General features: G+C 66.3%; 51 protein-coding genes, 2 tRNA genes and 1 pseudogene (2 of these 54 cut by a window edge). 24 read left to right on the top strand and 30 right to left on the bottom strand.

The window, feature by feature from the left end; translation table 11 throughout:
• From HT579_12020 to HT579_11980, 9 genes are all read right to left on the bottom strand, one after another.
• A protein-coding gene (locus tag HT579_12020) for a hypothetical protein (GenBank protein ID QKS29568.1) crosses the window boundary here: on the bottom strand, positions 1-7,380 show its 5' portion. Its footprint begins 177 nt before the window's first position; the window shows 7,380 of its 7,557 coding nt (coding positions 1-7,380); the start codon lies at positions 7,378-7,380; its stop codon lies beyond the left edge, outside the window.
• A 639-nt stretch (positions 7,381-8,019) separates the two neighbouring features.
• A complete protein-coding gene (locus HT579_12015) occupies positions 8,020-10,155 on the bottom strand; it encodes a hypothetical protein (GenBank protein ID QKS29567.1) in 2,136 nt (711 codons plus the stop codon).
• Entirely contained in the window at positions 10,139-10,873 is a 735-nt protein-coding gene (locus tag HT579_12010; GenBank protein ID QKS29566.1) for a hypothetical protein, read from the bottom strand. Before HT579_12010 ends, HT579_12015 begins: the two co-directional genes overlap by 17 nt.
• A 172-nt stretch (positions 10,874-11,045) precedes the next feature.
• Positions 11,046-11,663 carry a DUF4400 domain-containing protein gene (locus HT579_12005; protein QKS29565.1) on the bottom strand — a complete coding sequence of 206 codons (618 nt, stop codon included), beginning with the start codon at positions 11,661-11,663 and terminating at the stop codon, positions 11,046-11,048.
• Positions 11,660-13,477, bottom strand: coding sequence for a conjugative transfer system coupling protein TraD (gene traD, locus HT579_12000; protein ID QKS29564.1), 1,818 nt, complete (start codon positions 13,475-13,477; stop codon positions 11,660-11,662). The genes HT579_12005 and traD overlap by 4 nt, the downstream gene beginning before the upstream one ends.
• A 24-nt stretch (positions 13,478-13,501) precedes the next feature.
• Positions 13,502-13,936: a hypothetical protein gene (locus HT579_11995; protein ID QKS29563.1), complete on the bottom strand. Its 435-nt coding sequence runs from the start codon at positions 13,934-13,936 to the stop codon at positions 13,502-13,504.
• Positions 13,937-14,863: 927 nt separating this feature from the next.
• Positions 14,864-15,838, bottom strand: a complete 975-nt coding sequence (locus HT579_11990) for a RepA (protein ID QKS29562.1) — start codon at positions 15,836-15,838, stop codon at positions 14,864-14,866.
• Positions 15,839-16,167: 329 nt separating this feature from the next.
• Positions 16,168-16,479 (bottom strand): hypothetical protein, encoded by a 312-nt coding sequence (locus HT579_11985; GenBank protein QKS29561.1) that lies wholly within the window; start codon positions 16,477-16,479, stop codon positions 16,168-16,170.
• On the bottom strand, positions 16,476-16,961 hold the full coding sequence (locus HT579_11980) for a hypothetical protein (protein ID QKS29560.1): 486 nt from the start codon (positions 16,959-16,961) through the stop codon (positions 16,476-16,478). The genes HT579_11985 and HT579_11980 overlap by 4 nt, the downstream gene beginning before the upstream one ends.
• 817 nt (positions 16,962-17,778) lie before the next feature.
• Here HT579_11980 and HT579_11975 point away from each other — a divergent pair.
• From HT579_11975 to HT579_11965, 3 genes are all read left to right on the top strand, one after another.
• Positions 17,779-18,495 (top strand): response regulator transcription factor, encoded by a 717-nt coding sequence (locus HT579_11975; GenBank protein QKS29559.1) that lies wholly within the window; start codon positions 17,779-17,781, stop codon positions 18,493-18,495.
• Complete coding sequence (locus HT579_11970; GenBank protein QKS29558.1) at positions 18,492-20,573, top strand: HAMP domain-containing histidine kinase; 2,082 nt, start codon at positions 18,492-18,494, stop codon at positions 20,571-20,573. The genes HT579_11975 and HT579_11970 overlap by 4 nt, the downstream gene beginning before the upstream one ends.
• 83 nt (positions 20,574-20,656) lie before the next feature.
• Complete coding sequence (locus HT579_11965; protein QKS29557.1) at positions 20,657-21,157, top strand: helix-turn-helix domain-containing protein; 501 nt, start codon at positions 20,657-20,659, stop codon at positions 21,155-21,157.
• A gap of 69 nt (positions 21,158-21,226) precedes the next feature.
• Here the strand turns inward: HT579_11965 and HT579_11960 are convergent, their stop codons facing one another.
• Positions 21,227-21,967: a hypothetical protein gene (locus HT579_11960; GenBank protein ID QKS29556.1), complete on the bottom strand. Its 741-nt coding sequence runs from the start codon at positions 21,965-21,967 to the stop codon at positions 21,227-21,229.
• A complete protein-coding gene (locus HT579_11955) occupies positions 21,961-22,191 on the bottom strand; it encodes a hypothetical protein (GenBank protein QKS29555.1) in 231 nt (76 codons plus the stop codon). Before HT579_11955 ends, HT579_11960 begins: the two co-directional genes overlap by 7 nt.
• A 116-nt stretch (positions 22,192-22,307) precedes the next feature.
• On the opposite strand from HT579_11955, the gene HT579_11950 reads away from it, so the two are divergent.
• Entirely contained in the window at positions 22,308-23,096 is a 789-nt protein-coding gene (locus tag HT579_11950; protein ID QKS31625.1) for a hypothetical protein, read from the top strand.
• Positions 23,089-23,904 (top strand): ATP-binding protein, encoded by an 816-nt coding sequence (locus HT579_11945; protein QKS29554.1) that lies wholly within the window; start codon positions 23,089-23,091, stop codon positions 23,902-23,904. The genes HT579_11950 and HT579_11945 overlap by 8 nt, the downstream gene beginning before the upstream one ends.
• Before the next feature lie 401 nt (positions 23,905-24,305).
• On the opposite strand, the gene HT579_11940 is transcribed toward HT579_11945, so the two are convergent.
• The 7 genes from HT579_11940 to ssb all read right to left on the bottom strand — a co-directional run bounded on the left by HT579_11940 (position 24,306) and on the right by ssb (position 28,742).
• Positions 24,306-24,722 (bottom strand): ISAs1 family transposase, encoded by a 417-nt coding sequence (locus HT579_11940; GenBank protein ID QKS29553.1) that lies wholly within the window; start codon positions 24,720-24,722, stop codon positions 24,306-24,308.
• 314 nt (positions 24,723-25,036) lie between these two features.
• Positions 25,037-25,354, bottom strand: coding sequence for a hypothetical protein (locus HT579_11935; protein ID QKS29552.1), 318 nt, complete (start codon positions 25,352-25,354; stop codon positions 25,037-25,039).
• Between the two features lie 65 nt (positions 25,355-25,419).
• Positions 25,420-26,484 (bottom strand): recombinase RecT, encoded by a 1,065-nt coding sequence (locus HT579_11930; GenBank protein QKS29551.1) that lies wholly within the window; start codon positions 26,482-26,484, stop codon positions 25,420-25,422.
• A 94-nt stretch (positions 26,485-26,578) separates the two neighbouring features.
• On the bottom strand, positions 26,579-27,412 hold the full coding sequence (locus tag HT579_11925; GenBank protein QKS29550.1) for a PD-(D/E)XK nuclease-like domain-containing protein: 834 nt from the start codon (positions 27,410-27,412) through the stop codon (positions 26,579-26,581).
• 205 nt (positions 27,413-27,617) lie between these two features.
• Entirely contained in the window at positions 27,618-27,809 is a 192-nt protein-coding gene (locus HT579_11920) for a hypothetical protein (protein QKS29549.1), read from the bottom strand.
• A gap of 153 nt (positions 27,810-27,962) precedes the next feature.
• Positions 27,963-28,211: a hypothetical protein gene (locus tag HT579_11915; protein QKS29548.1), complete on the bottom strand. Its 249-nt coding sequence runs from the start codon at positions 28,209-28,211 to the stop codon at positions 27,963-27,965.
• Positions 28,212-28,295: 84 nt separating this feature from the next.
• The gene (ssb, locus tag HT579_11910) at positions 28,296-28,742 is read right to left on the bottom strand and encodes a single-stranded DNA-binding protein (GenBank protein QKS29547.1); all 447 of its coding nucleotides are present in this window, start codon (positions 28,740-28,742) and stop codon (positions 28,296-28,298) included.
• A gap of 259 nt (positions 28,743-29,001) precedes the next feature.
• Here ssb and HT579_11905 point away from each other — a divergent pair, with 259 nt between their 5' ends.
• The gene (locus tag HT579_11905) at positions 29,002-29,661 is read left to right on the top strand and encodes a hypothetical protein (GenBank protein QKS29546.1); all 660 of its coding nucleotides are present in this window, start codon (positions 29,002-29,004) and stop codon (positions 29,659-29,661) included.
• An 881-nt stretch (positions 29,662-30,542) separates the two neighbouring features.
• On the opposite strand, the gene HT579_11900 is transcribed toward HT579_11905, so the two are convergent.
• Positions 30,543-31,673 (bottom strand): tyrosine-type recombinase/integrase, encoded by a 1,131-nt coding sequence (locus HT579_11900; GenBank protein ID QKS29545.1) that lies wholly within the window; start codon positions 31,671-31,673, stop codon positions 30,543-30,545.
• A 376-nt stretch (positions 31,674-32,049) separates the two neighbouring features.
• Here HT579_11900 and HT579_11895 point away from each other — a divergent pair, with 376 nt between their 5' ends.
• The gene (locus tag HT579_11895; GenBank protein ID QKS29544.1) at positions 32,050-33,291 is read left to right on the top strand and encodes a tyrosine-type recombinase/integrase; all 1,242 of its coding nucleotides are present in this window, start codon (positions 32,050-32,052) and stop codon (positions 33,289-33,291) included.
• A 294-nt stretch (positions 33,292-33,585) separates the two neighbouring features.
• Entirely contained in the window at positions 33,586-34,614 is a 1,029-nt protein-coding gene (locus tag HT579_11890) for an IS1595 family transposase (GenBank protein QKS29543.1), read from the top strand.
• A gap of 5 nt (positions 34,615-34,619) precedes the next feature.
• On the opposite strand, the gene HT579_11885 is transcribed toward HT579_11890, so the two are convergent.
• Positions 34,620-35,054, bottom strand: coding sequence for a hypothetical protein (locus HT579_11885; GenBank protein ID QKS29542.1), 435 nt, complete (start codon positions 35,052-35,054; stop codon positions 34,620-34,622).
• Positions 35,055-35,059: 5 nt separating this feature from the next.
• Between HT579_11885 and HT579_11880 the strand changes: the two genes are divergently transcribed.
• From HT579_11880 to HT579_11865, 4 genes are all read left to right on the top strand, one after another.
• Positions 35,060-35,329 carry a hypothetical protein gene (locus tag HT579_11880; protein QKS29541.1) on the top strand — a complete coding sequence of 90 codons (270 nt, stop codon included), beginning with the start codon at positions 35,060-35,062 and terminating at the stop codon, positions 35,327-35,329.
• 11 nt (positions 35,330-35,340) lie between these two features.
• Positions 35,341-35,958 (top strand): hypothetical protein, encoded by a 618-nt coding sequence (locus HT579_11875; GenBank protein ID QKS29540.1) that lies wholly within the window; start codon positions 35,341-35,343, stop codon positions 35,956-35,958.
• 84 nt (positions 35,959-36,042) lie between these two features.
• A complete protein-coding gene (locus tag HT579_11870) occupies positions 36,043-36,279 on the top strand; it encodes a helix-turn-helix domain-containing protein (protein ID QKS29539.1) in 237 nt (78 codons plus the stop codon).
• On the top strand, positions 36,276-37,673 hold the full coding sequence (locus tag HT579_11865) for an AAA family ATPase (protein QKS29538.1): 1,398 nt from the start codon (positions 36,276-36,278) through the stop codon (positions 37,671-37,673). The genes HT579_11870 and HT579_11865 overlap by 4 nt, the downstream gene beginning before the upstream one ends.
• A 48-nt stretch (positions 37,674-37,721) precedes the next feature.
• Here the strand turns inward: HT579_11865 and HT579_11860 are convergent, their stop codons facing one another.
• Entirely contained in the window at positions 37,722-37,886 is a 165-nt protein-coding gene (locus HT579_11860) for a hypothetical protein (GenBank protein QKS29537.1), read from the bottom strand.
• Between the two features lie 30 nt (positions 37,887-37,916).
• On the opposite strand from HT579_11860, the gene HT579_11855 reads away from it, so the two are divergent.
• The 6 genes from HT579_11855 to HT579_11830 all read left to right on the top strand — a co-directional run bounded on the left by HT579_11855 (position 37,917) and on the right by HT579_11830 (position 41,890).
• Positions 37,917-38,501 (top strand): hypothetical protein, encoded by a 585-nt coding sequence (locus tag HT579_11855; GenBank protein QKS29536.1) that lies wholly within the window; start codon positions 37,917-37,919, stop codon positions 38,499-38,501.
• Between the two features lie 9 nt (positions 38,502-38,510).
• A complete protein-coding gene (locus HT579_11850; protein QKS29535.1) occupies positions 38,511-39,218 on the top strand; it encodes a hypothetical protein in 708 nt (235 codons plus the stop codon).
• Positions 39,215-39,883, top strand: a complete 669-nt coding sequence (locus HT579_11845) for a hypothetical protein (GenBank protein QKS29534.1) — start codon at positions 39,215-39,217, stop codon at positions 39,881-39,883. Before HT579_11850 ends, HT579_11845 begins: the two co-directional genes overlap by 4 nt.
• A 71-nt stretch (positions 39,884-39,954) precedes the next feature.
• Positions 39,955-40,347 (top strand): hypothetical protein, encoded by a 393-nt coding sequence (locus tag HT579_11840; GenBank protein ID QKS29533.1) that lies wholly within the window; start codon positions 39,955-39,957, stop codon positions 40,345-40,347.
• 68 nt (positions 40,348-40,415) lie between these two features.
• Complete coding sequence (locus tag HT579_11835; protein ID QKS29532.1) at positions 40,416-40,646, top strand: hypothetical protein; 231 nt, start codon at positions 40,416-40,418, stop codon at positions 40,644-40,646.
• A complete protein-coding gene (locus tag HT579_11830; protein ID QKS29531.1) occupies positions 40,643-41,890 on the top strand; it encodes a phage major capsid protein in 1,248 nt (415 codons plus the stop codon). Before HT579_11835 ends, HT579_11830 begins: the two co-directional genes overlap by 4 nt.
• 323 nt (positions 41,891-42,213) lie before the next feature.
• On the opposite strand, the gene HT579_11825 is transcribed toward HT579_11830, so the two are convergent.
• From HT579_11825 to uvrC, 4 genes are all read right to left on the bottom strand, one after another.
• Positions 42,214-42,287, bottom strand: a tRNA-Cys gene (locus HT579_11825).
• 63 nt (positions 42,288-42,350) lie between these two features.
• Positions 42,351-42,426: transfer RNA gene (locus tag HT579_11820), tRNA-Gly, on the bottom strand.
• Between the two features lie 104 nt (positions 42,427-42,530).
• Positions 42,531-43,109 carry a CDP-diacylglycerol--glycerol-3-phosphate 3-phosphatidyltransferase gene (gene pgsA / locus HT579_11815; protein ID QKS29530.1) on the bottom strand — a complete coding sequence of 193 codons (579 nt, stop codon included), beginning with the start codon at positions 43,107-43,109 and terminating at the stop codon, positions 42,531-42,533.
• Complete coding sequence (gene uvrC, locus HT579_11810) at positions 43,109-44,926, bottom strand: excinuclease ABC subunit UvrC (GenBank protein ID QKS31624.1); 1,818 nt, start codon at positions 44,924-44,926, stop codon at positions 43,109-43,111. The genes pgsA and uvrC overlap by 1 nt, the downstream gene beginning before the upstream one ends.
• A 163-nt stretch (positions 44,927-45,089) precedes the next feature.
• On the opposite strand from uvrC, the pseudogene HT579_11805 reads away from it, so the two are divergent.
• From HT579_11805 to HT579_11795, 3 genes and pseudogenes are all read left to right on the top strand, one after another.
• A pseudogene (locus HT579_11805) lies at positions 45,090-45,287 on the top strand (SEC-C domain-containing protein).
• Positions 45,192-47,669, top strand: a complete 2,478-nt coding sequence (locus tag HT579_11800; GenBank protein QKS29529.1) for a tetratricopeptide repeat protein — start codon at positions 45,192-45,194, stop codon at positions 47,667-47,669. Before HT579_11805 ends, HT579_11800 begins: the two are co-directional and overlap by 96 nt.
• On the top strand, positions 47,666-48,478 hold the full coding sequence (locus tag HT579_11795; GenBank protein QKS29528.1) for an N-acetylmuramoyl-L-alanine amidase: 813 nt from the start codon (positions 47,666-47,668) through the stop codon (positions 48,476-48,478). Before HT579_11800 ends, HT579_11795 begins: the two co-directional genes overlap by 4 nt.
• A 33-nt stretch (positions 48,479-48,511) precedes the next feature.
• Here the strand turns inward: HT579_11795 and HT579_11790 are convergent, their stop codons facing one another.
• The gene (locus HT579_11790; protein QKS29527.1) at positions 48,512-49,243 is read right to left on the bottom strand and encodes a queuosine precursor transporter; all 732 of its coding nucleotides are present in this window, start codon (positions 49,241-49,243) and stop codon (positions 48,512-48,514) included.
• Between the two features lie 257 nt (positions 49,244-49,500).
• Here HT579_11790 and psd point away from each other — a divergent pair, with 257 nt between their 5' ends.
• Both psd and HT579_11780 read left to right on the top strand, forming a co-directional pair.
• Positions 49,501-50,358 (top strand): phosphatidylserine decarboxylase, encoded by an 858-nt coding sequence (psd, locus tag HT579_11785; GenBank protein QKS29526.1) that lies wholly within the window; start codon positions 49,501-49,503, stop codon positions 50,356-50,358.
• A gap of 84 nt (positions 50,359-50,442) precedes the next feature.
• Complete coding sequence (locus HT579_11780; protein QKS29525.1) at positions 50,443-51,438, top strand: hypothetical protein; 996 nt, start codon at positions 50,443-50,445, stop codon at positions 51,436-51,438.
• Positions 51,439-51,555: 117 nt separating this feature from the next.
• On the opposite strand, the gene HT579_11775 is transcribed toward HT579_11780, so the two are convergent.
• From HT579_11775 to HT579_11760, 4 genes are all read right to left on the bottom strand, one after another.
• Positions 51,556-53,196 (bottom strand): long-chain-fatty-acid--CoA ligase, encoded by a 1,641-nt coding sequence (locus tag HT579_11775; protein ID QKS29524.1) that lies wholly within the window; start codon positions 53,194-53,196, stop codon positions 51,556-51,558.
• A gap of 14 nt (positions 53,197-53,210) precedes the next feature.
• Positions 53,211-54,107 (bottom strand): alpha/beta fold hydrolase, encoded by an 897-nt coding sequence (locus HT579_11770; protein ID QKS29523.1) that lies wholly within the window; start codon positions 54,105-54,107, stop codon positions 53,211-53,213.
• A 9-nt stretch (positions 54,108-54,116) separates the two neighbouring features.
• Positions 54,117-54,404 carry an antibiotic biosynthesis monooxygenase gene (locus HT579_11765; GenBank protein ID QKS29522.1) on the bottom strand — a complete coding sequence of 96 codons (288 nt, stop codon included), beginning with the start codon at positions 54,402-54,404 and terminating at the stop codon, positions 54,117-54,119.
• A gap of 154 nt (positions 54,405-54,558) precedes the next feature.
• Positions 54,559-55,470: a DUF2236 domain-containing protein gene (locus HT579_11760; protein ID QKS29521.1), complete on the bottom strand. Its 912-nt coding sequence runs from the start codon at positions 55,468-55,470 to the stop codon at positions 54,559-54,561.
• Positions 55,471-55,809: 339 nt separating this feature from the next.
• Between HT579_11760 and HT579_11755 the strand changes: the two genes are divergently transcribed.
• Positions 55,810-56,991, top strand: partial view of an FHA domain-containing protein gene (locus tag HT579_11755; protein ID QKS29520.1) — the 5' portion only. Its footprint extends 54 nt past the window's final position; 1,182 of the gene's 1,236 nt are visible here — the first part of the coding sequence; its start codon is at positions 55,810-55,812; its stop codon lies beyond the right edge, outside the window.

Here is a 56,991-nt window from a genome sequence, read left to right as displayed (position 1 = left end):
GCTGTTGTCGACATCGCTGTAGCCGAGACCACTCATGAGATTGATCACCGAACTCCTGGGCGCAAAGGCCATCTCTTTGGCGATCGGGGACGACAGAACGTCCGCTCTCAGCAATTCGCGGATCACGAGGTGTTGCCCGAGACGGAGGATGCCACTGAGCGTCGGCGCATCGATGCCGGAACCGCTCAGGCTGGGATCGGATGCCGGAGACAGCAGGAACCTGGCGAAGACCGATTCGCGTCTGTCCAGGGTCTGGAAAAGATGGACGTACTCGTTCAGCCAACGCGCAACCCGGTAGAGCCTCGGAAAGCTGTCCATCCACAGCTCGAAGACCGTGTCCGTCTGCCGTTCCTCGCCGTAGGCCCGCAGGATGCCCAGCCAAGCTTCGGCTCCGACATCCGGATCGATTTCGCAGATCGTCTGCCACCACCCGCGGGCATTGAGGAACTCGAGGAAGCCACGATGCTGCTGATCGGTCACGCGGCCGTACCTGCGGAACACCCCTAGGCTGAAGAGCGTCATCCACGCCGTCCGATCGAACGGATCCGCCTTGAGTGCGCCGCGGTCGACGCCGGCCGGCCACAGGCGCTCATCGAACTTTCTCAGCCACACTTCGCCTCGCTCGGCCCACCAACCGTGAATCGCGTGCAAGTCGATGCTTGGCGTTAAAGGGGGTAATACATCTGGCGCGGATGCGGCGACGCCCAGCAGGCTCAGCAGGAGGCGACGCTCCTCGACCGCAAGATGCTGAAGGGCACTGGAGTCCTCTTGCAGTTCGAACAGCCACCCGCCACGCTCGCGGTGCGAGCGCAGCACGTTGATGACAGGTCCGTACAGGTTGCGGATCAGCCAATCCGCGACGGCCGTACGCTGCTCGATGGTCGTGGCGTTCACGCACCACCCCGCAACGCTACTGGCGTCGGGCGGACGATGCGGCAAGTACTCCTCCACGTAGTGGAAGTCCCGCCCTGCCGAAACGTAGTCGGGATGCAGCACCACCGAATCCGGCGCGAAGCGGGCGAGCAATTCGCCTTCCATTCCTAGGCGGCCGATCAGCGCCTTGGCCGGCACCCAGGCTGCGTTGCGGGCACGCAGCAGGAGGCCAGCGGCTTCTTCCCGCCAACGGCTGCTCTCGCCGAGGTTGCTCGGCCACAGGCGCAAGATGCTGGCCAAGGCCGACATCTCCGATGGCGGGAGACGGCCGCCCGGGAGACATCCGAGCACTTCAGCCATTCCGAGCGACGGAATCTGCCCATCCTGCAGGAGACCGACGCGCTCGATCCAATCGCGGACGGGCTCCGTGCACCAGCCATCGACGGGGTATCTCTCCAGGAACAAGGCCCATTGCAGTAGCGCAGGCAGTACGCTGGACAAGTAGCCCGGATTTACGGACAGGTTCAACCCGCGGAGTTGCACAAGATCGCCGCGCTCGTCCGCGAAGCCATTGGGAACCACGCCGGTGCGTTCGACGACATGCCGGAAGACCGCGCAGCCGAAGGTATCCAAGAGGCGGACGTCCATTGCCGCGTCCTCGCCGGGCACCTCTCCGACTAGCTTCTCCCACAGACTGCGCCAGAACCCGGCGGCCGACAAGGAACTCGAAAGCCTTAGCCGCTCAACCAGTTGCGGCCAGTTCGATTGCGAATCAGCCAGAAGGTCAACCAGCTGCGGACCGACCTCGTCCGCGATAGCTTTGACGATCTTGGTGTTGGTCGCTGTCGCTGCTTGTCCGAGAGCAAGAGTGGCTCGGCCCGTGTCGATCTGGAACGTGGCGTTCATCAGAACACCGCGAGCAGCAGTTCCCCGCGTCGGTGCCGTGACCCAAATGCCGGGGACGGGAGGTTTCGCCTTCCTGTCGAACTGCTCGATTCCGGCCTTCCCTGTGCGCATCACGACGCACCCCGATGAACCCCGAAACACCAGAACCCCCGAGTGGATCCTCCCCCCATCCACCGGGAGCGAGACCGCTCCGACCTCGATGACGCGGCCACCTGAGAGCCGAACCGGCTGCGGTTGCCATCTGTGGGACTCCCTCTCGACATACACGCAAACCAGCTTGCGTGCAAACACCGGAAGCAATCCCGCCAGGCCGGCAAACCGCTCCACCACTTCCGTGGCCAACCCTTTGTCGTCGAGGGGCAACTCGATGAGTGTCGCCCTGAGTGCCTTCTGGCTCGCGTCGCCCATGCTTTGATGAAGCCGCTTGGTCGCCGGACTTGGCCTCCACTTTCGAGGCAGGCAACCTGCGACGACCTCGAACGAGAGATCTGCGCTCGACACCCGCGGCAAGCTCGAAGCAAGCAGCAGGCTCTTGAAGCCCAGGCCGAACTTGCCGGTCACGCCCTCCTCTTCGTCCTTGGCGGAGGCCCCGAGCATGAGCATGCGCTCCAGGTCGTTCCCGAACTCCGGTCTGTAACTCGTGTGACGACCGGCGTAGTTGATGGGTCGCCCCCAGTGCGCGAACCGGATCGTTGCCTCCGACGACTGAACGACGAAACTCCCGATGGCGTCGGCCTCGAACTCCGGGCGCCCATCGGCACGCTGTAGCAGTTGCATCTCGACGACTGCGTCGTCCGCGTTCTGGAACACCTCGAACGGGATGCTGGAGAACTCGTACTGGTTATGGGTGACGCGCGCCCGGATCCCCGCGAGGATGGTTGCTTGCACGCCCTCATCGGACTCGACGAGGCCCGCGAGGTCGGCGAGCGCCTTCTCGAGTTCCTCCTCTGCGCTGCCGCCCGCGCGCCTTGCTCTCTTCGCACTCGCTGCGGCCCGCCGGGCCAGATCTAACCTGCCAAGCGCCTCCGCCAGCTTGCGGCTCTTCCCCACTCCCGGGAGCGACTTAAGCGACTGCGGAAGACCATCGAGGATCAATCCGCGAGCCACATCGAGCGTGACCTGGTCCGCCTCCTCTGCCAGTGCAAAGAATTCGGACAGGTTCGCATGCTTCTGGTTGTACAAGCCCCGCAGCAGAGACTCGCACGTGCGCATCAGGATGTCTCGTTGATCCTGTAGCTCTCTTTCGAGCAAGACCGACGCCGGGTGCAGGTGCACCCTGCAGGAGAACCCGCGCCATCTGTCCGTCATGACGTGCAGGGACTGAAGATCTTCGACGGGAGCCAAGCGCACCTTCTTGCTCTCGCCCGTCAGGGACTTCGCGGTGATGTGGGAACCCTTCACCACGTGGATGCGAACCGACAGCGTCGCCAGCGCTTCCCTCACGGACCTTCTGCTCATCCACTCCCAGCGCTGGGCGGCCGTGTCGAACCCCGGATCGCGCCATCCGAGCTTCGCGAGGTAGTCCTCGTAATCGATGGGATCGAGCCAGCTCCTCGCGAGCGCTGCGACACGCTCTCCGAAGAGACCGATGAATGCGCCGACGGCCTGCTTGGCCCCGCTGGACGAGAGAGGCTCGACGTACTCCTCCAGCTCCCGCAGAAGTTGTTCGTTCGACCCCCCGTCCGAGTCGTCTTTCTCGGCCGCAAGCTGCTCGTCCGGAAGCGATCGATTGTCGACGGCGACCCCCTGAAGCAGCTCGACATGCTCCACGCGCAAGAGGCTCTCGGGCGATATGCCGTGCACGCCGGCAACCAGTTCCTCCGCAGGCGCCCAAGTTCCTGCCTTGCTCAGCAAGCGCAGTCCCGGAAGAGCGCTGCGCAACTCCGCTTCGCCTCCGCTGCTGCGCCACTCGCGAAGATACTGCTCGAAGACCACCCGAACCGTGTTGCTTTGCCCCAGGCTCGATATCTGAATCAGCGTCCGATGGCACGCGTCCGTGGAGAGCTGACGTGCTACTTCCGGCACGAGGTGTTTCTCGACCGCATCCGGTGATGTCGCGACAGCAGCGCGCTCGAGCAGCTTCCATGCTGGCAGAGCTTCGATGGCGACCAGGGTTGATATGTGCTGCTGTAGTTCACGGTAGGTGAATGCGACGACGCGCCCGACCGAGAGCTTGGCGTCCGACATCAGTTGCCCCAGCACCGGCAAGGCATCCTCGCCCTCGCTGACCTGGTCGAGCAGGGCCGTGAACGCCGGGTGTGACTGAAGCTCCGACGAGAGGTTCGCTGGACTTGCGTATGCGTACGCGCATTGCCGGGCGAGATCCCTGATCTCCGCGTCCAGGTTGGCGAGACGGATCAGGCTGCCGATAGAAATGAAGCCACCGCTTTGCAGCGGCAGCCACGGCACCTCTGTCCACGCCTCTGGGGGCTTGGACCTGAGCGCGGGAGAGCTCGCCAGAAGGTCCATCAGGTAGCGCCAGTGCTGACCCGGATCCTGACTGCTCAGGACGTGTGCGGCAGCGGTCGTGACGTTCCAAAGCCGGATCCACTTCTGCTGTCGTCCGAGATGATCTTCGTTGGCAGAGGGCTTGATGAGGCGAATCCCCAATGCCATTGCTTCCGGCAATGGCGGATCGTCTCCAAGGAAGCAGTCGCCGATTGCCGTTCCAATTCCGCCGGCCGTGTCACGATGAAGCGGCAGGTGTCTCCACGAATGCTTCTCGGCCACGCGCCCCAAGAGAAAATCGATCTCCTCGGACGAGAACGCCGAGGCGTCCACCCGGCTGAAGTCGATGCATGCGCGCAGTCGATTAAGCACCGAGGTCTCGTCTACCGCCTGCACGTTGAGCGTCCGCGCACATTTATCCGGAATGGAACTGCACAGCCGGTCAGCCAGGATTCGCCACGGTGACTCGTCGATCATTCGCCACAATCGAACCCACGGAGACTTCTGCCCCACCGGGTCCTTCCAGAGCACGTCCGCCGTGTCCAGGTAATGGTCTGCGGAGCCGTGCAGGAGGTACCTCACACCCCTGACCACGGTTCGATCGTCTAGTCGAGCCGTCGCCACCAGCGTGAGAAGCTCGGCCCGTTGCGACTCGCTTCCAAGCTCGGGCGCTGTGGACTCGGCACCCGCGCAGCGGAGGATCGCTTCTACGTTCTCGGTGCCCGGAACTCTGCCGGCACTCGAGTCACGCGCCGTTTCGGCATACGCCGCCACCGCGGATCGAACGATCAATGTGCCAAGGGCTGGCAACGCCTGCGCCAGCTTGGGGACGAACCCAAGAGGCCGGGTCGCGTCGGACACTTTGAAAAGCGTACCCCGAGTGTGCGCTTGCATCACGTCCGCAAGAGAAACCGCCTCGACCTCGCTATTGTGGCCTCTCCAGGCTCGAAGTACCTTCAGCCAGTCGCATTGCCTGAGCAGTGCGACTTGCGCTTGCGCGTCATCGGCACCGGCGGCCTTGATGATCCGTTCGGCGGCGTCGAGCATCTGCGCAGGCGTCGAGTCACTTGCCGAGGTGCCGCTCGAATTACCGCGCGTCAGCGCCTGCAGCCAGGCCAGCAAGTCTGCCTGGCGCGGCTTTGCATCGACTCCGTCGGGCGCCAAGTCGCCGGGTAGCGGCAGGGCCCTCGTGGGGCTCGCCAAGATCTTGCGGAGCAGCCTCTCCGGGAGCGCTCCCTTGGCGTTAGGGTCGACCGGCCCTAGGCCGAAGACTCGGTCTCCCGTGAGAAGCGCCACGATCCTCTTGAAGATCTTCCTGTGTTGGCGGACTTCAGCCAGCCGGGAGCCCAACAGAAAACGACGCAGTTCCACTACTAGGGCATCCTGAACCTCTCCGGCCTGCACGCACCGCCGCCCCTCCTGCTCGAGGAACCCGGCGAGATAGTCGAGATCGGTCTCGCTCTTTAGGACTTCCGGATTCAATCCGGTCAACGCCTTGAGCAATAACTCGGGCTCCCAGATGGCCACGGCACGCAAGAGACGCGGGGCGTCCGCGTCGATCAAGGCGTATCTCCCCACCAGCACAGCCAAGCCGGGTAATACGCGCCAGGGTCTCTCCGGGTCGCGAGCTGGCGGCGCCGGCAGCGCCAGTAGTTGTTCGGCACTCGACTCGATGAGTTCCCACCGCGCACCGGTCCTCACAAGACGGCGAACCCACGAGTGCCTCTCGCACATCAAGGACCGAAACGTCGGGAAGAACTCCACGCGACTTCCCGCGTCTCCGACGGCGGCACACCGCGTTATGGCAGCGGTGAGTTCCGCCGCCTCATCGTCCTTGAGGCCCGTCGCCGTCACGTACTCGGCGAGCGTAGGCAGAAACTCGGGCAGGACCGACTCCTGAGCGAGCGCCTGATTCCACTGGCGGATGAGGGCATGCTGCGAGGGCTCCCCTGCCGGCAAGGACTCGCGCGGTCTGTCCAGAGACTCCATGTCGGCAATACCGCGGCGGCCGGCGTCGACGAAGAACTGACCGTGCAGCACGATCCGGTATTCCCGTGAGGATCCGGGGATCAGGGCCTCGTAGCTGAACCGTTGCTCATCCGCTGGAAGGAACACTGCCCACTGCAGAATGACCCGGCCAGGCCGGCTGTTGGCGTGAGTGAACATCAAGGCGGCTTCGGCGATCGCCTTGTCGGGCCGCGGCTCCCTCCGGCCGGATTCCGTGATCACCATCGACGTCGGCCAGCTACTGTAGGCCCGCAGCGCTGCGAACGGCTCCGCCTCGCAAGCGACTCGCTGTCGAACCAGGAAGTGCATGTGCTCGGCACGCGGCCGATCGTCCCGGACGACACCGTGGATACGACGGGCATCGGTCGTATGATCCAGTCTCTGCCCCGCAGGCTGGGCATCCAATGTGACCGTGAACGGTTGCCGCATGGATGCGCCTGCGAACCGAACCCTCTCGAGGCTCTTCAGCAAGGGCAAGACGGCCCCGATGCGCTGATCCGTCCGGGGATCGGAGAAGAAGTCGAGATCCTCGTGTGGGTTCTCGCCGGGGTAGCGCTCGATGATGGCCGCTGCAGGGCGGTCGGTACCACGCGGAATATGCGATCGCTGTCGCAGTGGGACCCACAACAGGAACCAGTCCGTGGCCCGTGACACCTCCGGCTGCTCCCTGGCCACCGACGCAATGCACTCGACGTCGCGACTCGTGACTTGCTCCCATTGGAGGTGCATCGCCGCACAATCGGCATCCTCGGCCTTCCATGGGTTGAGGACATCGTGGACCAACTCGCCACCGCCACAGGCTACGTAGAGGAAACTCTCGCACAGGTGAAACACGCTCTTCATCCCAAGCCCGAACTTGCCAATGGCACCTGAGTCCCCGGCCTTTGCGTTGAGCCCGAAAGAACGGATGGCGCGCCGATCGCTCGACTTGAACGCACCATCGTTCAGAACCCAGAGCGCTGGTCCGCGCAGGAGCATGTGGTCGGCCGAGTCACCATGTCCCGGGTGGTAGCCAAACACCAGATTCCTGGCGCCCGCGTCGTCTGCGTTCTGTACCAGTTCCTTGAGGATCGGAAACCCGCTCTTGTACCGATCGCGCAGGTTGATCGCGATCTGGTTGACGTAGTCGGTGCTGAACCCAGTCACTTCGTCCCAACCCCGTGAAGTTAGCCTCTACATCGACACATCTCCGCGGATAAAGTCCGCGAATTTCTGTGAATCCAATGGCTGGTGAGCCACCGCTTCGCTTGGGCAACATGACGTTGGCCAAGCGTTCATCGAGCGAAGGCGAGAAGCGATGGCTGGGCATGAGCTTATCGTAAGCACGTATATGTTGCCAACGCTGTTGAGTGCCCAGTGCGGACGAGCCGGGAAAGTCTGGCGGAAGTCCAACTGCAACGCTCGCAACTCAGTTCTGTAGCCCTGGCGGGCAATATCTTGCCCTCGGCTAGCGGCGGTTGCGCAGTAAGCAGCTACGCCCTTGATCGTCTCGCACTGACCACAGCGGATGCCCTTTCGTGTACGCCGGCAGTGCTCCGCTCAGAGGTCAGTACCACACCCTCTTCCAGCCCGCTCAGTACCCCGGCTTGAACCAGTGCCTCGTGCGTCGAGCCTCCTCCGTTTGGCGATAGTGCCGTTGGAGCAGGTTGAACGCCTTCCTTGACAGGGCGCCTGCTGAGGCATCACCGCAGTGGTCGAGGCGCGTGGCATGGACGGTTTGCCGGAGCAGTCGCGGAGCGCGCGGGTCGGACGGGAAGCGTGCGACAAAATCCAGCGTGTTCTGCATCAAGAGGTTCGTGCGCGGCGGCAGGGCGTCGAGAACCTGGCGTTCCGCCCGCCACCGTTCGAGCGCGTCGACCGGCAGGAGGCGCAGCGCCGCTTCCCCGAACCGGTACGCGGGATCGTCGCGGTCACCCCAGCCTTCTTCCTGACGTTCGGCGACGACCGGCGGCCGCAGCCGACACCAGTCTCCGCCCACGACGGGCGCCAGGGCCCGATTCCACAGCGTGAGCCTGCCCTCCATGAGAAACACGGCGTCGTCACCGATCGAGGCCAGCCGGGCCGAGTCTTCCGACGACAGGTGCTCTGCAACTCGGGGAGCCCCAGAATGTTCCGTGCCGACTGGGTGTCCCCGCGCAGGACGGCGCGGGCCCAGAGCATCCCCGCCACCTGCCGCCGCAACGTCTCCGGCCACGCCGCTTGCGTCGCGGTTGCGAGCAGGGCCGAGTCGGGCAATTCGTAATCCAGGATCCAGGTCCCGTCCGCATCCCAGACGCGCGACGTCTCCGCCACGACGGGCGGCCCCTTCAGCAGGGTGTCCCGGTCGATGCCGCCGCCCCGCTCGCGTACCGCATCGCTCCAGAACTCTTCGAGGCTGGCCGCCGAGAGCATCCGGTACTGGCGGACCCGGTTGCGCGCCGAGTAATCCGCCACCACCTCGGGACGGGCCAGCAGCACTTCCGCCAGATGTCGCCCGTCGTCGCGGCCGCTGAGCCGCAGGCGGTGCAACAGGAAGGTGGTCGAACCCGGGTGTCCATCCGGAACGTCGGCGAGAGCCTGCAGCAGCGCCTCGCGGTGCGGATCGCCCCGTTCTGCAAAGGCGGCGGCCGTGAACAGCCATGCTCGTTTGCCGGGACTCTTCTGGTAGCGGGTGAACGCCTTCTGGCTCAGTTGGGCACGTCGACACCGGATCTCGGCCGGAGTGGGATAGCTCATGTCGGAGGATACGGCTCGGCCGCCGCACGATCGGCTGGTCGGGTCGCGTGCCTCGATCAACCCGGTCAGCCATTCCCCGAGGGGCTCCGCCGGCGGCAACTGGCGGTGCAGGTAGGCGTAGTCGATGACCGCCTGCCGGAAGGTGGTGGCATCGGTCTGCGGCCGCGACAGGGCGGCTCCGAGTTCCCGAAAACGCGTCGCCGGCTCGAGCCGGACCCCCACCAGGCTGCGCAGAGCCTGCAGGCGCGCCACTTCCTCGTCGGCACCGCGCCGCCTGGCATCGGCCAGCGCGGCGTCCACGTCGCGGCGCAGCTGGCTCACCCGGTTCTCCGCGATCTTTGCGCCCGGGATGACCTCGAGTTCGCGAAAGTGCGCCCGCAAGGCCAGGTACTGGCCCCAGCCCCGCCACGGCGACCGAGCGTCACGGGCAATCGCCCGGAATGCGCGTTCGGCGTCGGCGTAGTGCCCCTCGTAGAACAGCGCGCTGGCGCGCTGGTAATCGCGGTCCTTGAGCAGCAGCCGCGGCGCACCGGGCGGCGGCTCGGGCAGCGACAGATCCGGCAGGGGCATCTCCGGCGGTGTCCTCCCCCACCGAACGCGTCCTTCCGTCGGCACGTCCTTCCGAAAATACTCCGGCCCGAGCCGGCAGCGCGCGAAGACCTGGTGCTGGGCGACGATCCAGTTGCGCAGGGCGGCGCTGCCGGCGCCCCAGACCTCGCTGCGTGCGAGGAGCGTCCGACGCGCCTGCTCCCAGCTATCCGCCGGACAGTTCTCGAACCAGCCCCAGGTCGTCCCCGGCAGATCGGCATCGGCGCTCGGTTCTGCGGCGGGCTCGAGATCCGGGGCTGCCGTCTTCGCCGCCTCGCGCCAGGCCGCCACCGATTTCCGGGGGTCGATGATCGCGCCCAGCTCCCGGTAGCTGAAGGCGTCGGCCGCCTCCGCAGGAAACGGCAGTTCGTTGAAGCGGAACCAGGCGAGCAGCAGCGGCCGTCGCCACCAGGTCCGCTCGACGACGCCCAGGCTGCCGGTCGCCAGATCGCCAATCGGCCGCGCCGGTCCCCACGACGCGAGGAACGGGTCACTGAAGTATTCGCTGCCGTTGGAGGCGCGCACGCCCGCCGGGACGACGGCCAGTGCCGCGGTCAGCAGGAGCACGGCGCAGGCTGCCGGCGCGCGTGTCCACCAGGCACTACCGGGCCGGATCATGCTCGCCTGCTCCGACAGGAGGAGTCCGAGGATTCTGCCCGGTCGGACGCGCACCAAGAAACACGTAGCGGCGCCCCGGCAGAGCCACCGGCCACGGCGGCTCGTCATCGGCCACGCCATGCGCCTCTCGGCAGCGCGGCTCGGGAATCCCGGCCGCACTGCGTGCGATGAAGGCGTCTCTCGCCTTGCCCAGCCGGAAGTACATCGGGACGATCTCGTCGGCCGGCACCTCGGCGAGCCAGCGGTCCCCAAAACACCAACTCGCCAGCGCGGTGACCGAGAGTCGCACCTCCGTCGGCAGTCGCTCGCGGATGGCCTGGACCGCAGCCGTCCAGAAACGCCGCTGCGATTGCCTGGCCTCGAAGTCGAGCTGGATCAGCGGGGGACGGCGCGCCACCAGTGCCTCGGCAACAACCAGGTCGCGCAGTCGGTTCCGCTGCTCGTCGGTGCCGGCGAAGGGCTGCGCGGGATCCACCTCGACGTGAATCAGCGGAATCGAGACGACCCCCGGCGGCAGGGTCAGCGCGCTGCGGCGCGCAACGGCGATCACGCGGCCGCCCGAGAAGTAGACGTGCCGCGTCAACACGGCGGCGCCGACACCGGGCCGGGGTACGGGAAGCTTGTTCGCCGGGCGGTCCCAGTACCACCACCATTCCGCCGGCAACGGCGCGGCCTGAACGCTGCCGACGAGCAGCGCGGCCAAGGCGAGTGCAGGCAAGTTTCGGTGGGAGCGCAGAGGCACGCGGAAAGTGGCCGGTGGAACGCTGAGGGGACACGGCGATTGTCTGCAAACACGGCCGCTTCGGTCAACGGCGATCGAGCCGGCGAAGCCAGCCGCGCCTCGCCCGAATCGTCGCAGCCGTCGCTGCCGCCCCGCCGGTCCCACGCCGTCACAGCCTTTTCTGCAGATTGCTGACCCACAGCCAGAGGGCATGGGCGATGGCGAGGATCAGCGCCGGCGGCAGGAGTGCGGGCATCGGCAGCGGCACGACCAGCCAGGCGACGAGCCCGATCAGAACGATCCAGAGCACCCGCACCGCGAGACTGTGCCGCATCGGGCTCTGCGCGACGAAGGCATGTTTGCGGATCTCGCGCACGAGCTGGCCGTCCAGGTACGCCGCCATCGTCAGCGGAATGCCCGGCAAAAACCATCCCATCAGCACCTGCAGGCGATACGCGACCAGCCCGAGCCACAGCCAGGTGACGACGACCCGGCCCTGCATCCAGTCGGCGAAGCCAGCGGGATCCCAGGGACCCTGGCCGATCGCGCGCACGTCGCGCAGCACTTCCCGGAAGTCCCCCGCCAGAGCGGCCTCGAGATCGTCCCGGGTCCGCCCGAAGAGGACCGCCTCGCCGGCACCGGCCATTGCGTACACCCCGGCCCGCTCGGCCACCCAGGCGCTGCGAATCGCCGCTGGCGGAATCAGCGCCCAGACCGCCGCGATCCCCAGGAGCAGCGCGACGACGACATAGGTACTCGCGGCGGGGTCCCGGCGTGCCGGGTTCATGCGGGCACCACCAGGATCGGAATCCGTCCCTTGAGGGTCCGTCCGCCGGACAGACGCGCCAGGAAGTGCAGCGGCGGCAGTTCCCCGAGCATCGCCGCCGGAAAGAGTTCGGCCTCTTCCTCAAGGATCTGCTCCTGGTAGGATGCCGTGTATTCGGCCTGAACCCGCGGGTCGACCTGATGCCCGTAGCGCAGCGCCAGCGAGCGGACCTTGATCTGCGGCATCCCTTCGGCGAGGTATTTCTGCGTCTCGGAGTCGAGGACGCGCAGGGCGATCTTGTGGTTGGTGTTGGCGAGCACCTGGCGGGCCTTGTTCTCGTCGCCGAGCCGGCTGGCGAAATCGGCAAAGGTCTGCGTCGCGATGGTGACCCGGAAATCCGCCCCGCCCCCCTTGTTCATCAGCTGGATGGCCGGCTGGTTGAGCACTTCGGCCGCTTCGTCGATGAACAGGTTGACCGGCGCCAGCGAGTCGATGCCGTAGTTGTAGCGGTCGCCGGCGACGGCGGCGAGATCGGCGAGCAGGATCGAGCCGATGGCGCTGCCGACGGTCGCGTCGGCCAGTGCATCGAGACCGATGTAGACCACCTTGCGGCCGTGGATGATCTTCGACATGTCGGTCACCAGACGCTCGTGGCCGGGCGCGAAATCCGGCGACAGGAGTTCCTGCAGCGGCTCGCTGGTCAGCATCGAGAGAATCGGGATCAGCGACGCGACCATCTTCTGGAAGTGCTCGCGGTTGTGCTCGTAGGTCGAGATCAGACCATCGAGTTCGACCGACCGGGCTTCGTGCACCGCGATCTCGCGATAGAAGGCGAGATAGCCTTCCAGCAGCCGATCCCGGTGGCGCCTGAGAGCGGCCGCTGCCCGGCTCTCCCAGTCCGGCACGCGCCGGGTGAAGTGCGCCTTCAGGGCGCGCTGCAGGAGTCCGTCGGGGCCGCCTTCGACGTAGCGCCGCAGCTGCACGAGATTCGGCCGATGGCCGGTGGCGATCATGCCGTTGATGATGTCGTTCAACACCTTCCAGCCAAAGGCGGTGAACGGGTCGGCGCCGGTTTCCGAGGGAATCAGCGCGGCGACACGGCTCGCCAGTTCGGTCTTGCGGTTCCAGTTGCGCAGGGGATCGATGCAGGCCGAGCGGTCGGGATGCGCCGGATGGAAATACACGAAGCGCTCCCCTGCCCCGCCGGCAGCGCAGGCGGCACGGGCGTTGCGCGCCAGCGCGTGGTCGCCCTTCGGGTCGATGATGATCACCGTCTCGCCGCGGAAGATCGCCTGCGCGACCAGCAGGTCGAAGAGCCGCGTCTTGCCGACGCGGGTCGTGCCGACGATCAGCGTGTGTCCGACGAGGTGCGACAGTTCGGAATGGAGGTCGGCTTCGCGCGCCAGGCCGTGAATCCAGTAGGCGCCCTCGGTATGCTGCGCGGCCGGGCCGATCGTCCGGGCGACACCGAGCGCCATCAGGGCATGCAGCTTGCTGGCCTCGATGTCGGTCCAGGGGAAGCCCTTCCCCAGCCACAGGCTCTGCGCTTCGGCCGCCCGGCGGGCTTTCCCCTGCAGTTCGGCGAGATCGATGAACTCCTTGCCGAACTGCTGCAGCCGCGAAGCGTCCGCCAGCCGCTGGTAGGCCTGGTATCCGCGGTAGGCCGCCGCCAGCGCACAGCCGACGGCAAGCAGCGCGGAAAAGCGGGAGAAGAGCGGGACAGCCAGCGAGAAGGCAATGATCAGCGCCGATCCGCCGGCCCAGACGAGCGCCATCTTCGCTTCGAAGTTCGGGCGCCAGGGCAGCTCGAAGTCGTAGGGAGAAGCGGTGGCCATCGGACCGGTTCTCGATGCGCCGCGTCAGCGACTCGCCTCGGCACCCGTCCCGTTGGCCTGCTGGAGCAGGCGCACGACGGCGAGGCCGGACCAGATCGCCACCGGCCATTCGGCTGCGGGGAGCCAGGTGGCCAGGATCAGGAGGGCTTCGATGCCGATCGACAGCAGGGCCAGCGCGGCGAGCAGCCGACGGTTCGGCTGCCCACGATGGCTCGACACGGCGAGCACGACCCCCAGCCAGAGCAGGGTGCTGACCAGGGCAGGCGCCGGGGAATGGCCGCGTACCAGTTGCTCGGTCAGACCGCCGAGAACCATGACACCGAGGGCCAGAGCGACGAACGCGCCTGAGTCGGGCATCGCCCTCCAGTCGCCACGCAGCGTCAGCAGACGCCAGGAATGCCCCGCCAGCGAGGTCAGCAGGCTGGCGGGTTCGAATCGTTGCGGTGCTTCGTCGTGCATGGCTTCCTCCCAATGGATCAATGCCTCGTGACGTGGGGCGGCCGACGCGATCTGCCGTATTGGCGGCGCCCGTTGCCGGGCTGGTACGACCTCGTGTTGCCGGTGTGGCAGGGCACGGCCGGCTGGCCCGGTGCAATTCCGGACGACCCAGGGTGGTGTCGATCCGGGCGCACTCCTGACCCATTCTACGGATTCCGCAAAAAATGCAAGCCCCCGAAATCGGCTCCCGGAGGCTCCCTTTCCGGAAGAGTTATCCCCAGAAACGGACCGCCCGAAAAGTTATCCACGTGACAACGCTCTCACCGGCCATCGGCCGCAAACCCTTGCCCCGCAAGGCTTCCAGCCAACCCGCCAGGTTATCCACGTGAAAACGCTCTCACGACCACGTGAAAACGCTCTCACCGCCACGTGAAAACGCTCTCGGCGACCGGCCTGAAAGCCTTGCGGGGCAAGGCTTTGCGGGCTGCTCCAAGTAGTTAACAAGTAGTATGCAAGTATGTTTACAAGTAAGAGGGGCGATCGCCTGTGGATAACTCCCCGGCACACCGCACGGCGGGCACTGGATCGCGATCGGCCACAGAAGGAAATTCCGCAGTTGATCGACCAGGCCGGGCTCCGGCCCCCGCGCCATGGCCGGCAGGAATCAGGCGTCGCGTCGACGGGGCGTGACTGGATCGGCTTGCGGACGGTCCGCGGGTGCAGTCCCTGACTACCAGGAAAGGGATGGCCGGGCGCGTTGGGCAATTGGCGGCAGGAGGCGGTTCGTCGGCCGGCTCACGCTGGGGTCCGTGTCCGCGCATCGCCGTATCGTGAGGCCACCAAGCCCACCGGGCCGGCGATGATGACGATCAGGACCGGAACACGCGAGATCCCGTCCCCACCGATCGCGAGGGAAACCAGGTGGCCGGGACTACAGGGACGCCGAGACTACAAGGAGGACAGCCGGCCGCCACCGGTGTGGCGCGTACGCAGGCGGCTGGCTGCCACCAGGAGTCCCGTGTCCTGCCCGCAGACCTCCGCCTCGGGGTAGAACAGCAGAGCGTCCTTGAGCCGCAGGAGGAACTGTTTCCGGAAGTCGAGCAGACCGCGCGACGTGGCGCCGTAATCCGCACCGAACTGACGCTTCAGGGACTGCCAGGGAATGACGACGCTGGGACGATTGGTGACGCGCAGGAGAAAGACGCGGTAGACCAGCCAGGAATAGATATCCATCGCCAGGGGCGACCTCGAGAGCGCGTGCAGCACGCGCATGTCGATCGGCACCGGCGCTTCGGTCACGTTGCGGAAGAACTCGCCCGAGAGTCTGAGGCTGCTTTCCCATGGTGTTCGCTCATCGGGCCGATGCGGGTCCCAGAAGACGAAGGCCTCGTCGGCGATCGGCATGTTCTTCAGGCCGAACCGTCCCTGGCTCTGATAGGTGATCGACAGCATCGACGAGAAGAGCTTCAACGACTGCGCACGAAGCCGCTGGCAATCGCGGCCATCGGTCCGCATCCCGAGTTTGCGCAGGAACTCGTTCTGACTGTTGCCGAGACCGAGCATCGGCGATCGGGTCTTCACGGCCTCGGTGCAGATCCAGGCCAGCAGGAGCCGCGGCACGGTGCCAAAGGGCAGACCGAATCGCGGGTTGGCGATGATCGACAGCGACACCGAACCACTCGTCCGTTCAAAGCAGGGCACTCCGGGGTCACTGTGGGGCAAGGTGGTCTGGACGAGCGCCTGTCCGAGGAAGGCGAGCGACCCGACATCGACCTCGGCATCGGTGAGGTCGCAGGCCAGGGCGATGAGTTTGCGGGCACGGGCTGCCCGGGCCGGCGAAACGCCCCCTCCTTCCACCGCGACCGGGCTCGGGCTGGCGACGCTCGAATCGCCGGGAGGAGGAGCGGAATGCGGGCAGGACATGCCGCAGCTTGTAGCACCCGGCTTCCGGTGGGAACGGTGGAAATGCGGCCGGCCGGGCAAGGTTTCGGACCGAGGCGCGAGCGGATTCTTGAGCCTTGCGGGGTGGGGCCTTGCGGCTCCGGCGGGACGAGAGCGGACGCGACTGATGGATCTGGCTTTGCCACCGAGGACGCGCCGCACCTCCGTCGATGGGTACAGACCGAATTGTCTTCTTCGCTCGATCGGAACCCGTCCCGGCCGGGGCGCCGCAAACGATCAAGGCACCGCGGGCGGTCTCCAGTACGGTCCGCCGCGACGACCCGCCGGCAGCGCTGTGCATGACCTTGGATTCAACGGTCGGCGCCGAGAGGTCGCTCGACGACTTCGACACGTGCCCATTTCAGTTCGACGCCGCGATCACTGGCCACGGGACAGGCAACCAGCCAAATCGATCCTTGCGGCACCCGCGTCACCGCGGCCATCTCCCTGACCGCATCGCCCCAGCCGCCATGAAGACCCTGTTGCTTCTCGCGCTCGGCCTCTTCGATGAGTTGGCAGACGTCGTCGAGGGATAGCTCCGTCAGCTTGAGTTCGGCGGTCAGCGACGCGAGCATCCCGAATTCGAACCGATCGGTCACCAGGTAGCGCGGCGGCTTGTTCATGGCGTGTCCTCCCCGGCCCTCTCCAGCGTCGGCCCCGGCGTGCAGCGCTGCAGGCGTCCCAGTGTCACGAGCATGTCGGCGAGATAGTGCGCCTCTCGACGGTACTCACTGGCTTCGATCTCGGTCGCACGGACCAGATCGTCGTCCCACCCCGAGGTGTGCCGAAGCAGGTCCTCGAGTCGATAACGGAACACCTGCGCGTCGCGCCGGCGGCTGGGGTTGCGCTTCGGAATGTACGTCCGGCGCATCCGGCGATCCGGACCCGTCCCGCCGATCCAGCCGACGAGATACCACTCCAGCGAGACCGCGTTGCCACGCTGACGGACCCGCAACTGGAGCGTGTTCTTGTGCTTCCATTCCTGGCGCGCGTTGGCATCCATGACCGCCTGCAGATAGCGATTGCCGAGGTCGCGGGCGTTCTCGAACACCTCCTGGAGGCGGCCCTGCAGCAGCGCTTGCACTTCGCTGATCCACGCGTCCATCGGTCGTACGTGCCCCCTCTTAAAGATAAGGATTGGTACCCCACACAATCCTTTTGAAACGGCGGACGGTCTGCCGGCAGCCGGCTGCCGGGAACGACGGCTGGCGGCGTCCGCTTTGGGCGCGTCGGACCGCGAGAACCGGCCCGACAACTCCGCCGGCAGCCAGCCATCGGTCGCGCACCCCCTGATTTCGTTCATGAGGCAGGGAGGCAACCAATCCTGATGTAATAAGGATTCATGGGGGGCATCGTACGGACCGCCCTCCTCCCCGCGTGCCCGAATTGCGCCCTGCGGGATCACCGTTTGAACCGCGTGCGGCGCTGCGTCCTGTCGACACTGCTGTCCGACCGGGCCGAACGTGGCGAACTGCCGCACGGCGTTTCGGACCTGTGGCACCGAAACAACCGGCTCGCGGTGCCCGATCCGCGGCACCACTCGCGGCACGGCCCGTCTGCTGACAGTCCTCCTGGCAATGGTCTGCCGGCGAAGGCCATGACCCGTCGCCTCCCTCATGTTGCTCAGCCCCCTGGACATGACTGTCTCCCCTCCCAATGGCGCCCTACCGTCGGCCGGAGGCCCATCCCGGTCTCCGGGAACCGAAAGCCCGACCGATTCACCGTTGTCCCACTAAGCCCATCGTGCCGGAGATGCCGCGGAAGATTCAATGCCGCCGTGGGGTGTCTTTGTTCACGCCCCGGCGGTGTTTCTTCCGCCGCGTGAACGTTTCTTCCGTCGTGTGAACAAACACTCACGCGGCGAGAATGTTTGTTCCGGAGAAATCGGGGATACTTGAGCAAAACGTCAGGGAGCGCGCCCGATGCTCAAAGTCGCTGTCATCGAAGACGACCGGCCCACCAGCAACCAGCTTGCTGAGTGGATTCTCTCGGCCAGACCCGGGATCCGGGTCGAGCAGTGGTTCACCCGCGACGAAGCCGAAGCGGCCATCGCCCGCGAGAACTACGACCTGGTCGTGCTCGACATCGAGCTGGGTCGCGAGCGGCACGCCGGCGTCGCGATCATCAACGCCATCAACAAGGGTGCGCGCGGGACGCCGGTGCTGGTCGTCTCGGCGATGCCGGCCACCATCTACCGCAGCATCATGAAGGCGCTCGATGCCTGGGACTACCTGCAGAAGACGACCTTCTCCGAGTCCGATTTCGTCGACACCTTCCTGGAAATCCTGCGCACCGCGCACGATCGGGATCAGGGCAAGACGAGTCCCGCCGCCGGCGATGAGTTGTCGCTCGACCCGCTGCGCCAGGCCGCGCCGCTGTGGCGGGGCAAGCGGATCAATCTGCCGCTGACCGCCCAGCGGATCCTGGCCACGCTCTACGAGAAGCGCGGTCAGGTCGTTTCCTACGAGGAGTTCTTCGAGGTCGTGAAGAGCGGCCGCAACCGGGACAACATCCGCAAGCACATCAGCGCCATCCGCGAGGCCTTCCGCGAGTTCGATGAAGACTTCGATCGCATCGAGAACGTCCCGATGCGCGGCTTCCGCTGGTCGGATGAGCCCCCGGACGATGTCCGCCGATGAGTGCAGGGCTTGCCTGGCTGGCGTCCTTCCGGCTGCGCATCCTCTTTCGCAGCGCGTTTCTGTTGCTCGCGCTGGCCGTCGTGACGATGGCGGTCACCGTCCTGCAGGAGGAGAAGCAGCGCAGCTACGATACCTACCAGGCGAGCTTCGCGAAGACCAAGGAACAGATCGCCGCCCGCCTGCGCCACCCGACCGGGCAACTTGCACTGCTCAATCCCCCGCGAAGTGCTGAGCAGGCGACACCCTTGCGCCCGGTCGTCCTGCCGTTTTCCAGCATCGACTTCGACGACCAGAACAAGGTCCGCCATGCGGTCGAAATGGCCGGCTGCCTGGTGCAGTACCGCAACTACGGCAGCCTCTGTGTGGCGATCGGCAACAACCCCTGGGCGGGCGGCTTCATCTACGCCGCCGGCACCTTCGCCAGCGATCCGCTGGTGCCGCACCGCATTGGCGACGAGTTTCTCGATGGCGCGCACCGCCTGCGCGTCACCGTCAGCCTGCGCGGCGAGACCTATCGCTGGATGGCACCCTTTGAACCGCTGGGCGGAAACAGCCGGCCGCGGGGCGAAGGAACGCGTGGGCGGTTCACCGGCTACGTCGAACTCGACGATCGGGATTACACCGGGCAGAAGCCCGTGAAGGAGTTTCGCGGCTGGGTCTGGCAGAGCGGCACGTGTCTCGATGCGCCCGACGAGACGGAAGGCTGCCATAAGAAATCGTTCTTCTCGCTGCGCCTGCCGATCGAAGTCCTCAGCCAGGCGCTCCTGCAGGGGAAGAGACCGCCCTGGCCGCCACCCGACCTGGATCAGTTCCAGGTGCGCATCGAGGTCCTGCCGCCCGGCGACGCCCCGACGCTGTTCGACAGCAACGAAGAGGGCGCCGTCCCGCCGTTCTCGCTCAACGACCTGACCAGCCTGCTGCTGCCCGGCGAGACGCTGAGCATTCGCAGGGTCGTCGCCGGCAAGGACGTCGAAATCGCCCATCTCAGAGGCCAGGACGAGGCGCTTGAGCCGTCGTCGCCAGTGATCACGCGCCTGATCCGAAAGCTGCCGGTGGAGACCTACGATGCGCCGGTCGAACTCGTCGACGAGGTCGCGACCCCGTTGGGCAGCTACCAGATCGTGCTCCGCGGCGATGCACGCAGCGTCAACAAGACGCTCAGCGCCGTCGCCACCCGCGTCTCGTGGTTCGTCGGCGCCATGTTGCTGGCGATCGTGGTCGCCTGGGGGGTGATCGAAGCCGGGATCATCCGCCGCATTGCCCGCCTCACCCGGCGGGCGGACGACCTGTCGCGCAGCGTCAAGATGACCGGCGGTCTCGAGCGCTTCGACCTCGCCGACCTGCGTGGCAGCGATGAACTCGGGATCCTCGCCAACTGCCTGAACGACCTCCTGCGCCGGGTGAAGGAGGACGCCGAGCGCGAGCGCATTCGCGCCGAGCAGGAGAAGGACCAGTGGCACGCCGTCGGCCACGAGATCATGTCGCCGCTGCAATCGCTACTCGTGCTGCATGGCGACCCCGACGACCCGAGTCACCGCTACATCAGCCGGATGCTGCAGGCGGTGCGCATCCTCTATGGGAGCGCCAGCCCGAGCGAGGCTTTCCAGTCGTCCGCCATCGAGGTGCAGGCCATCGATCTCGCCGAGTTTCTCCGCCACGTCGCCGACAACGCCGGCGTCACCAATCTGAGTTGCGACCCGGGCGATCGTCCGGTTCTGGTGCGTGCCGACGAGTACGCGCTCGAGGATGTCTTCACGCACGTGCTGAAGAACGCGGAGCGCTGCCGGCGGCCCGGCACGCCGATCACCATGACGCTGGAGACGACTGACACCGCCGCCACGGTGTCCATCCACAACGTCGGCGCCCCGATCCCCGGCGAACTGTTGGACCGGATCTTCGAGTACGGCGTGTCGGACCAGCTCGATTCCGGCGCCAATGGCAACCGCGGCCAGGGTCTTTTCGTTGCCAAGACGTACATGGCGAAGATGGGCGGCACGATCACCGCCAGCGACGTCGAGGATGGCGTGAGTCTCGTGCTGACGCTGCAGCGGGTGCGCAGTGGAACCGGCCGGATGTGATGCGCCGATCGGACTGCATTCCCCGGGCTCTGGAGCGTGATCCGCGTCTCCGGCCAGCCCATCCATTCCTGGAGGCATGAGAATTGACCTCACCCTTCGCCCCCGACGTGTCGTCGCCTGACGCAGGCGGGTCCGGTCCCGACGTGACGTCGCGCGTCGTTCCCGAACTCGACCCGGCGGTGCTTGCGGCCCGCTTGAAATGGCTGATGGGCTCGGGTTCGGTGGCCTCTTTCGCGCGCCGATGCGGGATCGCCGAGTCGGTGCTGCGCAGCTACCTCATCGATCACCGGATGCCACCGCTCAACAAGGCTCTGGCCATCGCCACCGCCGCCGGGGTGTCCCTGGACTGGCTCGCGACCGGACAGGCCTTCCGAATCGCGTCCCAGCGAGCTGCGTATTCAGCGGGTTCTGGTGACGCAGCGGCTGGTGACGGATCACCGCGCCCGCTACTCCAAACGGCTGTGCTCGAAGGCATTGTGCAGGCGGTACTCGAAGCGCAGGGTCATCGCGCCTCTCCGGCCCACCTCGCTGCCCGGATCGTGGATCTCTATCAGCGCGCGGTGGCCGCCGAACCAGCCCCGTAGCCAAGCTGCCGAAACAAACGCGGGGGCCTTTGCCCCCGCGTCCCTTCTCCCGCCTGCTCTGCACCCCATTCAGCGCAGACTCACCGTTTGCGCCTTCCAGACCGGACTCTGCCAGCGATAGAAGGAGCTCAACGAAGCCGGCTGGTCCGCCGAGCGCTCAACCTCCAGCGTGGCAAGGTTGATCAGCTCGAAGCTCGTCTTGTAGCGACCGTTGAGCTTCGCCTCACGCGCCGCGAGCATCTGCGTGCCGCCAGGAACCCAGCCGGCGAACTCGATGTAGCCAAGATTCGGCTGGTCGGTTGCAGGCGGCACGACGTCGACGCTCCACCCCGCCGGCCCGTGGCGGAAGACCCACAGCTCGCGCCAGGTATCGAGCGGCTGCACGGCGACGGTCAGCGAGGTTCCCTGCGGATGCGCGGCGGCCGATGCCGACCACACCGTCCCATAGGTGCAGCGGGTAACCAGTGGCTTCTGCGCAGCATTTGAGGCCTGGACGAGATCGATGCAGGTCTCGCCGGGCTGGTGTCCCGGGCGGGTGAGGATGGCGAGCCCGACTCCGGCCTTGATCGGAGCGACCGGCACACCGGGTTCAGCGGCCCAGCGCGACGCACCGACGCGAACCGCTGCGTCGCTGTAGGTCGCGGCATCGCTGTCCGTCAGTTCGCTCTTGTTGATCGCCGCCAGTTCACTCAGCGCCCGCGTCGCGGCTTCCGCGGCCTGAGCAGCGCCGAGTTCCGGCCGCCGCGCGCGCTGCCAGGCGAGACTCGCCCAGACGCCCGCCTTGCGCAGGTGAAGGCGGTTTTTCAGCACCTCGGGGAGTGTCGCGGTTTCGACCCGATCGAGTACCCCGCGCGCCAGTTGTCGACCGCAAAGCGCTCGATCGGGGTCAGCGTCGGCGAGACGCAATCGTGCCGGGTCAATGCCAGGGCGGCCAGCGCTTTCTGGACATCGCTCGCCCGCAACGCCAGCATCCGGCGAAACGCGTCGCCGTTGTAGCAGAGCTGGACCTGGTCGCCGCGCTCGACGCTGACCATGTTGACCCCATAGGCGGCGGCAACTTCGAGGTGCGCGCCGACCGTGGTGTCGGGGGTCTTGCCTTGGCGGACCGTTGCGTGTCGGCGCCGGAGTCAAAGCGGTGTTCGCGCCCGAGATGGTGGCGTTCGCGCGCACGCTGGGATTCGCCTTCCGTGCCCACCCGGTCAATCAACCCGATCGCAAGGGGCGCGTCGAAAGACCCTTTGCCTGGGTCGAAGGCCATTTCCTGGCCGGCCGGACGTTCGCCGATTTCGCCGACCTGAACGAGCAGGCGCGGGCCTGGTGCGGGACGGTGGCGAATGCCAAGCCGAAGCGTGTCCTCGGAATGGCGCCGAGCGCGGCCTACGCGGTCGAGAGGCCCTGCCTGCAACGGCTGCCGGCTGTCCTGCCACCGGTCTATCAGGTGGCCGAGCGGGTGGTCGATCTGTACGGCTTCGTGTCGGTCGAGACCAATCGCTACTCGGTTCCCGAACGCTGGGTGGGGAAGACGCTGACGGTGTATCTGTATTCCGACGAACTGCGGATCTGTGCGCGCGACGAGGTCGTCGCGGTGCACCCGCGCCTGATCGGTATCCGCGGTGCGAAGCAGAAGCTGCCCGGACACCACCCGACACCGCAGGGCCGACTCCGCACGCCAGCGCCCGAGGCGACGTTGCTGCAGGGGCACCACCCGGTGCTCGACGCGTACGTCGCGGCTCTGGTCAAACAGGCGCATGGCCGCGGGGTGCGGCCGCTGCGCCGCTTGCTGGCATTCCGGCGGACTTATCCGCAAGCACCCTTCCTGGCCGCAGTGGCGCAGGCGCTGCAGTTCGGTCTCTTCGATCTCGGCCGCCTGGAGGCGATGATCCTGCAGCAGGTCGCCGGGGCGTTCTTCCATCTCGACGAGGGGGATGAGGATGCGTGAGCGCCTGCGTGCCCTGATCGAGCAGATGCGTTGCTCCGGCATCGCTCGCGTCCTCGACGAGGAACTCGATGCCGCCGAGCGGCAAGGTTCGCCCGTTGCGGAGGTCGTCTTTCGTCTGCTCAGCGCCGAAGACGCGGCGCGGCGCGAGAAGAGCCTCGCTTATCGTCTGGCGCAGGCGCGTCTGCCCTGGCCGTGGACCTTGCAGTCGTTTCCCTTTGCCCACCAGCCGAGCGTGAACAAGGCGCAGGTCCTGAGCCTTGCGGGACTGGACTTTCTGCGGCGCGGCGAGAACCTGCTGCTGATCGGCCCTCCCGGAACGGGCAAGTCGGGAATCGCCGTCGGGCTCCTGCGCGAAGCCTGTCTGAATGGCTACCGTGCCCGGTTCTATAACGCGCAGGTTCTGCTCGACGAGTTGTATGCCTCGCTCGCCGACCGCTCGACGGTCGGGCTGCTCAATCAGTTGTGCCGCCTGCCGCTGATCGCCATCGACGAACTCGGCTACCTCAACCTGAAACCCGAGCAGGTGAATGCGTTCTTCCGCCTGATGGACCAGCGCTACAGCTTGCATCTGTCGACGATCGTCACGACGAATCTCGACCTGCCCGACTGGTACGAGCTGTTTCAGAAGAAGGCGCTGGTCGATGCGCTCCTCGACCGCCTGCAGCATCGCTGCACAATCCTGCGCCTGAGTGGTTCGAGTCTGCGCAGCGAACCGGCCGTTTCCCAGGAAGGCCAGACGACGGCCCCGCCGGCTGCCCCCACGCGCGCCACGTCGCGCAAGAGGACTTCGCCAGACGCGTCCGCGTAGCGCTTGCCAGCGCCAGCGAACGGCGGCAGTGGGTTCGCCCCGCGTCACGGTCGCTTCTCGCCGACCGCGACGCCGGCCCAACGTCCGAAAACGCCGGTCTGCATGGCAGTCAGCGCGATACTGCCGCTCTGACTGCCACGCCCCAGCGTATCGCCCCTGCGCTGCGTCAAGGGACGCTGCGCCAGGCTGCGAAAAGCCGCAGCCTGCCCTTGACCCAGCTCCGGGGCGCCTCTCCCGCAACGCCACGGCTGCCCTCCCATACGCCAGAAGTCCCCGCGCACCGCTTGCCGAACCCCGCTGCCGCAACCCCTTCACCCTCGCCTGAAGCCGCGCACAGACCACCACCTGTGCCTCCGATGGATCCATTCTCGTGAGCGAAAAAGGGTCAGGTTTCGTGAGCGTCAAGGCTCGGCGGCGAAAGCGCTCACCAAGTGCAGCGGCGTCGCGCCCGCTTTACCCGAACGACGACTCGTCTTGCCATCGATCGCGACGACTTCCTCGCGGCTCAACATCGGCACGACCTGACCCACCCAGCGCAGGAAAGCCGCACCGAACTCCTCAGGATCGATCGCCGCGAACACCCGCCCGAACGTGTCATGGCAGGGAATGCCGTGCTCCAGTTTCAGATACTGGCGCAGCCAGTCGAGCTTCTCCTTCGCCCAGACCTCGATTTCGACGAAGCCATCCGCACCCGAGAGCACCGCGCACACCGCCACCACCAGCATCTCCACGAGGTCATGCTCGACCTTCTTCGCCTGCCGGGGATCCCGCACACCCACCCATACATCCATCAACCGAATCCCGCCTCCTGTCTCCATGGAAACTCCAAAAAGACAAAAAACTACACAAATCAATGAGCTGTGAACAGCCCCTTCGTAACTTCTTGAACGTAAACGACTATTTTCGACGGGTAACGACAATGGCATTCATGCGATCGCCCTGCCGGCGCGCGTCGAAGGCGGTTGATCCGCACGGCTGTCCGTTGGCAAGCGGATGGCACCAATCACCTGGCCCTTCAGCAAGCTGTGGCAAGAAAAAAAATACCCCGGGGGCCCCCGCCTGGTCAGGCAGGAGTCCCCGGGGCGAGCCGCGGTTCCCGTGCGCCGCGGGGTGGTCTGGTGCGACGGGTTGATCAACGAGGAGCGCATTGCGCATGCTGCGCCACCACCCGCTCGCGGATCTCGTCGGAGTCAAGGCCGAACAACGCGCAACACATGCGGTACGAGAAGGCGCCCGACCGCCCCCTGGGCGCGCGCAGCCAGGCGAGAATCTCCCGCTGTGTGGCGACGGACACCCGCGCATCGAAGAGATCGTGCAAGGATTTCTCCAGGAGATGTCCGTGCAGACGGACGAGGTCCTCGTCGGTCCACACGACATGCCTATCGGCTCGCACCCCGTTGCTCGTTCCCGACGCCGTAGGGCGCGGCATCGCCTCGTCGTCCGCGTGCATGGCCGTCTCCGCTGTGAGCGTCCCGAGGCGCTCACCGGGGATGGTGAGCACCCTGGTCGGGATCGTCAGGCCGACGCGTTGTTCACCACGCCGCGGATCGGTGACGATGGCGACGATGGCTGCGATGGCGCCGTCAGCGCGGCCTTGCGGCTGCGATAGGCACGCAGGAGCTGTTCGAGATCGTCGCCGGCGACAGCGTCCTCCGCCTGCGCGTACACCTCGTCCAGCGCCTCGAGCGACAGCGCCTGCCCGATGCCCGCCAGCAGATCGGCGAGCGGTTTGCGGCTGGCCGCGCGCGCCGGATCGGACGCCTGGCCGGTGTCATCCGGTTGCTCGTCGAGGACCGGTGCCCACGATCCGTCGATGGCCTCGGCGACCCCGAGATTCTGGGTCTCGCCGCGCTCGTTCAGCTCGTCCATGGCCAGCGCCATCGCCAGTTCAGGCGATTTTGGCAGCAGATTGCACAAGCGGCGAATCACCGTCTTGAGGCCCATCGAGACGAAGTGCGTGTCCCACGGACTCTCCTTGCGCAGCTTCCTGGCCATCTGGTAGCCCCGGGAGTGGTCACGAACCTGCTCGACCTGCTCCCGAGACAAGGCATGGAAGGTCCGGGAGCCATCCTTGAGGACCGCGACGGCATAGAAGCCGACGACCGCGCCGCGCTCGTCGTCGCCAGCGGGAAAACCGTTCTGCTTCAACGGCTCGTGCATCAGCGACCGGTGCAGACCGAGGACGATGTCGAAGCGGTCGTTGATCCGCACCTCATGACCGTAGATGTCCTGCACGAGGCCGCTATTGCGTGCGAGCTTCATCAGGCCCTGATAGCCGGGAATCAGCTGGCACTGGCTGCCGAACGGGACGAGGTGCGCTTCGCCCATCAGGCCGACTTCGAGGCCGAGCTGGCTGGACTGGATGACGGCCGCGAAGACGCTGCGCGGATCGACATCGGCGAGTTTCGGATTCAGGCGAAAGGCGGTGAGCGCCACCCGGACGATGCGTTCCGGGCTGAGATGCCGGGGCAAGGCGCGGGCGATTTCGCCCTTGAACTGTTCGAGCATCGCCGGAAACGATACCGCGTTGGCCGGCGTTCCGTGACGGGATTTCTGCAGATTGCGCAAGGTCTGTGACATGGTCTTCTCCAAGGAAGAAAGGCGGAGACACCATGCCGCCCGATCTGGGGACTGGTTCCCCGCCGGGGTGAATGAACGACTGGAAAATGGCCGCTCAGGCGGCGTCGAACTCGAAGGCTTCGGCGTTGGCGGCCCAGCGCGGCAGTGAGATCAGTTCGACCTCCCCCGCCGGCTGGTACGCCGGCCAGGTGCCGGACTCCTGGCACCACTGCAGCAACTGCAGCGCGGCCCGGTACTTCCTGCGACCGATCTCGATGAGTTCCGGATCGGCGCGATACACGGCGACGGCATGAGGTGGCTCCTTCTCGACGGCGACGAAGAGGAAGGGCAGATCGCTGCCGGTCACGCGCTTGACTCCGTCGACGTAGAACGCCGCCTGCACATCGTAGCCGAGGTTGGCGATGGCGCGCGAGAAGCCGCGGCTGCTGGCATCGAGGCAGCTCTTTAGATCGACGATGGCCGTCGCGTTGAGCCAGTCGGGACGACAGCGGCAGGCGAGGCCGGTGGCGGCATCGGTCCAGAAGGTCGACAGCTCGGCTTCTCCCTGCTCGAGCAGGCTGGCCGCGCCCTGGTGGGCGAGCACGGCAGCCCGCATCCGGCTCAGGGTCGCCAGCTCCTCGGAGGCGATCACGGTCTTGCCCTGGTTGGCCTCCTCGAACCGGGCAGCCGCTTCCTTGCCTTCCTTGGTGCGCCGATCGAACTTCTCGGCCACCACGAATTCCTCGGCAAAGCGATCCGGCTCGAGGACGTACGCGTGTACCGCGCTACCAAACGCCATCGCCGGTGTCGGCGGCGGCGGATGGTCGAGGGCTTCGCGGAGATGCGCGGGACTCTTGAGCATCCTGAGGATGCCGGAATGTCCGATCGACTGATCGGCGTGGTACTGCTTGGCCGGCATGTGCAGCAGGCCGGGATGTGTCGGATGCATGGTGCCTCCAGAAGAAATGCCGGAGTCACCTGCCCCTGGCGGGGAAAGCGTCCCCGGCAGGGTGGATGAAATGCTGCTTTTTTGTGCGGCCAGCTACCGCGACTTGCTCGGGCGCATGGGAATCCATGGCGCTCGCTCAAAGGCTGCTTTCCGGAGAACGCTCGACGAACGCGCTCGGGAAAGCCCCGGCGAGCCGGGGCTGGGGTCAGGTTGCAGCTCGTCCCTGCTGCGAAAGAACCAGTGCCTTGCGCAGCAGCTTGCGGGTTTCCGGATCAGTGCGGCCGGCCTGGAGTCTCTGGTGGAGATCACAGGCGGGAGCGATCGGCAGAGCGCGGAAGAGACGAACGAGCATGGGGTTGGACTTGACGATTTCATCCGCTGCGTGATCGGGAATCATGGTCAGAGCCCCAGAACGCGGACGATCGGACGGCTGAGGATCCAGCCGGAGATGCAACAAGCGACAAGAACGAGTGTCATGAGATGCCTCCAGAAAAGAAAGGGGGCAACCTCCCCGGGAACGGGGACGATGCCCCCGCACGGGGATGAGAGCTCAGGCGATGACTTCGAACGACGCCTCGCCCTTCTTTGCCGGACTGGGGTCGATCCGATTCCGGCGCTGACAGGCCGGAAGGTGGTACGGCCGCCAGTCGGTCCGGCCCTCGGGTACCGGCGCGGGCGTGACCGTCGGTTCGGGCTTCTGGCGAAGCCAGACCTGAACGGTCTGCACCACCCAGCGGAGAAAGGAGAGAACCAGATGCAACCCTGCCAGCAGGGCGAGAACGAGAATGACGCGCTCCAACAGCAGCACTCCTGAAGTGGGATGGGGGTCTGCTCCCCACCGCGGAGACGGACCACCCGGTGGGTGAAAGAAGTCATGAGCGGATTAGAACGGCTCGATCGGCGCGACTTCGTTGATCGTCGGTGTGGTGGCCGGATCGGCTGGCGCACTCGGGGTCCGACGCTCGGCCTGACCTGCTGGCGCGTCGTTCGCGGACGGGCGAGCGCCGAGCATCTGCATCTCGCTGGCGACGATCTCGACGGTGTAGCGGTCCTGGCCCGCCTGGTCCTGCCACTTGCGGGTCTGGATGCGCCCCTCGATGTAGATCGGTGCGCCCTTGCGGAGGTACTCGCCGACGACTTCCGCCAGGCGGCCGAAGAAGATCACCCGGTGCCATTCGGTGCTTTCCTTTCGCGCACCGGTGGTCTTGTCGCGGCTGGTCTCGGTCGTGGCGAGCCGGATCGTGGCGATCGTCTCGCGGTTCGGGGTCGTACGAAGCTCGGGATCGGCGCCGAGGTGGCCGATGAGCGTGACTCGGTTCAACGAGGGCATGGTGCCTCCTGATGATGAAGGCAGGGATGCCGCCGTGTCCTGACGGGGCGACCCCGCCGGGGTTGGGAGAAGATGCTGTTTGTGAAGAAGGCCAGCTACCTTCTCTTCGATCGGCCTAAGCGGAACGAGAGATGACTGATTCTGTGTCGTCATCCCGATCGCCGGAGGACGAAAACGGCCGCCTGGGGTCGCATTTCGCAGGTCGCCGCCGGCACCCGATCGCTACGCTGCGGTTGGTCAACCCCACCGGAGACAGGCCATGGTGCAAAGGCAGCACAGCGCATCGACGCAGATTCCGTCGGTCAGGCAGGACAACAGCCGGCCATTCCTGACGCAGAAGGTGGTGCTGAGTTCACTGCATGCGCAGCAGGTCTTCGACCGCGGCTATGAGATGTGCGCGAACGCGCTGTTCTCGCTGAGCGTGGTGCTGCGGTTCATCGGATCGGAAGCGCAGGCACAGGAAGTCGACGCCGTCGTCGATGCGTCGATCGACCAAAGCCTGGAGGATCTGCGCCAGGAATCCCGCCGGCTCCGGGAAGTCGCCGAGAGCAACGGCATCGAGAGCGCCATGGGCTACACCAGTGCCAGGACGGTGGAGGTGAAGATCACTTCGCCACGGGCAATACGCTACCTGGCGATCATCCGCGAGTTCGACGGCATGCTGGCCCAGATGGATGCGCTCTGGCTGTCATCGGTCGTCACCGACGCTCAGTACGCGCGCGGGGTGTACGAGTGGAAGCGGCGGATTCTCAGACTGGCGGGGCAGATCCGGCAGATCGCCAGTCGGGCGGTGCTGGCGGCGCGGAGAAAGGAGGCGGGGGATATGGGTGGTGCGGACGCGGATGCTCCAGTCGTGGAGAATGGTGATGTGGCGGCGAGAGCTGCCAACGACAACCGAGAACCCTCCGAAAGGGATTAGATCGACCGCAACACATTCCACGACCGCGACGTCGAGCACGTCACCAGTCCGTATGCCATCAGGGCCGTGACCAGGATTGGTTGAGGCGCCGAGACCAACACGATCGCTTCGACGCCGAAGGCGAGGCACGCCTGATTCTCCTCTCTGGCTCCAGTGTTCACGACGTCTGTATGGAAAGTCAGCGAGATGCAGATCAACGGAATCTGGAATCGGGCCGTAATGACTACAGTCACGAGGGTGACCAATTGGAAAGCGGCGTCGGCTACAAGTTACGTTCCAACGGCAACCGTGAAAGGCTCCACCCGATCCTTGACGGCAAGCAGGTTCTCAAATGGCGTCGGCGCCGCCGGAGATTCCACAAATGACACGGATGGCTGCGACAAAAGGCACAAGAACCACCGCTCGTCCGGCAGTGGGAGGCTGCCACGCAACAGTCGGTGTCGGTCAGCACAGGATGGCCGCGTCCCACGACCTCGCAGGCATGGCGAGCCTGGATGGTTGTCTGGCAGTCCCTCGCCAATTCACACCGCCAAGGTCTGTCTGGCTGAACCAAGACTCAGCTGAAAGCACAGCGTGACACACTGAAAAAACCATGACATCCGAAGAACATATCCTCGACCTGAGGCAAATCGCGGAGTTGCTCCGCTGCTCTGAAGAACAGGCGGCCAGTCAGCTGGCAAGCGGCAACCTCCCCGGCGTCAAGTTTGGCAAAGCCTGGATAGCTCCCGCTGACGCTCTGTTCTCCCGGCTGAACGAGATCGCCATTGAGCAGGCGAACGAACGGCGAACACGGGACAGACCAGCGCCAGTGGCCACTACAGTCGACGCATCCAGGGTTGCGAGGAAACGGCCGCCAGCGCTGCCATCGTGTTGAAACCCGACTAACCCAGCCGTGACGACAGATCCTCGCCGCGCAAACTGGCGTAGCGCAGCGCCATGCGCGGATCCGTCCATCCCATGATACGGCAGATCTCCGTGTCGCTGAACACCCATCGTCCATCCTGATGGCGTAGCTCGAACCACCGGCATGCCGCCTCGTGCCGCAAATCGTGCTCGGTAAAGTCCTCCACGCCCGCATACGTGAAGAGCCCACGAAAGCGCTGTGATAGCCGATTGGTAGCCCCAGCCCTGCCCTGCTCCGTACCATCCCAGTACGGAAAAACCAACCCGGACCGACCCTCGCACCAACTGCGCAGGGGTTGACGCAAGGCCACCTTGATGGGTACCACGCGTGGCTTGCGTGCACCCCGTGCGCCCTTGCTACCCTCGACGCGGATCACGTTGTACTGAAAGTCGATCCTCTCTACAGTCAGGCGATACGCCTCGAAGAGGCGCAGCCCGGTATCAACGATCAGCCGGTATAGCAAACAGAATGCAGTATCGTCAGTGAACTGGCGCTCGCGGTCGCTTCGTTTTCGTCCATCCAGGGCAGCCAGAACTCTCTCGGCCTCGTCCTTCGACAACCTGCGATCACGCTCGATATCCTGCTTTGGCGTGACAAGCGATGAGTCCTCCCGCGAGTAGGTACTGTAGCCGGCAGGCAACAGACGGAACGGATTCGCTATGGCCGCGCCCGACGAATGTACGCGCCTGGAATGCCAGTCGAAAACGCGACCCAGCAGGCCGATCCGCTTGCGAATGGTTCCTGGGGCCAAGTTGCGCTTGCGCTTGAGTTCGCTCACGTACTGCTCGACCCATCGATATGTGACACCGGACAGGCGGACGCCGACAATTTCCAATAACACGACGGAAAGCAGAGCGCTGTCGGAACGGGTCACCGGGAATTGTGCGGAGTAGTCGCTTGCAACACGAGTGAGCAGGGGATCGTCGGCACGCTCTGGCTTCGTCAGCAACTCCTGAGGAACGATCGACCGTTTGAGGAGTGCTTCGAGCTGGCTACCGTAACTCCGCGCTTCGTCCTCAGTGTCGAAGGTGAAGAAGAAAGGGCGCGGGAGCAGCTTGTGCTGCACGCGCAGTTGGAACCGCTCCCCACGTTGTTGAATGGACGCCATGGGAGCGATTCTACTCGCCTACACGCCCTGCACGATCCGTTTTTGGGTAGCGCTGCTACCATTTTGAGGTAGCATGAACCGGATTCTGGCCGGTTTGAACCGCCCAACCAAGCCGATTGAGCCGATCGACTAGATTGCATCCGCTTGATTCTAATGAGATTTCTTGGAGGCGCGAGCGGGAGTCGAACCCACCTACACGGATTTGCAAAGCGAAAATTGTCTTTTAATGCGGATTAACGCAGTCAAATAAACATATACAAAACAACACACTTGCTGTATCATCACATTAATGGGGTTACACGAAATTTAACGGTTTTCGACTGCGAATGTAACCCCGGTGTAACCCCGCTTGAGCACATGCGCATAGGAAGACGTCATGACTGAGCCGACGAACGACCAAACCCGCTTCCGATTCAACAAGGAAAAGCTGCTCGCCATTCCCGCACCTGAGCCGGGCACCCGTGCCGTCTATCACGACACTCAGCTGCCCGGACTCCAGATCCGTGTAACGTCGACTGGCGGCAAGACCTTCAGCCTCTACCGGCGAACGAAGGGCGCCGGAGCGCCGGAGCGCATCACCCTGGGCAGGTTCCCATCGATGAGCGTCGAGCAAGCCAGGAAAGCCGCCGCCCTACTGAATGCCGAGATCGAGCAAGGGAGCAACCCGGCCGAAGCGAAGCGCGCAGGAAAGGCCGAGATGACGCTCGATGAGTACTTTGCCCTGTACGGGCAGCGTCACGGGTCAAAAAAAGTATCGTGGCGAGACGACCAGCAACGATACCGCGACTATCTCGCCCCGACCCTTGGGGCGCGCCGTCTGTCCGGCATCACTCGAGCACTGATCGCCAAAGCACTCGCCGATGCGGAGCGAGCCGGAAAGGCGCCGGCAACCGTCCGGCAAGTTCGCGCTTTGGCATCCGGCATCTTCGCTCGGGCCGTCGAGTGGGGATTGCTCGACGCGAACCCCGCCGCCGGCATTCGGGTAAGTGGCCACGTCGTCAGCCGCGATCGCTTCCTGCAGCCTGGCGAGCTGCCGGCATTCTTCCAAGCGCTCGCTGACGAGCCGAGCGACGGCATGCGCGACTTCATCCTGCTGGCGTTGCTGACCGGAGCCCGGAGAGCAAATCTGTGCGCGATGCACTGGCGCGAAATTGATCTGGCCGCGGGCAATTGGCGCCTGCCGACGACGAAGAATGGCACCCCGCAGACGGTGACGCTCTGCCCAGAAGCTGTCGCCATTCTGAGGGGGCGCCACGAGACGACCGCCGGCGGTTTCGTGTTTCCAAGCCGGAGCGCGACCGGGCACTTCAACGGAGCCCGAGACGGCATCGCGCGAGTTCTGGCGCGCGCTGGCATCCCCTACGGGCGCAAGACAGACGGAGGCGTGACCCTGCATGACCTGCGCCGGACGCTGGGCAGTTGGCAAGCACGCACGGGCGCCAGTCTGGCAATCATCGGCAAGAGCCTGAACCACAAGAGCCCGCAAGCGACAGCGATTTATGCGAGGCTCGACCTAGACCCCGTGCGGGCCAGCGTCAACACCGCCGTATCCGCGATGCTCGAGGCTGGCGGATTGAAGGCGCCGGCCGAAGTTCTGCCGATCAAGCGCCCGGCATGAAGCGCTTGATCACAACCGCCGCCTGACGGCTTCAGGCAAGCGGGCAAGGCCGGCGTGCTACCGCCGGCCTTGCCCTGACCGTCACGAACTGAGAAGGAGTATCGCAATGGCTGCCAAAGATCCTATCACTCGCGAGTGCATCATCGCCGCTACGTCAAAAATCCGGCATTATGGAGCAACCACCCCAAGCCTCAGCCGGACGCGGCGCCGACGATGATTTTTTTGTCGGGCGCACTCTGTGAGCCCGGCGAGCCCTACACTCATCCTCATGACCCACCCCCATGAGCCAGTGCGATGAGTTTACATTTCCTGCTGAAAGCCGAAGCCCGTAGCCTGTCCGTGGTCCAGGTGCTGGCCATGAGTGACGATGAAGCCCTGGCCCTGTTCCGCCAGTTGCGCTGGGGCGAAGGGGAGCAAGTGGTCTGCCCGCACTGCGGCATGGCGCACCGGCACTACTTCCGCCCGACCCGCAAGATCTGGCGCTGTGCGGGCTGCCAGGATGATTTCTCGGTCACGTCCGGAACGATCTTCGCCTTCCACAAGCTGCCCCTGCGGCTGTACCTCGCGGCGGCGATCCTGTTCACCAACGCCGCTAAGGGCATTTCTGCCCTGCAGCTCGGACGCGACCTGGGCGTATCGCACAAGACGGCCTACGTTCTCCTGCACAAGATTCGCGAGAGCCTGCTGGTGGGCCGGGACGAATGCGCCCTGTCGGGTGCGGTTCATGTGGACGGGGCGTACGTGGGCGGGCAGGTCCGGCCGAAGAACAAGAAGGAAGACCGGGTAGACCGCCGCCTGGCGGAGAATCAAGACCCGGACAAGCGCTGCATCCTGGTGATGCGTCAGGCGCACAGCGAGGCGGAAGTGGCGGCCGGCCATGTCGGCGCCAAGAAGACGCTGACCTTCATCGTCAAGAAGGAAAACCAGACCGACATCGGAAAACTGGCGCCGGCCTACATCGCCAAGGGTTCCGTGATCTGTGCCGACGAATCGGACGCCTATGACCTGCTGCATGCCCGATACGCGGTCCGCCGGGTGAACCACAGTCAGGAATTCCGAGCCGACGATGGTACGACCAACAACCTGGCAGAATCGTACGTCTCGCGCTTCCGCCGTTTCCACATCGGCCAGATCCACAAGGCGGCGCCGAAGTATCTCGACAACTACGCCAACGAGATGGCCTACCGCGAAGACACCCGGCGCTGGAGCAACGCCGACATCTTCCGCGATATCGTCGGCAAGTGCGCCCGGGCCTTGGTGAGCCGGGACTGGTGCGGATACTGGCAGGGCAACCACCGGCAGGGGGAAAGCCTGGCGGTGTGAAGCGGTCAGGCGACGGCCCAGGTGGCACCGTGCCCGTCACGGCCGGCAAGGACCAGGGTTCCGGTACGCTCCAGGCGACGCACCACGCCAATGGCGTTCTTCCGCATCTGCTCGATCATGACGGTGGTCGCTTCCAGTCCCCGGCGGGCCGTCAGCGCTTCGCCGATCTGGCGGCTGCTCAGCGCCCCACCTTGAGCCTCGTGGAAGATGTCGAGAACCATGCGCTGGCATTCACCCGGCCGGAAGAAGCGGTTTCGCACCCGATGGGCCTTGGCCCGGATCGTCCGCAGGTCGATTTTCGGGGAAAACAGCTTGAGGGTCGCGTCGAGGTGGGCCAGATCGTCCGCCAGACGTCCCATTTCCTTCCGGTGATGCTCGATCAGCCCCGCCAGTTCCGCGCGCTTGGTGATCAGGGCCGCAACGACGTGGCTCTCTGCCATGAGAAATGCTCCCGTTCAGTGAAAACGAGAGGATTCTCGTCGAGCAGGCGGTCGGGTGCCGGGGGTGGTTGCTCCATAATGCCGCAAAAATCTCCGCTGCCTCAATCACCCTCCGGTCTTTGCACAACCTGATTGTGGGAAGCTGTACCGAAGATGCGCCAAACATCGTCATCCTAACGGAGGCGCTGACCCGCGACACCTGCCGAGAGTTGGACGATGCGCTGGCCAACCTCGGCGACTTCCGAAACGGCTTTTTTGACCATCAACAGGCATGAGGCTAAAGCCCTTGGCGCTTGACCTGCGCCTGGTGTTACCTGACAGCAACCGGCTGCCCATCGGCACCGCCCAGCTGAACGCGGTGCACAGGGCGCCCGATGGCGCCGAGGACTTCGCCGGCCCTATCTTCGGCCAGGACGGGCGCAAGAGCGGGCACCTGTACTGCACCATCGCGCCGGCAGAGAAACGACGCCGCGGACGCCCGCCCTCGAGCGACAGGAAGATCGCCGCCGCCCTGTCATGGGCCTTTTTCTACATGACAGGGCGCATGGGCACCGAAGAAGCCGATCGTCACGCCAGCTGCGCCGTGCTCTACGACGCTCGAAACGTCCGCAAGCACCGACAGGATCTGCTGGCCGGCGCCGTCCTGCTGCGCATCGAGGACGAAACAGCGCAGGCACCCTTTGGCGCGTACCTCATCGCCGCCCCGGAGATCGCCGAAGGTCCCGGCGGAGAGCTGCGCATCAGTGGGACAGCGACCTGCTGGAAATCTGGAACCCGAGTCACGACGGGCCGAGTTTCCTCGACGATGGGCACCCCTCCGCCTGGTTTGCGCGAGATGATCGGCGCCGGGCGCCCCCTGTGCTTGATCCTTGGGGGGGGCAATAATTCGGGCAATAACGGCTGATTTTCCGCCCTTATGCGCTATCTGGTATTTACGTAGAGTTCGCTTCCATACCCGCCGCCGTGCGGGGATATTGGAAGCGAACCTATGCTAACAGCATCAACCCGTAACACCGATCCGCTGCTTGACGAAGCCGCTGCCGCCGCTTATCTGAGCGTGGCGAAGGGCACGCTGGGCGTCTGGCGCTGCACGAATCGCTACCCGCTGCCGTTCGTGAAAGTTGGGCGAGCGGTGCGCTATCGCCAATCCGCCCTCGATAATTTCTTGGCGAGCCGGGAAGTTCATCAAGGCGAGGCGAGCGTTGACCACGGCGGGCGCGCATGATGGGAGCCCGCGACGCCCCGTTGCGCGACTTCGGATCACGGCGCAAGCCCGCGAGCGCCTACCAAGCATTCGCCGCCATGTTCGCGGACCTCGCCCCGCAAGAGCGCGACGAGCTGGTGGACGGCGTTGTCGCTGAACTACCCGTCCTACACGTCTGGCACGGGCAGCAACTGAGAAAGCAAGTCGGCAATCTCCTCGCCGACGGCTGCCCGCCCGATCAGATCGGGTACAGCGCATTCGCCGGCCCCTACGCAATTCCGCCGCTGCCCGACCCGCCGGCCGTCGAGTGCGAGGATCTGCCGCCGATCGAGAGCTACGCGCAGCCCGGCGACTCACCGACACCGCGGCAGGAGCCGGACACCCCCCGGTACACCGTCGTCATGGTGGGCGACGTGCTCGCCCGGCCCGCGCCGCCGGAAAGGGTCAGAGGCGTTCTGCCCTGCGAAGGAATCGCGGCGATCTACGGCCCGAGCAAGAGCGGCAAGAGTTTTCTGGGCCTGGACCTGCTTGACGCGACGACCACCGGCCGCGACTGGTTCGGACATCGCGTGGCCCGCTGCCAGGGGCTGTATGTGTGCCTTGAAGGCGCCGCCGGAATCACCAAGCGCGCACAAGCCCTGCGCGTGAAGCGACCCGGTGCACTGCGCAATGTCGGCTTTCTGTTTCCGCCCGCATTTGACCTGCGTTCCCGAAAAGACCGAGAGGATTTTCGGGAAGCCGCGGAAAGTGCAGGGTGGCGCCGGAGCGGCATCCTCGTTATCGACACGCTGAGCTGCGCATGCCCTGGGTTCGACGAGAACGACTCGGCCGGCATGGGCGCCGCTGTGGCTGGCGCCAAAGCCCTACAGGCAGCGCTGGGCGGCTTGGTGGTCCTCCTGCACCACACGGGAAAGGACCGCACGAAGGGCCTGCGAGGGCACTCCAACCTCGGCGCCGCGCTCGATGCGGCGATCGAGGTGAGCCGCGACGGCGACGACCGCCAGTGGTCCGTCGACAAGTACAAGGACGGCGAAGAGGGCGCAGCGTTCTGTTTCCGTCTGGAGTCAGTGCAAATCGGCAGCGACTCCGAGGACGGAGAGCCGATCACATCATGCGTCGTCGCGCCAGTCGAGGCCACCACAGGCACGCCAAGCCGGAGCAAACCGCCGCAAGGCGGAAACCAACGCATCGCCTACGACGCCCTGAGCGAGCTGCTGCGCGACAGCCGGGATTTCGGGAAAGGCAATGCGCCACCGACACGCCCCTGTGTTTCGTACACCGCCGCCGTCGCGACAACAGCCCGCCGGCTGCCAGTTGAAGCCAAGCGACAACCCGAGCGCGCAAAAGCCGCAATCACCGCCCTCGTCGGCAACGGCTGCCTTGCCTTCGCCAACGACTGGCTGTGGCTGCCATGAGCTTCCCGTTTTCCCGAAATCCCGAAAACGGGAAGGTTCGGGAAGCCTTCATTCAGTACCCGCTTTCCCGTTTTCCCGTTTTTCCTTTAGGAAAACGGGAAACGGGAAACGGGAAAGGCCGATGGATACCAACTCGGCTTCCCGAAGGCCAAAGGAGCCGAGGATTCGACCTTCGGCATTCATCGTCTTCGGCCAGCGATCTACCTGCCCCATCACCGACCACCAACCGAGAAAGACCGGACCATGTTGACCCTCACCGAAACCACCGCCCGCGAAACCCCACCGGCCGGCGCACATGCCGCCCGCTGCTGCCTGGTTGCTGACCTTGGTTCGCAGCCTGTCCAGTTCGACGGCGAAAGCCGGCTTGTCCGCAAGCTGCTGCTGTCCTTCGAGCTGGCTGAGAAGCGCGCTGACGGCAGCGCGTTCGTCGTCAGCCGGCGATTCACGGCGAGCCTGAACGAACGCGCTGCCCTGCGAACGTTCCTGCGCGCCTGGCGTGGCAAAGACTTCACCCCCGACGAGCTGCAGTCGTTCGAGCTGCCGCGGCTGCTTGGCGCCCCGGCGATGGTGACGCTCATCGAGACAGAGCGCGCCGGCCGGCAGTACGTCGACATCGCCGGCATCAGCCCGCTGCCGAAAGGGCTTGCTGCGCCCGCCCTGGCCGATCCGGGCACCGTCTTCGACATCGACGACCCGGCCGCCGGCAGCGTCTTCGAGGCCCTGTCACCCAAGCTGCGGGAAGTCATCGCCCGTTCGCCCGAATGGCAGGCACGCAAGGCGCCGCCGGGCGCCATTCTCGCCGACCTTGACGACGACATCCCGTTCTGAGGACATACCATGCGCATTTACCTCGACATCGAGACTCTGCCGAGCATGGCGCCCGGCGCCATCGAGCAAGTTCGTGCGACCGTCCGCCCGCCCGCGACTCACAAGAAACCCGAGACGATCGCCGCATGGTGGTTATCCGAAGGCGAAGCGGCCGTTGACCGCGCCTGGCGAGCGCAAGCCCTCGACCCCGCCGCCGGCGAACTGTGCGCCATCGGTTTCGCCGCTGACGGCGACGATTCGCCGCAAGTGCTCGTGCGCCAGACCGATGAGCCGGAGCGCAGCCTGCTCGAGCGATCGCTGACCGGTATCGAAGCCCTGCTCGAGGAATGCGCCGTGCTCGACGGCAGCGGCGTCGCCTGGCCGAGTCAGCCGTACTTGATCGCCCATCATGCGGCGTTCGATCTCGCCTGGCTGCGCGTCGCCTGCTGGCGCCACCGCTACCGCCCGCCGTTCGAGCTGCCAGGCGCTTTCGCCCGCTGCCCGCGCGACTTCGGCGACACCATGCAGCTGTTCGCCGGCCCGCGCGATCGCATCAGCCTTGACGCCCTGTGCCGCAGCCTGGGCATTCCTTCGCCGAAGGAAGGCGGCATCGACGGCAGCAAGGTGCTCGACCTGTGGCTGGCCGGCGATCGGGAAGCGATCGCGCGCTACTGCGCTGCAGACGTGGCAGCCGTGCGCGCCTGCTGGCGCCGCCTACATTGGGAGGACGCGGCATGAGCGGCGAGTTGGTAGTCGGCATCGACCCCGGCCTGAGTGGCGCCATCGCCGCGCTGACCCGCGAGGGCGCAATCGTCGCCCTCGCCGACACGCCAGTGCTCCACGTGGCGGGCAGCCGCCGCGTGCTCTCCCTCGCAGCGCTCTCGCACCTGCTGCGCGGCATCGACCCTTCGCGCGCGCTGCTCGAGCGCCAGTCCGCCAGGCCGGGCGAGGGCGTGGTCTCGAGCTTCACCACCGGCCGCGGGTTCGGCGAATTGCTCGGCGTCCTCGCGGCACTCGGCATCCCGCATGATGACATCCTGCCGCAGTCCTGGCGCCGCATCATCGGCCTGCCGCCCGGCAGCGACAAGGACGCATCCCGTCTGCTGGCCATTCGATCATGGCCGGAAGCCAGGCAAGACCTGAAGCTGGCGAAGCATCACGGCCGCGCCGAGGCGCTGCTGATCGCCGAGGTTGCCCGGCGCCGGCACTTCATCGGCGACCGCGTGCCTCTGCGGGTCCTTCCTGCTCGCCTGCTCACGGGTAATGCGAGCTGCGACATGACGCCAGGGAATGCCTCAGACATAAGGGCAACATGCACTGCGCATACCGGCTGCGAAGCGCATGGCATACCGCGCTGCGGCATCTGCAAACCCTGTGCCAGCAAGGCCGATGCACCCACGTAGCCCTGCCGCGCCTGTTGCGGCAAACTTTGTGCTTGTCGTTGCCCGCGTCATTGTGCAACGCGGCTTCATAGATGATGCCTCAGCCTGCTGAAAGCGCCGTTGTCGCGCGTCTGGCGGCGATGGAGGACCGGCTGCAGCAGTTCGCCATCGAGCTGGCGGCAGAGCGCGAGGCGCGCCGTTTGCTCGAACTGCGCGTCTGCCGGCTGGTCGAGCAGCGATCTGCCGGCGAGGTTCGCAAGCTGGCGCTGCGCCGCGAGATTCGCCAGGCGGCAGACTGCATCGGTGCCCGAAGCACGACGACCGCCAAGCGCCTGAGTGCGCTGCTGCGCGGCCAGGAGCAACCCGCCGGCGATCTGGACGTGCTCGTCGCCCGGCTGCGACAGCGCGCCGACCCGCGTTGCCCGACCGCCTGGCGCTCGCTGTGGGAGGCGATGCGGGCTGGCGTTGCGGAATTTGCAGACTGATAACAGCACGTCCGGCGATGGGCGCACAGTGCGGACTCCCATTCACGAACCTCGGAGAACCACCGCACATGAACCCCCCCGCCCCAAACCTCGATCGGATGTTGGCCCTCGGCGGCGAGATGGCCGGCATCCGCGGCAAGCGCATCGCCCTGACGATGTTCGCGGCCGGCCGGAGCGAGCGCGACTTGCTCGACGCCCTGAGCGAGCAGCCGAAGACCGGCACCGCGCGCCGTGACGTCCGCCCTGGCGCCGCCCTGATGGCGACCTCGCCTGCAATCCCGCTGGAGGTCCGGCAATGAAGATCCTGAACGACCGCGACGCCCGCGCCACCGAGCTGCGCGCACTCGCTGAAACGCTGCACGCGCATGACCTTGGCGTCGAGGCGATCGCCCGCGGCTGGCACCGCGACGAACTCCTGCGCCGCATCCTCGATCGGCAGCGGGAAAAGCCGCTGATCGACCTGGCGAACGCGACCTTCGGCGGTGATGCGCGCGACCTCAGCGGCTACTCGATCACGCGTGCCTGCCGCGCGCAGTACGTGCGCTCCTGGCGGGATGCCGGACTCGAGCAGGCAGTTTCGGACTCGATCACGACGCGAAGCGGCCGGGCGCCGAATGGAAGCTGGGTCCCGCTGTCGCTGGCGACCCGTGATTTCAACGTCGGCACGGCGAACCAAGCTGGCAACACCGTTGGCGCTGATCGCGACCGCGACGGCCGCTGGACCCGCGACCCGCTGCGCGCGCTGAGTGGCTGCCTGAGCCTCGGCGCCAGCGTCCTCCCGAATCAAGACGCGACCCTGAGCCTGCCTTACTTCAGTTCGACCACGACGGCAAGCTGGCTGACTGAGGTGCAGGCGGCGACGGACGTTGCCGAGACGACAACCCAGGTTGAGTTCCCCCCGAAAAGATCGAGTGTCGTCTTCGTGATGTCGCGACAGGCCTTGTTCGCTGCGCAGCCGGCCCTCGACCGGCTGATCGTTCGGCATCTGACCGCCGCCCTGATGGCTCGGCTCGATGATGGCATGCTCAATGGATCGGGCAGCGGTGCCGAGCCGCGGGGTTTGCGCAACACGACTGGCATCGGTACGGTCGTCGGCGGCACGGACGGCGCTCAACTCGCCTGGTCGCACTTGGTCGACCTGGAGGCCGCGCCGACTGCGGCCAACGCCCCTGAGGCTGCCGCCGGCTGGTTGCTCAACGGTGCGACGAGAAAATGGCTGCGCAAGACTGCGCGCGGATCCGGCCTGGACTTCATCCTGCCGGCCGACATGCGCCTGCTTGGCTATCCGGCCGCCGTGTCGAACAACGTGCCGTCGAACCTGACGAAAGGCTCGGCCAACGGCGTTTGCAGCAGCGTGCTCTATGGCTCCGACTGGAGCGCCCTGGCTGCCGTGTTCTACGGCCCCGCCGCGATAGACCTCGTCGTCGACAGAATCACCCTCGCCGATGTCGGCAAGGTGCGCATTGTTGCGTCGATCTACGTCGGCGCCGGCTGCCTGTCGCCCGGGTGCTTTGCCAAGATGGACGACGCGCTGACCGCCTGAACTCTGACTTCCACGTGGTCGCCCCGCCGGGCGAGAGAGCGCCCCATAGCCCGGCGGCAGGAAGCATTCCGACCCATGGGTGCGCACGCAGTGTCGGCGCCAAGCCTCGGAAAGGCCGCGCCGGCCGGCGGCTGGCGACCCCGCGCGAGCGGGTGGAAGCCGCCAACCTTCCCTTCTGACAGATCGTAGCGGGCTTGGCTGCGGCTATAGTCCGGTGCTGATGCTGGGTTTTCTTCGCCATCGGTGCCGAGCTGAAATGTAACCCCGATGTAACCCCGGCAATTCATCCGGCATTGAAGCGGGCAGCAAGTGCTTGATTTAGTTGGAGGCGCGAGCGGGAGTCGAACCCACCTACACGGATTTGCAATCCGGTGCATAACCGCTTTGCTATCGCGCCACGCCCATCGGCCGACAGGCGGTACGGCTGGTTCGGAGTGGTCCGAGGGCCGTGCAGAAGACTTGGAGCGGGAAAAGAGTCTCGAACTCTCGACCTATACCTTGGCAAGGTATCGCTCTACCAACTGAGCTATTCCCGCTTGAAGCGAGTGCGCATTATAAAGGCCTGCCCGAGGCTGTCAACGCATTCTTCCTGCCGCGCGGCAGCGGGCAACGGCTGGCCGACGCTGCCGGCGGCCGGCCGCTAACGCCGGCGATCCTCGTCGATCAGGTGTGGCCAGGCCATTCGCATGTAATAGCCCATCGACCACAGGGTCAGCACGGCCGCGATGTAGATCAACCAGGTGCCCAGCTCGAAGGCGCTGACGCCGAGCAGCGGCCGGTAATACAGGAGCAGCGGAATGGCAATCATCTGCGCAGTCGTCTTGATCTTGCCGATCATCGACACAGCGACGCTGCGGTGCGCACCGATGCGCGCCATCCATTCGCGCAGCGCCGAAATCGTAATCTCGCGACCGATGATGATCGCCGCCAGAATGGCATCGAGACGACCAAGCTGGACGAGGACGATCAGCGTCGCCGCGACCATCAGCTTGTCGGCGACCGGATCGAGAAAGGCACCAAAGGCCGAGGTCTGTTGCCAGCGCCGGGCCAGATATCCGTCGAGCCAGTCGGTGGCGGCAGCGACGACGAAGATCAGCGTCGCCGCCAGGTCGCGCTCGCCAACACGCAGCCACGGCTCCGGCAGGTAGTACACGGCGATCAGCAGCGGGATCAGGATGATCCTCAGCCAGGTCAGCAGGATCGGTATGTTGATTGGCATCAGTGCAAAGCCGCGTAGATTTTCCCGGCCAGTTCCCGGCTGATCCCGGGAACTGCGGTGAGTTGGTCAACCCCGGCATCCGTGATTCCCTGCAGGCCGCCAAAACGTGCGATCAGGGCCTTGCGTCGCTTCGGTCCAATGCCACTGATCTCGTCCAGACGCGAAGTCCTGCCGGCCTTGCCGCGTCGCGCACGGTGGCCGGCGACGGCGAAGCGGTGCGCCTCGTCGCGAATCTCCTGGATCAGATGCAGTGCGGGATGTCCCGGGGGCAATTGTAGCGGCTTGCGGGCGTCTGCGAAAACCAGTGTTTCGAGGCCCGGCTTGCGCGCTTCACCCTTGGCGACACCGAGCAGCGGCAGGTCCGACAGACCGAGTTCCTCGAGCGCTGCCGCCGCCGCAGCGACCTGGCCGCTGCCGCCGTCGATCAGCACCAGTGTCGGCAGCACGCCCTCGCCCGCCGACAGCTTCTCGTAGCGCCGCTGCACGGCCTGCCGGATGGCGGCGCAGTCGTCCCCGGGTTGAATGTCGGCAATGTTGAAGCGGCGGTACTCGCCCCGTCGCATGCCGCCGCCCTGATGGACGACGCAGGAGGCGACGGTGGACTCGCCCTGTGTGTGGCTGATGTCGAAGCACTCGATGCGTACCTCGTGGCCCGGTTCGATGTCCAGTTCGAGCGTCCGGCACAGTTCGTCCAGTCGTTCCTCCTGCCGGGAAAGCGCGACACGCCGCGCGGTGATCGCGAGGCGTGCATTCTGCTCCGCCATTTCGACCCAGATGCGCTGGACGGTGAAGCGCGGCTGTCCCACGCGGACGCGGACGGCAGTCATCGCGGCCAGCGACTCGGCGACCTCGGCATCGGGCAGAGGCAGGTTGAGCAGGATCCGCGGCGGTATCGGATGCGCCAGATAGTGCTGGTACAGGAAGGCCGTCAAGGCCTCGAGGGGCGACGAATCGGCGGCATTGGCGGGAAACTGTGGTCGGTCGCCGAGATGCCTGCCCCCGCGGACCATTGCCAGGTTCACGCAGGTCAGGCCGTCGGCCGCGACAGCCGCGACGATGTCGACGTCACCATCCCGGCCACTTTCCACGTACTGCTTCTCCTGCACCTGGCGCAGCGACTGGATCTGGTCGCGATACACGGCAGCCTGCTCGAAGGCGAGCCTGGCCGCCGCCTGGTCCATCAGCTCGGTGAGACTGCCGATGACATCGCGCTGGCGACCCTGCAGGAACATGCCGGCGAGCCGGACGTCCTCGGCGTAACGCGCGGCGTCGATCAGTCCGACGCAGGGGCCGGAGCAGCGCCTGATCTGGTAGAGCAGGCACGGTCGCGAGCGGTTGTTGAACACCGGGTTGTCGCAGGTCCGCAGGCGGAACATCTTCTGCAACAGGTGAATGCTCTCGCGCACCGCTACCGACGACGGGAACGGACCGAAATAATCGGCACGACGATCGGTGGTGCCGCGAAAGAAGGCCAGCTGCGGATAGGCCTCGTGCGTCAGGACGATGTACGGGTAGGACTTGTCATCGCGGAAGAGAATGTTGTAGCGCGGCGTCAGGCTCTTGATCAGATTGTTCTCGAGCAGCAGCGCTTCCGCCTCGGAACGCGTCACCGTCGTCTCGACGCTGGCGATCTGCGCCACCATCAAGGCGATGCGCGGACTCGGGTGCCGCTCGCGAAAATACGACGCGAGCCGCTTGCGCAGATTCTTCGCCTTGCCGACGTAGAGGACCTGCCCATGGCCGTCGATCATCCGGTAAACGCCCGGCAGGTCGGTCAGCGTGGCAAGCAGGGCTTTGGCATCGAAGGCTTCGGTCATCGGCAGGGTGAGGCTTGCTGCGGCAGGCGCCGCGCGGACGGTCGCCGTCGATGGTATCACGCGCACTGCGAAGCCAGTCGCACACCTGCAACGAGCGCCGCGCCGGGCAACGGCAGGGTCGGGACGCACCCGGGTACCGCCGAGGCGGCTGCCGGCGCCACCCATGCCGACCATCTCGCGTGGCGCCGGCGGCCGGCGCCGATCATCGCGCTCCCGACGTCTGATTGACCGTCCTGCGCGGGCCGGCATACACTCTGGCCATGAGTTGCCTTGCAAACCCGTCGAGCGCCTGCCGGTGAGCCCCGGGCGCAACGAGCCCTGTCCCTGTGGCAGCGGCAGGAAGTACAAGAATTGCTGCCTCGGACGTGGCGACGGCAGCCGCAGTCCGGACAGCGCTCCGGCCGCCATCGACCCGGCAAGGTTGCTGGCGATGTATCGCGGTGGCCGCTTTGCCGATCTGGCCGCCCTGCTTCGCCGCCTGCTGCAGACCGCGCCGCAGTCGGGCTTCCTCTGGGCGCTGCTTGGTGCCAGCCTGGAAGCGCAGGGCGAGGACGCTCTCGCCGCCTGGCAGCGGGCGGCGACCCTGTCGCCGCAGGATTTCGACGCCCAGAGCGGCCTCGGCAGGGCTTTGGTGGCCCATTCGCGACTTGCCGATGCCGCCACCTGCTTCCGGCATGCCCTCGCCATGCAGCCGGACAATCCGCTCGCCCACTTCCACCTCGGCGACACGCTGCGCATGCTCGGCAACTTCGACGAAGCGGCGCAGCACCTCGGCCAGCTTCCCGCTCGGGCTCCGGATTTCGTCGATGGGCTGGTGGCGCTCGCCCTGACGCTCGGCGAGCTCGGCCGCTTCGACGAGGCCGAAAAGCTCTGTCGCCGCGCACTGCTGGTCGCGCCGGCAACACCGACGGCGCACTTCTGCCTCGGCAATGTTCTCCTCCGCTCCGCCCGCCTGACCGAAGCCAGGCAATGCTTCGTCGCCGCGCTGCAGACCGACCCGAACTGGCTACCGGCACTCGAAGGTCTCGGCAACGTCCTGCAGGAACTCGGCCAGACCGCGCAGGCGAGCGAGTGCTATCGCAGATGCCTCGAGATCAGCCCCGGCCTGCCGACGGCGAATGCCAACCTGGGGCGGCTGCTCGTCGAGCAGAACCGCTTTGCCGAAGCCGAAACCTGCTACCGGCAAGCCGCGCAGGGCGATCCGCAGGATCCCGCCCTGCTCGAGCGACTCGCCAGCGTCCTGCAGGAGCTCGGGCGTGCGGCGGAAGCGCGGAACTGCTACCTGCGCGCGCTCGCCCTGCAGCCCGACCGGGCCAGCGCCAGGCTGGCGCTGGCCACGGCGGCGCTGCCGGTGCTCGCGCAGAGCGCTGACGAAGCCGCAGCCATCGCGCCGGGTTTCGCCGCCGCGCTCGCAGAACTGGCCGACTGGCTGCACGCCGAACGGCGCCCGCCGCTGTCCGCCGCCGACCTGGCGGCGACGCAGCAGGCGTTCTTCCTGGCCTATCGGACCGGCAACCATGTCGCGCTGCTGTCGCGCTACGCCGACCTCGTCAGCGAATGCCTCGGTCCGCAGGGCCACCCGCGGCCGCCGCCGCGCCCGCGTATTCGCCTGCTCATCGTCTCGCATCATGTGCGCTGGCACTCGGTCTGGAATGTCGTCCTGCGTGGCCTGCTGCTGCACATCGACCGGCAGCGCTTCGAGCTGCTCGTTTACCACCTCGGCAACAGCGAGGACGAGGAGACCGCCTTCGCCCGCGGTCTGGTGGACGGCTGGCGCGACCGGCAGACCATCGTCGATGCCGCCGGCTGGCTGGCTGCGGCCGCCGCGGACTGCCCCGACGTCATCTTCTACCCCGAGATCGGCATGTCGTCGCTGTGCTACTTCCTTGCCGCGCACCGCCTGGCGCCGCTGCAGGTGGCGGGCTGGGGACACCCGATCACCACCGGCCTGCCGAGCATCGACCTCTTCCTCTCCGGCGAGCTGCTCGAATCGCCCGAGGCCGACACCCACTACCGCGAGCAACTGATCCGCCTGCCCGGGACCGGTTGCTGCACCGCCGCCCTGCCGCTGGCTGCCGCGCCGCTCCCGGATGATCTCGAAGGCCGCTTGCGGGCGATGCCGGGAGCGCGCTTCGTGATCGCGCAGCGGGCGATCAAGTTCGATCCCGCCGACGACGACCACTACGCCCGGATCGCCGCCGCCAGTGGCGCGTGCGTCTTCATCATCCTGCGCGATCCGGTCTGTCCATGGGCAACCGATCTGATCTTCACCCGCCTCGAGGCCACGTTCCGCAACCGCGGGCTCGACCCGGCGCGACATCTGCTGCGCATCCCCTGGCTGTCGCCGGCGAGCTTTCTGACCCTGCTCGACCTCTGCGACGTCTATCTCGACTGCCCGGCCTTCTCCGGCTACACCACGGCCTGGCTGGCCCTGCACCGAGGCCTGCCGATCGTCACCCTCGAGGGCCCCTGCCTGCGCCAGCGGCTCGCCGCGGGGCTGCTTCGCCGGGCGGGACTGCCGGCGACCGTTGCGTCAGCGGCGGACGAGTACGTTGCCATCGCCGCCGACCTCGCCCGGACGTGTCGCGACGAGGCTCGCCGTGCCGCCCTGCGCGCGGCGATCAGCGCCGCCGCGCCGAACGTCGACGACGACGTGCGTGTCGTCAGGGCCTTCGAGGACTGCCTGGCGAGCGCGCTTGCGACGCGCCCCGCGGGCGCGACCGGTGAGCCGGGCGAGGCATGAGCCTCTGGCGATGGCATCGCTCATGCCGGCAACAGCACGCCCGCTGGCGCTCGTGCCCATGGCTCCTCCATGCCGCCGGTCTCGCGCTCGTGGCCAGCATCGTCGCCGGCTGCGGCGGCCTGCCGGCCGGCCCTGCCGCGGGTGTCGTGTCGGTGCCGTCACCGAACCACAACGCCCGCCGACCGAACTTCGTCATCCTCCACGACACCACGAGCAGCACCGTCGAGCACGCGCTGAAGACGCTCACCGATCCGGCACGCCAGGTCAGTTCGCATTACCTGATCGGCCGTGACGGCACCCTCTACCAGCTCGTCGACGAGGACCGGCGCGCCTGGCACGCGGGAGCTTCCCACTGGGGCGGCAACACCGACCTCAACTCGGCGTCGATCGGCATCGAACTCGACAACACGGGTGTCGAGCCCTACCCCGAAGCGCAGATCGTCCGCCTCCTGCAACTGTTGCAGGAGCTGCGCGAACGCTACCGGATTCCGGCGGGCAACGTCATCGGCCACGGCGACATCGCTCCCGGCCGCAAGGTCGACCCAAGCCGCCATTTCCCCTGGCAGCGCCTGGCGGCAGAGGGCTTCGGTCTCTGGTGCCGCGAACAGCCGCCAGACCCGGAACTCGCTCCGGTCGACCCGCTGCTCGCGTTGCAGGCGATCGGCTACGACGTCGCCGACCCGGCGGCGGCGGTGACGGCGTTTCGCCGCCATTTTCTGGGCATCGACCTGGCCGGCGAAACGAACCTGGCCGAGCGCCAACTGATGCGCTGTCTGCTGCTCGAGAAGCGGCGCAAGCCTGCGCCCTGAGCGGCCGCGGACAGAGGCCAGACCGGCCGCTCCTCAGGCCTTCAGGCTGAAGGGTGTGAAGTTGGTCTGCAGGTCATAGTAGTCCTCGTTCTCAGCCCGCTTCAGTGTTCGCACCACGCGGTAGGTGACCGGCGTGAACACGACTTCGACCATCACCTTGACGACGAACTGCGACAGCATCACCTGCCAAAGGATCTCGTTCGGGATCAGCCCGGAATCGTAGAAGGCCAACGGGTAGAAGAGTGCCGAGTCCACTCCCTCGCCGACGATCGTCGAACCGATGGTCCGCGTCCACAACCAGCGACCGCGGGTAAGGATCTTCATCTTGGCGAGCACGAAGGAATTGACGAACTCGCCGCAGAAGAAAGCGACCAGCGAAGCGAGCACGATGCGCCAGGTCGAACCGAAGGCGACCTCGTAGGCGGCCTGGTTCCGCCACTCCGGCGCCGGCGGCAAGTGCACTACGATCCAGGCCATCGCCGAAGCGAAGGCCATGGCCGCGAAACCGGCCCAGATCACCCGCCGCGCCCGCGCGTAGCCGTACACCTCGGTGAGGATGTCGCCGAAGATGTAGGAAATCGGGAAGAACAGGACACCGGCGCCGAAGGTCACCGGCCCCAGCAGCGGCAGCGTCACCTGCGCTGCCTTCGCCGGTCCGATCAGGTTGGAGCACAGGTAGACCGCGACGAAGGCTGCCATCACCAGGTCGTAATAGCGGTAGGGGGTGGCCGGACGCCGTGCCGCGAGAGAGGCTTCATCATGCATCGGCCGGTTTATACCACTGAAGTCCGCTGGCTGCAGCTGCGGCACCGCAGAGCCGCGGAGCAGCGGCGACCGGCAGCGTCACGCGACTCCGCCGACCGTTCCAGGAGCCTCCGCGCAAGCGGGCAGGGAAGCGGGCAACGAGCGCCGCTTCGCCCTGGCGGGCCGACGCAACGGCCGGCAGCGCGGCCGGCGAACGAAGCGCCGCGACTGCCGTGCGAAGCACTATAATCCCGACCTCGACTCCCGCGGATACCATCGTGCCTGACCGTCTTGCCGTCTTCGCCCAATACCTCATACCGAAGCAGGCGCTGACGACCCTGGCCGGAAAGCTCGCCGAGACCGAGTCGGGCAGCCTGACGACGCGCGTCATCCGTTGGTTCGTTCGCCGCTACGGCGTCGACCTGAGCGAGGCGCTCGACGCCGACCCGGTATCCTACCGCAGCTTCAACGAGTTCTTCACCCGGCCGCTGCGTTCGGGCGCCAGGCCGCTCGCCGACGCCGACTTCGTCTGTCCGGTCGACGGCGCGATCAGCCAGTTCGGCGCCATCGAGCGCGACCGGATTTTCCAGGCGAAGGGCCACCATTACACGACGACGGCCCTGCTGGGTGGCGACAGCGAACTCGCCGCACGCTTTGCCCGCGGCGCCTTCGCCACGCTCTACCTCAGCCCGCGTGACTACCACCGCATCCACATGCCGGCAGACGGCCGCCTGACGCGGATGATCCATGTCCCCGGCGCACTGTTTTCGGTCAACCCGGTGACGGCACGCGGCGTGCCCGGGCTGTTCGCCCGCAACGAGCGGGTCGTCTGTGTCTTTGACGGCGAGTTCGGCAGCTTCGCCCTCGTTCTCGTCGGTGCGACGATCGTCGGCAGCATGGCGACGGTCTGGCACGGCACCGTCAACCCGCCACGCAGCGGCGTCCTGCGCGAATGGTCCTACGAAACGCAGCCGGTCGTCCTCAGGAAGGGTGAGGAGATGGGCCGCTTCCTGCTCGGGTCGACGGTGGTGGTGCTCTTTCCCGCGGACGTCCTGCGCTTCAACCCCGCCTGGTCACCGGGGCGGCCGGTGCGCATGGGCGAGGCAATGGGCGCGCGCATGGGTCCCCGGGAGTGAGGGCCGCTACCGGGCGAGGAACGTGCCGCCGCGACTCCTGGTAACTGCAGACGGTTGCCGAATCCCACTCCACATACCCTGGCCATGGCAATCATCCGCTGCAACAAATGCACTCACCTGCAGGAACAGGCCGACAGCGAAATTGGCGTGACGCTCGCCTGTCCACGCTGCGGCAATCCGACACAGGTCTACCCCACCATCTTCTTTGTCACGCGGCTGCTCGAGAAGTACTTCACCGCTCAGCGCGAGGTAATTCGCCTGACCGCTGCAGCCACTGCCGGCGCGGCGCCGCAGGCGAAGCCGGCCGATTCCGCGGGACCGCCGGCAGGAGTCGATCTGTCGAACACCGACCGCATGACGAGCAACGAACAACATCAGCCGATTGCCGACTGGTTCGGGCGCAAGCAGGTCTCGGTCCAGATTGCGGCCGCTGCCGTCGACACGAGTGGCTTCTTCGACGAAGTCGCAACCATGATCGGGCGCAATCTCCCATTGCTGAAGGAAGTCCTCGACCGCATCCGCTGGGCGCAACAGAAGGGCTACGCGAGCACGGTGATCCCCTTTGACGGCAAGTCGCCCGCCGATGTCCAGAGCCTGACGAGCTTCTGTCGGCAGCTCTACGAGTACTCTTTCGTCGCCAAGGCCATTCCCAACAGGCAGAAGAACAACCTGCTCCTCGCCGTGCAAACTGCTCCCGCCGTTCGCCATTTCTTCAACGGTGAATGGCTGGAATGGTTTGCCCTGATGACCTGCCTGGAGCATGCCACCGCGCGTCGCAAGCAGTTCTCGTGTGCCCGAAAGCTGGGGCTGACGCTCGCCGACGGCGAGCAGTTGGAGGTCGATGTGGTCGTGCTCATCGAGGGCATGCCACCGATCCTCATCGAATGCAAGAGCGGTGAGTATCGCCAGGACATCGACAAATATGTCGGGCTGCGCAGGCGCCTCGGCCTGAGTGGCACGAACCTCATCCTCTGCGTCGCCGGTCTCGAAGACGAGATCGCGAAGGGCCTGACCGCCATGTACGACCTGAGCTTCGTCAGCGAACGCGGCCTCATGCAGCACCTCGGGCGCCTCGTCTGACTGCTGCCCGGCAGCGCGATCGACGGCGACCGCTGCCCCCTCCGGAGGCCGCCGCCCCGCACCCGTGCCCTTGGTGGCGCCCCCTGGCGACGGCACGCGCGTCGCTCCGCCAACATCTCAAACGCCAGGCAGCCGGTAGTTCCTGAACTGTTCGCGCAGACGCAGCTTGTGCAGCTTGCCGGTGGCGGTGTGCGGCAGTTCTTCGACGAAGGCGACATCGTCCGGGAGCCACCAGGCGGCGACCCTGTCCCTGAGGAAGTCGAGCATCGCCTCGCGGCTGAGTTCCTGGCCCGCCTTGCGGACGACGATCAGCAACGGCCGCTCCTGCCACTTGTCGTGCGCGGCGCCGATCACCGCCGCCTCGGCGACCGCCGGATGTGCAATGGCTGCGTTCTCGAGAGCGATCGACGAGATCCATTCGCCGCCCGACTTGATCACGTCCTTGGCGCGATCGGTGATCCGCATGTAGCCGTCGGCGTCGATCGTCGCCACGTCGCCGGTGTCGAAGAAGCCGTCGTCGTCGACATTGCCGCCGCCCTCGTCGCGGTAGTAGCCACGGGTGATCCACGGCCCGCGAACCAGCAGATGGCCGGCGGCCTGACCATCGTGCGGCAGCTCGACGCCGTCGTCGTCGACGATCTTCATCTCGACGCCATAGACCGCCCTGCCCTGCTTCTCCTGCAATGCCAGGTGCTGCTCGAGCGAGAGACCGGCGTGCCGCGGCAGGAGGTTGCAGACGCTGCCCAGCGGCGACATCTCGGTCATTCCCCAGGCGTGGACGACGAAGGCGCCGAACTGGCTCGCGAAGCGCTCGCTCATTGCCCGCGGCGCCGCCGAACCGCCGATGACGACCCGCCGCAGGCACAGCTCCTGCAGCGGCTGCAGGCCCGCCGCCTCGACGTACTGCTGCAGCATCAGCCAGACCGTCGGCACGCCGAGCGCCACGGTGACGCGTTCGTCACGCATCAGTTCGTAAACGCTGCGCCCGTCGAGCGCCGGACCCGGCATCACCAGCCGCGCGCCGCTCATCGCCCCGGCGTAGGGCATTCCCCAGGCATTGACATGGAACATCGGCACCACCAGCAGGACGGTCTCGTGCGCACTGACCGCCAGTCCGTCGACCGCGCAGGCGGCCCAGGAATGCAGTACCGACGAGCGGTGCGAGTAGAGAACGCCTTTCGGGTTGCCGGTCGTCCCCGAGGTGTAGCAGAGAGACGAGGCACTGTTCTCGTCGAACTGCGGCCACGCGAAATCGCCGGCCTGTCCGGCGAGCAGCTCTTCGTAACACAGCAGATCGGGCAGGTTGCTTGCGGGCATGTGGGCGCGATCGGTCAGGACGACGTAGCCGCTGATCCCGGGCGCCCGCGCCGCCAGCTTCTCGACCAGCGGCAGGAAGCCGGGATCGAAGAACAACAGCCGGTCTTCGGCATGGTTGACGATGTACTCGATCTGCTCGGGGAAGAGGCGCGGATTGATCGTGTGCAGAACCGCCCCCATCCCGGACACGCCGTAGTACAGCTCCATGTGCCGATACCCGTTCCATGCCAGCGTCGCGATCCGCTCGCCGGAGCGGACGCCGCGCGCCGTCAGCGCGTTCGCCAGTTGGCAGGCGCGGCGCCGGACGTCGGCATAGGTGCAACGATGGATCGGCCCTTCGCTCGTGCGCGAGACGATCTCCCCCTGCGGATGCAGGCGGGCGGCGTGGTCGATGAGCGAAGAGATCAACAGCGGTTGCTCCTGCATCAGTCCCTTGAGCATCAGTCCTCCTCCTTTCACGGATTGGTTGGCAGCGCCTGCAGCGTGCGCATGAGTTCGCTGCCATAGGCCGGGAACTCATGCACGTCGGCATGCGCGGCGTCGGCCAGGCGGAACAGCCGGGCGTGCGGTACCGTTGCCGCCAGTTGCTCGCTGTGCGTGATCGGGATCAGTCTGTCCCTGTCGCCGTGCACCAGCAACAGCGGGCCGTCGATGCGGACCGCATCGGCGCAGGTGGCCAGCGTATAGCGCAACAGCGCTGGCGGCAACAGCGGGTGATGCTGTCGCATCAACTGCCGCATGCTGCAGTAGGGTGAGACCAGGATCGTCAGGTCCGGCTGTACCTCGGCGGCCAGTCCCGCTGCCAGGGCGGTGCCGAGAGAGCGCCCGTAGATCACCGTCCGCCGGCCGGCGTAGGCCGGCGCAACCGCCTGCCAGGCGGCGCGCACGTCGGCACGCAACTGCTCCTCGCTCTCGATGCGCCCACTGCTCTTGCCATAGCCGCGATAGTCGAGCAGCAGCAGATCGTAGTTCGCGGCACGGTAGAAATCGGTGCCGGTCAGCCAGTCGGCGGCGTTGCCGCTGTTGCCATGCAGGAAGAAGATCAGCCCGCGGGGATTCGGCAGCCGCAGGTGCAGCGCCGAAAGGGTCGCGCCGGCGACCGGTATGGCGACCTCATGAACGTCCGCCAGAGCGAATCGGTGCGAAGCGGGCAGCGGCGCCGGCCTGAAGATCAGCCGTTCCTGATGGTGGTAGACCCAGGCCAGCAGCAGTAGATAGGCGAGGACGGCGAAGGCCGCCAGCGAGCCGCAGGCGCGCAGCCAGCCGACCGGATTGATGGACGGCGGCGGACGCTCGCCCGTCGCCGCAGCAAGGGTTCCGGCATGTGCCGGCAATGGCCGCTCGCCGCTCATCCCGGTCGCTCAGGCAAGCTGGAGAAAGCGATGGATCAACGGTGGCTGCGCCAACAGCTCGCCTGCCCGCTCGATGGCGCGCGCGACATGCGCCGTCGCCAGATGCCCATCGGCTGCCGCCTGATCGGACCAGCGCTCGACGGTGACGAACTCGCAAGCATCGTCCTGGTTATGGAACAACTCGTAGCCGAGACAGCCGGCCTCATCGCGGCTCGCCACCGCCAGCTCGACGAGCACCGCCTGCAGTGTCCCCTCACATCCCGCGCGGGCCGTAAGCCGCGCCATGATCCTGATCATCGCTCCCTCCTCGTCTCCGGATCCGGCGTTCATCGTCACCGGACGTTCATCGACCAACCATCGACCATACGCAGCCGGCACTCTCCCGGATGCGGCCGGGCCGCAGGATGCCCGGCGAAGTGGCGGCGGGATCGCCAGCCGCCAGGGCCGTGCGTCAACCGTCGACGCCCCGTTCTGCGGCCGCCGGCGCGACCGCCGTTGCGGCGCGACCTTGCTCCGACGGCACCGGACAACTCCCCGGCGGCGCTCTCGCCGGGCCGAGCCTGGCGATGTCGTAACCACGTGGATAAGCGGCACGGGCGATCCGCGTCCGCAGCTTCGGTTGCCGCCGCTGCGGCAACCAGCGCAGAAGCCGTGCCCGCCAGCGCAGCGCAGCCGCAACGGTCCTCTGCAGCCACCGCGGCGCCGGCTGCAGATCGAGTGCCGCCAGCAGCGGCGGGTCGAGCAGCGCGTGGATGCTGCTGCGAACCAGCGGCCGCAGGGGCACCGGGAACCAGCCGGCGAACATCTCCCGCGTCGCCAGCGCGACCTGCCGGCTGGCCGCCTGTGGACGGAAGTTCCGCTTTTCGTAGTCGCTGCTGAAGGCAGCGAAGTCGGCCAGCGTCGGGGGAATTCCGAGGATCTGCATGCGCTCGCCAACCGCGCGCCAGAAGCGGAACCACGCCAGGCGTTCGTCTTCGCTCATCCGTCGCCAGCCGAAGCGCTCGTTCCAGCGCAACGGCTCGAAGACGAAGGTGGACAGCACATAGAGAAAATCCTCGTTGGCAATGCGGAACCGCGCGTGCAGCGCGTTCATTCGCTCGATCGCATGCTGCCCGCGTGGACTGTCGAAACCGTTCTCGATGATCTCGCTGACGATCAGGTCGGTGTCGTCGTAGCGTTTCTGTGGCCGCCTCTCGAACTCGCCGGTGGCGTGCAGCAGGCCACCGATGCGCACCGATGCGAAACTGCGGAACAACGCGAGTTCGAGGGCCCGCGTCGTGTCCCAGGGAAAGACGACGGTTGCCAGTTGCCGCACCACCTGCTGGCAATCGCGGCACTCGTCGGCCTGCGAGCGGGTCGCCATCGTGCTCCTCCTTTTCTTCTGCTCGATGCACGAAGATACGCGTTGGCCGCGGCAACGGATGCAGCCGCCACGCCGATCACCGCACGCTGTCGCGAAGTCCCGCCGCTGGATTACAATCGCCACAGTGGCGGCAGCCGCCTGCCGCCACCAGCCGCCACCACCCCGGCTGCATCGGACCGCGAGGCAGCCGCTGACGACCGTCTCGCCCCGGTGCCAGCCGGCGGCGGCCGGGGTGGCCATCGGATGCTTGTCGGGACAGGCGCAGCAAGGGAAAGTTCTGATCGCCCGGCGGCGAACTCCAACTGCCGTGATGACCCGCAGCGACAACCGGACCTCCTGATGCATCGGAAGATTTCGCTCATCGTTCAGCCTGGCGACAGTTTCTTCCCGATCGTGCGCGCGATCGACCGGGCGGAGCGCTCGATCAACCTGACCGTCTTTCGCATGGACGATCCGATCATCCAGCGCGCGCTGATCGAAGCCCGCCAGCGCGGCGTCCGCATCCGCGTGCTGATCTCGAGCAGCGCACGCGGCTGGCAGGAGCGCAATCGCAAGCTGCTCAAGGATGCGAACGACGCGGGCATCGACACCCGCGAACCCGCCGGCGACAGCAAGCGCGCACGCTACCACTACAAGGTGATGACGGTGGACGAGGCCGAGGCCTTCGTCTTCACCTTCAACCCGACGCGCGACAACCTGCATTACGCGCGCGACTTCGGCGTCGAACTCTACAGCCAGCCGATCGCCGCCGAGATCAACCGGCTGTTCGACGCCGACTGGGCGGATCAGCCCTTCACCCCCGACCGGGACTCGCCGCTGCTGGTCAGCCCGTTCAACAGCCGACAGAAGATGGAGACGCTGCTCGCCGGCGCACGGACTTCGATCCAGATCGCCGACGCCAAGCTGTCCGACCCGGCCATGCTCCGCCTGCTGATGAAGAAGGCGCGCAGCGGCATCCGCGTGCGCGTCCTCGGCGACGAGAGCCAGCGCAGCACGCTGCCGGCCGGGGTCGAGTTCAGGGCGGTGCCCCGCTACCGGCTGCACGCCAAATGCAGCATCATCGACGGCACCACCGCCGTCATCGGCAGCATGAACCTGCGCACCGAGAGCCTCGACCGCCGCCGCGAGCTGTCGATCATGGTCAGCGACGCGGAACTGCTGCAGGCGCTGGGCGCCGTCTTCGACAGCGACTGGGAACACAAGGCGCCGCTGCCGGACAGCACGACGACGCAGGTGCTGCGGCTGAGCGAGTTGGCGCCAGCCGAGCCGCTGCCGTCGGCAGCGGCGGGTTTCGTCCTCATCTCGCGCACGAACCCGCAACTGCGGCACGTACTGCGCGAGGGGACGAACACCATCGGGCGGGCACAGGAGAACGACCTGGTCATCGGCGACGCCCGCGTCAGCAGGTACCATGCCCACATCAGCCTCCACGACGGCATCTGCTTGCTCATCGACCGCGAGAGCGGCAACGGCACCTTCCTCAACGGCGAGCGAGTCGCCGGCCGCCGGTTGCTGCGCCCC

Source organism: Candidatus Accumulibacter similis, from assembly GCA_013347225.1.
In the GTDB taxonomy this organism is placed as follows: domain Bacteria; phylum Pseudomonadota; class Gammaproteobacteria; order Burkholderiales; family Rhodocyclaceae; genus Accumulibacter; species Accumulibacter similis.
The sequence above is the reverse complement of the archived record's forward strand: the minus strand, read 5'-3'. Positions and strand labels throughout refer to the sequence as shown.

What these genes read in the sequence shown, in the direction of transcription:
- HT579_11890 (QKS29543.1), top strand. Translation starts at nt 33,586, where the DNA reads ATGAGTTTACATTTCCTGCTGAAAGCCGAAGCCCGTAGCCTGTCCGTG.
- HT579_12015 (QKS29567.1), bottom strand. Translation starts at nt 10,155, where the DNA reads ATGATCCGGCCCGGTAGTGCCTGGTGGACACGCGCGCCGGCAGCCTGC.
- HT579_11985 (QKS29561.1), bottom strand. Translation starts at nt 16,479, where the DNA reads ATGAACAAGCCGCCGCGCTACCTGGTGACCGATCGGTTCGAATTCGGG.
- HT579_11855 (QKS29536.1), top strand. Translation starts at nt 37,917, where the DNA reads ATGTTGACCCTCACCGAAACCACCGCCCGCGAAACCCCACCGGCCGGC.
- HT579_11885 (QKS29542.1), bottom strand. Translation starts at nt 35,054, where the DNA reads ATGGCAGAGAGCCACGTCGTTGCGGCCCTGATCACCAAGCGCGCGGAA.
- HT579_11900 (QKS29545.1), bottom strand. Translation starts at nt 31,673, where the DNA reads ATGGCGTCCATTCAACAACGTGGGGAGCGGTTCCAACTGCGCGTGCAG.
- HT579_11775 (QKS29524.1), bottom strand. Translation starts at nt 53,196, where the DNA reads ATGCTCAAGGGACTGATGCAGGAGCAACCGCTGTTGATCTCTTCGCTC.
- HT579_11760 (QKS29521.1), bottom strand. Translation starts at nt 55,470, where the DNA reads ATGGCGACCCGCTCGCAGGCCGACGAGTGCCGCGATTGCCAGCAGGTG.
- HT579_11975 (QKS29559.1), top strand. Translation starts at nt 17,779, where the DNA reads ATGCTCAAAGTCGCTGTCATCGAAGACGACCGGCCCACCAGCAACCAG.
- HT579_12005 (QKS29565.1), bottom strand. Translation starts at nt 11,663, where the DNA reads ATGAACCCGGCACGCCGGGACCCCGCCGCGAGTACCTATGTCGTCGTC.
- HT579_11930 (QKS29551.1), bottom strand. Translation starts at nt 26,484, where the DNA reads ATGTCACAGACCTTGCGCAATCTGCAGAAATCCCGTCACGGAACGCCG.
- HT579_11905 (QKS29546.1), top strand. Translation starts at nt 29,002, where the DNA reads ATGGTGCAAAGGCAGCACAGCGCATCGACGCAGATTCCGTCGGTCAGG.
- HT579_11770 (QKS29523.1), bottom strand. Translation starts at nt 54,107, where the DNA reads ATGAGCGGCGAGCGGCCATTGCCGGCACATGCCGGAACCCTTGCTGCG.
- HT579_11950 (QKS31625.1), top strand. Translation starts at nt 22,308, where the DNA reads ATGGTGGCGTTCGCGCGCACGCTGGGATTCGCCTTCCGTGCCCACCCG.
- ssb (QKS29547.1), bottom strand. Translation starts at nt 28,742, where the DNA reads ATGCCCTCGTTGAACCGAGTCACGCTCATCGGCCACCTCGGCGCCGAT.
- HT579_11835 (QKS29532.1), top strand. Translation starts at nt 40,416, where the DNA reads ATGAACCCCCCCGCCCCAAACCTCGATCGGATGTTGGCCCTCGGCGGC.
- HT579_11880 (QKS29541.1), top strand. Translation starts at nt 35,060, where the DNA reads ATGCTCCCGTTCAGTGAAAACGAGAGGATTCTCGTCGAGCAGGCGGTC.
- HT579_11895 (QKS29544.1), top strand. Translation starts at nt 32,050, where the DNA reads ATGACTGAGCCGACGAACGACCAAACCCGCTTCCGATTCAACAAGGAA.
- HT579_11845 (QKS29534.1), top strand. Translation starts at nt 39,215, where the DNA reads ATGAGCGGCGAGTTGGTAGTCGGCATCGACCCCGGCCTGAGTGGCGCC.
- uvrC (QKS31624.1), bottom strand. Translation starts at nt 44,926, where the DNA reads ATGACCGAAGCCTTCGATGCCAAAGCCCTGCTTGCCACGCTGACCGAC.
- HT579_11840 (QKS29533.1), top strand. Translation starts at nt 39,955, where the DNA reads ATGATGCCTCAGCCTGCTGAAAGCGCCGTTGTCGCGCGTCTGGCGGCG.
- HT579_11865 (QKS29538.1), top strand. Translation starts at nt 36,276, where the DNA reads ATGATGGGAGCCCGCGACGCCCCGTTGCGCGACTTCGGATCACGGCGC.
- HT579_11850 (QKS29535.1), top strand. Translation starts at nt 38,511, where the DNA reads ATGCGCATTTACCTCGACATCGAGACTCTGCCGAGCATGGCGCCCGGC.
- HT579_11830 (QKS29531.1), top strand. Translation starts at nt 40,643, where the DNA reads ATGAAGATCCTGAACGACCGCGACGCCCGCGCCACCGAGCTGCGCGCA.
- HT579_11780 (QKS29525.1), top strand. Translation starts at nt 50,443, where the DNA reads ATGGCAATCATCCGCTGCAACAAATGCACTCACCTGCAGGAACAGGCC.
- HT579_11795 (QKS29528.1), top strand. Translation starts at nt 47,666, where the DNA reads ATGAGCCTCTGGCGATGGCATCGCTCATGCCGGCAACAGCACGCCCGC.
- HT579_11870 (QKS29539.1), top strand. Translation starts at nt 36,043, where the DNA reads ATGCTAACAGCATCAACCCGTAACACCGATCCGCTGCTTGACGAAGCC.
- pgsA (QKS29530.1), bottom strand. Translation starts at nt 43,109, where the DNA reads ATGCCAATCAACATACCGATCCTGCTGACCTGGCTGAGGATCATCCTG.
- HT579_11955 (QKS29555.1), bottom strand. Translation starts at nt 22,191, where the DNA reads ATGGTCAGCGTCGAGCGCGGCGACCAGGTCCAGCTCTGCTACAACGGC.
- HT579_11990 (QKS29562.1), bottom strand. Translation starts at nt 15,838, where the DNA reads ATGTCCTGCCCGCATTCCGCTCCTCCTCCCGGCGATTCGAGCGTCGCC.
- HT579_11970 (QKS29558.1), top strand. Translation starts at nt 18,492, where the DNA reads ATGAGTGCAGGGCTTGCCTGGCTGGCGTCCTTCCGGCTGCGCATCCTC.
- HT579_11920 (QKS29549.1), bottom strand. Translation starts at nt 27,809, where the DNA reads ATGATTCCCGATCACGCAGCGGATGAAATCGTCAAGTCCAACCCCATG.
- HT579_11945 (QKS29554.1), top strand. Translation starts at nt 23,089, where the DNA reads ATGCGTGAGCGCCTGCGTGCCCTGATCGAGCAGATGCGTTGCTCCGGC.
- HT579_11790 (QKS29527.1), bottom strand. Translation starts at nt 49,243, where the DNA reads ATGCATGATGAAGCCTCTCTCGCGGCACGGCGTCCGGCCACCCCCTAC.
- HT579_11980 (QKS29560.1), bottom strand. Translation starts at nt 16,961, where the DNA reads ATGGACGCGTGGATCAGCGAAGTGCAAGCGCTGCTGCAGGGCCGCCTC.
- HT579_11995 (QKS29563.1), bottom strand. Translation starts at nt 13,936, where the DNA reads ATGCACGACGAAGCACCGCAACGATTCGAACCCGCCAGCCTGCTGACC.
- HT579_11935 (QKS29552.1), bottom strand. Translation starts at nt 25,354, where the DNA reads ATGCACGCGGACGACGAGGCGATGCCGCGCCCTACGGCGTCGGGAACG.
- HT579_11765 (QKS29522.1), bottom strand. Translation starts at nt 54,404, where the DNA reads ATGATCAGGATCATGGCGCGGCTTACGGCCCGCGCGGGATGTGAGGGG.
- HT579_11940 (QKS29553.1), bottom strand. Translation starts at nt 24,722, where the DNA reads ATGGAGACAGGAGGCGGGATTCGGTTGATGGATGTATGGGTGGGTGTG.
- traD (QKS29564.1), bottom strand. Translation starts at nt 13,477, where the DNA reads ATGGCCACCGCTTCTCCCTACGACTTCGAGCTGCCCTGGCGCCCGAAC.
- HT579_11860 (QKS29537.1), bottom strand. Translation starts at nt 37,886, where the DNA reads ATGGGGCAGGTAGATCGCTGGCCGAAGACGATGAATGCCGAAGGTCGA.
- HT579_11925 (QKS29550.1), bottom strand. Translation starts at nt 27,412, where the DNA reads ATGCATCCGACACATCCCGGCCTGCTGCACATGCCGGCCAAGCAGTAC.